The sequence below is a fragment of the Bradyrhizobium sp. 142 genome, from assembly GCF_023074015.1.
GTDB lineage: Bacteria > Pseudomonadota > Alphaproteobacteria > Rhizobiales > Xanthobacteraceae > Bradyrhizobium.
The window spans coordinates 1-56,156 of record NZ_JADPKQ010000387.1 but is presented as its reverse complement, the minus strand read 5'-3'; the positions used below and the strand labels follow the sequence as shown (position 1 = coordinate 56,156).

General features: G+C 62.1%; 54 protein-coding genes and 2 pseudogenes (1 of these 56 running past the window's edge). 27 read left to right on the top strand and 29 right to left on the bottom strand.

Features of this window, described 5'->3' with window-relative positions; all coding sequences use genetic code 11:
* Together IVA82_RS35390 and IVA82_RS35385 are read right to left on the bottom strand one after the other, a co-directional pair.
* Positions 1–389 carry the 5' end (the start) of a fumarylacetoacetate hydrolase family protein gene (locus tag IVA82_RS35390; RefSeq protein WP_247389968.1) on the bottom strand. The gene continues 520 nt to the left of window position 1, outside the view, so 389 of the gene's 909 nt are visible here — the first part of the coding sequence; it begins with the start codon at positions 387–389; the stop codon falls past the left edge of the window.
* 42 nt (positions 390–431) lie between these two features.
* Positions 432–1,538, bottom strand: coding sequence for a cupin domain-containing protein (locus IVA82_RS35385; RefSeq protein ID WP_247389967.1), 1,107 nt, complete (start codon positions 1,536–1,538; stop codon positions 432–434).
* A gap of 400 nt (positions 1,539–1,938) precedes the next feature.
* Between IVA82_RS35385 and IVA82_RS35380 the strand changes: the two genes are divergently transcribed.
* The 4 genes from IVA82_RS35380 (at position 1,939) to IVA82_RS35365 (ending at position 6,793) form a co-directional block, all read left to right on the top strand.
* Entirely contained in the window at positions 1,939–4,098 is a 2,160-nt protein-coding gene (locus IVA82_RS35380) for an indolepyruvate ferredoxin oxidoreductase subunit alpha (RefSeq protein ID WP_247389966.1), read from the top strand.
* Positions 4,095–5,660: an indolepyruvate oxidoreductase subunit beta family protein gene (locus tag IVA82_RS35375; protein ID WP_247389965.1), complete on the top strand. Its 1,566-nt coding sequence runs from the start codon at positions 4,095–4,097 to the stop codon at positions 5,658–5,660. The genes IVA82_RS35380 and IVA82_RS35375 overlap by 4 nt, the downstream gene beginning before the upstream one ends.
* Before the next feature lie 138 nt (positions 5,661–5,798).
* Positions 5,799–6,311: a MarR family transcriptional regulator gene (locus IVA82_RS35370; protein ID WP_247389964.1), complete on the top strand. Its 513-nt coding sequence runs from the start codon at positions 5,799–5,801 to the stop codon at positions 6,309–6,311.
* Positions 6,311–6,793, top strand: a complete 483-nt coding sequence (locus IVA82_RS35365; protein ID WP_247389963.1) for a MarR family winged helix-turn-helix transcriptional regulator — start codon at positions 6,311–6,313, stop codon at positions 6,791–6,793. The genes IVA82_RS35370 and IVA82_RS35365 overlap by 1 nt, the downstream gene beginning before the upstream one ends.
* Positions 6,794–6,804: 11 nt before the next feature.
* On the opposite strand, the gene IVA82_RS35360 is transcribed toward IVA82_RS35365, so the two are convergent.
* From IVA82_RS35360 to IVA82_RS35330, 7 genes are all read right to left on the bottom strand, one after another.
* Positions 6,805–7,533 carry an SDR family oxidoreductase gene (locus tag IVA82_RS35360; protein WP_247389962.1) on the bottom strand — a complete coding sequence of 243 codons (729 nt, stop codon included), beginning with the start codon at positions 7,531–7,533 and terminating at the stop codon, positions 6,805–6,807.
* Positions 7,534–7,559: 26 nt separating this feature from the next.
* Positions 7,560–9,176: an ATP-dependent acyl-CoA ligase gene (locus IVA82_RS35355; protein ID WP_247389961.1), complete on the bottom strand. Its 1,617-nt coding sequence runs from the start codon at positions 9,174–9,176 to the stop codon at positions 7,560–7,562.
* 7 nt (positions 9,177–9,183) lie between these two features.
* A complete protein-coding gene (locus tag IVA82_RS35350) occupies positions 9,184–9,660 on the bottom strand; it encodes an aromatic-ring-hydroxylating dioxygenase subunit beta (protein ID WP_247389960.1) in 477 nt (158 codons plus the stop codon).
* Complete coding sequence (locus tag IVA82_RS35345) at positions 9,657–10,997, bottom strand: Rieske 2Fe-2S domain-containing protein (protein WP_247389959.1); 1,341 nt, start codon at positions 10,995–10,997, stop codon at positions 9,657–9,659. The genes IVA82_RS35350 and IVA82_RS35345 overlap by 4 nt, the downstream gene beginning before the upstream one ends.
* 18 nt (positions 10,998–11,015) lie before the next feature.
* Entirely contained in the window at positions 11,016–11,966 is a 951-nt protein-coding gene (locus tag IVA82_RS35340) for a PDR/VanB family oxidoreductase (RefSeq protein ID WP_247389958.1), read from the bottom strand.
* Positions 11,967–12,076: 110 nt separating this feature from the next.
* A complete protein-coding gene (locus IVA82_RS35335) occupies positions 12,077–12,694 on the bottom strand; it encodes a flavin reductase family protein (RefSeq protein ID WP_247389957.1) in 618 nt (205 codons plus the stop codon).
* Between the two features lie 105 nt (positions 12,695–12,799).
* Complete coding sequence (locus tag IVA82_RS35330; RefSeq protein WP_247389956.1) at positions 12,800–14,434, bottom strand: MFS transporter; 1,635 nt, start codon at positions 14,432–14,434, stop codon at positions 12,800–12,802.
* Between the two features lie 211 nt (positions 14,435–14,645).
* Between IVA82_RS35330 and IVA82_RS49180 the strand changes: the two genes are divergently transcribed.
* Positions 14,646–15,488: an IclR family transcriptional regulator gene (locus IVA82_RS49180; protein ID WP_247389955.1), complete on the top strand. Its 843-nt coding sequence runs from the start codon at positions 14,646–14,648 to the stop codon at positions 15,486–15,488.
* Between the two features lie 85 nt (positions 15,489–15,573).
* Here IVA82_RS49180 and allE read toward each other — a convergent pair whose 3' ends face one another.
* Entirely contained in the window at positions 15,574–16,371 is a 798-nt protein-coding gene (gene allE, locus IVA82_RS35320) for a (S)-ureidoglycine aminohydrolase (protein ID WP_247389954.1), read from the bottom strand.
* 251 nt (positions 16,372–16,622) lie between these two features.
* A complete protein-coding gene (locus IVA82_RS35315) occupies positions 16,623–17,591 on the bottom strand; it encodes a LysR substrate-binding domain-containing protein (protein WP_247389953.1) in 969 nt (322 codons plus the stop codon).
* Positions 17,592–17,861: 270 nt separating this feature from the next.
* Between IVA82_RS35315 and IVA82_RS35310 the strand changes: the two genes are divergently transcribed.
* From IVA82_RS35310 to IVA82_RS35290, 5 genes are all read left to right on the top strand, one after another.
* Complete coding sequence (locus IVA82_RS35310) at positions 17,862–19,445, top strand: ABC transporter substrate-binding protein (protein ID WP_247389952.1); 1,584 nt, start codon at positions 17,862–17,864, stop codon at positions 19,443–19,445.
* 149 nt (positions 19,446–19,594) lie between these two features.
* On the top strand, positions 19,595–20,236 hold the full coding sequence (locus tag IVA82_RS35305) for an aspartate/glutamate racemase family protein (protein ID WP_247389951.1): 642 nt from the start codon (positions 19,595–19,597) through the stop codon (positions 20,234–20,236).
* A gap of 45 nt (positions 20,237–20,281) precedes the next feature.
* Positions 20,282–21,157 (top strand): polysaccharide deacetylase family protein, encoded by an 876-nt coding sequence (locus IVA82_RS35300; RefSeq protein ID WP_247389950.1) that lies wholly within the window; start codon positions 20,282–20,284, stop codon positions 21,155–21,157.
* A 32-nt stretch (positions 21,158–21,189) separates the two neighbouring features.
* Complete coding sequence (locus tag IVA82_RS35295; RefSeq protein WP_247389949.1) at positions 21,190–22,128, top strand: polysaccharide deacetylase family protein; 939 nt, start codon at positions 21,190–21,192, stop codon at positions 22,126–22,128.
* A 61-nt stretch (positions 22,129–22,189) separates the two neighbouring features.
* Positions 22,190–23,308, top strand: coding sequence for a M20 family metallopeptidase (locus IVA82_RS35290; RefSeq protein ID WP_247389948.1), 1,119 nt, complete (start codon positions 22,190–22,192; stop codon positions 23,306–23,308).
* A 151-nt stretch (positions 23,309–23,459) separates the two neighbouring features.
* On the opposite strand, the gene IVA82_RS35285 is transcribed toward IVA82_RS35290, so the two are convergent.
* Positions 23,460–24,416 carry a MurR/RpiR family transcriptional regulator gene (locus IVA82_RS35285; RefSeq protein ID WP_247389947.1) on the bottom strand — a complete coding sequence of 319 codons (957 nt, stop codon included), beginning with the start codon at positions 24,414–24,416 and terminating at the stop codon, positions 23,460–23,462.
* Positions 24,417–24,654: 238 nt separating this feature from the next.
* On the opposite strand from IVA82_RS35285, the gene IVA82_RS35280 reads away from it, so the two are divergent.
* From IVA82_RS35280 to IVA82_RS35255, 6 genes are all read left to right on the top strand, one after another.
* Positions 24,655–26,196 carry an ABC transporter substrate-binding protein gene (locus IVA82_RS35280; RefSeq protein ID WP_247389946.1) on the top strand — a complete coding sequence of 514 codons (1,542 nt, stop codon included), beginning with the start codon at positions 24,655–24,657 and terminating at the stop codon, positions 26,194–26,196.
* 85 nt (positions 26,197–26,281) lie between these two features.
* Entirely contained in the window at positions 26,282–27,226 is a 945-nt protein-coding gene (locus IVA82_RS35275) for an ABC transporter permease (RefSeq protein WP_247389945.1), read from the top strand.
* Entirely contained in the window at positions 27,223–28,083 is an 861-nt protein-coding gene (locus IVA82_RS35270; RefSeq protein WP_247389944.1) for an ABC transporter permease, read from the top strand. Before IVA82_RS35275 ends, IVA82_RS35270 begins: the two co-directional genes overlap by 4 nt.
* 3 nt (positions 28,084–28,086) lie before the next feature.
* On the top strand, positions 28,087–29,061 hold the full coding sequence (locus IVA82_RS35265) for an ABC transporter ATP-binding protein (RefSeq protein ID WP_247389943.1): 975 nt from the start codon (positions 28,087–28,089) through the stop codon (positions 29,059–29,061).
* Positions 29,058–30,023: an ABC transporter ATP-binding protein gene (locus tag IVA82_RS35260; protein ID WP_247389942.1), complete on the top strand. Its 966-nt coding sequence runs from the start codon at positions 29,058–29,060 to the stop codon at positions 30,021–30,023. Before IVA82_RS35265 ends, IVA82_RS35260 begins: the two co-directional genes overlap by 4 nt.
* Positions 30,024–30,303: 280 nt before the next feature.
* Positions 30,304–30,507, top strand: coding sequence for a hypothetical protein (locus IVA82_RS35255; RefSeq protein WP_247389941.1), 204 nt, complete (start codon positions 30,304–30,306; stop codon positions 30,505–30,507).
* 41 nt (positions 30,508–30,548) lie between these two features.
* Here IVA82_RS35255 and IVA82_RS35250 read toward each other — a convergent pair whose 3' ends face one another.
* The 10 genes from IVA82_RS35250 to IVA82_RS35205 form a co-directional block, all read right to left on the bottom strand.
* Complete coding sequence (locus IVA82_RS35250) at positions 30,549–31,550, bottom strand: formate dehydrogenase subunit gamma (RefSeq protein ID WP_247389940.1); 1,002 nt, start codon at positions 31,548–31,550, stop codon at positions 30,549–30,551.
* Between the two features lie 39 nt (positions 31,551–31,589).
* Positions 31,590–32,186, bottom strand: a complete 597-nt coding sequence (gene fdh3B / locus IVA82_RS35245; RefSeq protein WP_247389939.1) for a formate dehydrogenase FDH3 subunit beta — start codon at positions 32,184–32,186, stop codon at positions 31,590–31,592.
* Between the two features lie 12 nt (positions 32,187–32,198).
* Positions 32,199–35,147, bottom strand: a complete 2,949-nt coding sequence (locus IVA82_RS35240) for a formate dehydrogenase subunit alpha (RefSeq protein ID WP_247389938.1) — start codon at positions 35,145–35,147, stop codon at positions 32,199–32,201.
* Between the two features lie 11 nt (positions 35,148–35,158).
* Positions 35,159–35,368 carry a twin-arginine translocation signal domain-containing protein gene (locus tag IVA82_RS35235; RefSeq protein ID WP_247389937.1) on the bottom strand — a complete coding sequence of 70 codons (210 nt, stop codon included), beginning with the start codon at positions 35,366–35,368 and terminating at the stop codon, positions 35,159–35,161.
* Positions 35,369–35,398: 30 nt separating this feature from the next.
* Complete coding sequence (locus IVA82_RS35230; protein ID WP_247389936.1) at positions 35,399–36,190, bottom strand: molecular chaperone TorD family protein; 792 nt, start codon at positions 36,188–36,190, stop codon at positions 35,399–35,401.
* Positions 36,191–36,327: 137 nt separating this feature from the next.
* Entirely contained in the window at positions 36,328–36,939 is a 612-nt protein-coding gene (locus IVA82_RS35225; RefSeq protein ID WP_247389935.1) for a DUF3306 domain-containing protein, read from the bottom strand.
* Positions 36,936–37,448 carry a DUF3305 domain-containing protein gene (locus IVA82_RS35220; protein ID WP_247389934.1) on the bottom strand — a complete coding sequence of 171 codons (513 nt, stop codon included), beginning with the start codon at positions 37,446–37,448 and terminating at the stop codon, positions 36,936–36,938. Before IVA82_RS35220 ends, IVA82_RS35225 begins: the two co-directional genes overlap by 4 nt.
* Complete coding sequence (locus IVA82_RS35215; protein WP_247389933.1) at positions 37,445–38,452, bottom strand: DUF6352 family protein; 1,008 nt, start codon at positions 38,450–38,452, stop codon at positions 37,445–37,447. Before IVA82_RS35215 ends, IVA82_RS35220 begins: the two co-directional genes overlap by 4 nt.
* Positions 38,449–39,000 carry a DUF6505 family protein gene (locus tag IVA82_RS35210; protein WP_247389932.1) on the bottom strand — a complete coding sequence of 184 codons (552 nt, stop codon included), beginning with the start codon at positions 38,998–39,000 and terminating at the stop codon, positions 38,449–38,451. The genes IVA82_RS35215 and IVA82_RS35210 overlap by 4 nt, the downstream gene beginning before the upstream one ends.
* Positions 38,997–39,722 carry a biotin/lipoate--protein ligase family protein gene (locus IVA82_RS35205; RefSeq protein WP_247389931.1) on the bottom strand — a complete coding sequence of 242 codons (726 nt, stop codon included), beginning with the start codon at positions 39,720–39,722 and terminating at the stop codon, positions 38,997–38,999. Before IVA82_RS35205 ends, IVA82_RS35210 begins: the two co-directional genes overlap by 4 nt.
* A 177-nt stretch (positions 39,723–39,899) precedes the next feature.
* On the opposite strand from IVA82_RS35205, the gene IVA82_RS35200 reads away from it, so the two are divergent.
* On the top strand, positions 39,900–41,870 hold the full coding sequence (locus IVA82_RS35200) for a 4Fe-4S binding protein (RefSeq protein WP_247389930.1): 1,971 nt from the start codon (positions 39,900–39,902) through the stop codon (positions 41,868–41,870).
* A gap of 36 nt (positions 41,871–41,906) precedes the next feature.
* Here the strand turns inward: IVA82_RS35200 and IVA82_RS35195 are convergent, their stop codons facing one another.
* Positions 41,907–43,196, bottom strand: a complete 1,290-nt coding sequence (locus IVA82_RS35195; protein WP_247389929.1) for a c-type cytochrome — start codon at positions 43,194–43,196, stop codon at positions 41,907–41,909.
* 481 nt (positions 43,197–43,677) lie between these two features.
* Here IVA82_RS35195 and IVA82_RS35190 point away from each other — a divergent pair, with 481 nt between their 5' ends.
* The 3 genes from IVA82_RS35190 to IVA82_RS35185 all read left to right on the top strand — a co-directional run bounded on the left by IVA82_RS35190 (position 43,678) and on the right by IVA82_RS35185 (position 45,531).
* A complete protein-coding gene (locus IVA82_RS35190; RefSeq protein WP_247389973.1) occupies positions 43,678–43,953 on the top strand; it encodes a hypothetical protein in 276 nt (91 codons plus the stop codon).
* A gap of 101 nt (positions 43,954–44,054) precedes the next feature.
* The gene (locus IVA82_RS48645; protein WP_256469763.1) at positions 44,055–44,177 is read left to right on the top strand and encodes a hypothetical protein; all 123 of its coding nucleotides are present in this window, start codon (positions 44,055–44,057) and stop codon (positions 44,175–44,177) included.
* Positions 44,178–44,718: 541 nt separating this feature from the next.
* Positions 44,719–45,531, top strand: a complete 813-nt coding sequence (locus IVA82_RS35185) for a Crp/Fnr family transcriptional regulator (RefSeq protein WP_247389928.1) — start codon at positions 44,719–44,721, stop codon at positions 45,529–45,531.
* Positions 45,532–45,843: 312 nt separating this feature from the next.
* Here the strand turns inward: IVA82_RS35185 and IVA82_RS35180 are convergent, their stop codons facing one another.
* Positions 45,844–46,053 carry a response regulator gene (locus IVA82_RS35180; protein ID WP_247389927.1) on the bottom strand — a complete coding sequence of 70 codons (210 nt, stop codon included), beginning with the start codon at positions 46,051–46,053 and terminating at the stop codon, positions 45,844–45,846.
* A gap of 383 nt (positions 46,054–46,436) precedes the next feature.
* Positions 46,437–46,760 carry an antibiotic biosynthesis monooxygenase family protein gene (locus IVA82_RS35175; protein WP_247389926.1) on the bottom strand — a complete coding sequence of 108 codons (324 nt, stop codon included), beginning with the start codon at positions 46,758–46,760 and terminating at the stop codon, positions 46,437–46,439.
* Between the two features lie 170 nt (positions 46,761–46,930).
* Here IVA82_RS35175 and IVA82_RS35170 point away from each other — a divergent pair, with 170 nt between their 5' ends.
* The 3 genes from IVA82_RS35170 to IVA82_RS35160 all read left to right on the top strand — a co-directional run bounded on the left by IVA82_RS35170 (position 46,931) and on the right by IVA82_RS35160 (position 48,165).
* On the top strand, positions 46,931–47,110 hold the full coding sequence (locus IVA82_RS35170; RefSeq protein WP_247389925.1) for a hypothetical protein: 180 nt from the start codon (positions 46,931–46,933) through the stop codon (positions 47,108–47,110).
* 39 nt (positions 47,111–47,149) lie between these two features.
* The gene (locus IVA82_RS35165; RefSeq protein ID WP_247389924.1) at positions 47,150–47,476 is read left to right on the top strand and encodes a GcrA family cell cycle regulator; all 327 of its coding nucleotides are present in this window, start codon (positions 47,150–47,152) and stop codon (positions 47,474–47,476) included.
* Between the two features lie 233 nt (positions 47,477–47,709).
* Positions 47,710–48,165: an RbsD/FucU family protein gene (locus IVA82_RS35160; RefSeq protein WP_247389923.1), complete on the top strand. Its 456-nt coding sequence runs from the start codon at positions 47,710–47,712 to the stop codon at positions 48,163–48,165.
* 178 nt (positions 48,166–48,343) lie between these two features.
* Here IVA82_RS35160 and IVA82_RS35155 read toward each other — a convergent pair whose 3' ends face one another.
* A complete protein-coding gene (locus tag IVA82_RS35155) occupies positions 48,344–48,514 on the bottom strand; it encodes a hypothetical protein (protein WP_247493745.1) in 171 nt (56 codons plus the stop codon).
* A 14-nt stretch (positions 48,515–48,528) separates the two neighbouring features.
* On the opposite strand from IVA82_RS35155, the gene IVA82_RS35150 reads away from it, so the two are divergent.
* From IVA82_RS35150 to IVA82_RS35135, 4 genes and pseudogenes are all read left to right on the top strand, one after another.
* Positions 48,529–50,181 carry an extracellular solute-binding protein gene (locus IVA82_RS35150; protein WP_247389922.1) on the top strand — a complete coding sequence of 551 codons (1,653 nt, stop codon included), beginning with the start codon at positions 48,529–48,531 and terminating at the stop codon, positions 50,179–50,181.
* A 101-nt stretch (positions 50,182–50,282) separates the two neighbouring features.
* A complete protein-coding gene (locus IVA82_RS35145) occupies positions 50,283–51,401 on the top strand; it encodes a sugar ABC transporter permease (protein ID WP_247389921.1) in 1,119 nt (372 codons plus the stop codon).
* Between the two features lie 85 nt (positions 51,402–51,486).
* Positions 51,487–52,347: a carbohydrate ABC transporter permease gene (locus IVA82_RS35140; protein ID WP_148740334.1), complete on the top strand. Its 861-nt coding sequence runs from the start codon at positions 51,487–51,489 to the stop codon at positions 52,345–52,347.
* 27 nt (positions 52,348–52,374) lie between these two features.
* Positions 52,375–52,484, top strand: a pseudogene (locus IVA82_RS35135) (SDR family NAD-dependent epimerase/dehydratase); the annotation flags it as partial.
* Between the two features lie 175 nt (positions 52,485–52,659).
* Here the strand turns inward: IVA82_RS35135 and IVA82_RS35130 are convergent.
* The 3 genes and pseudogenes from IVA82_RS35130 to IVA82_RS35120 all read right to left on the bottom strand — a co-directional run bounded on the left by IVA82_RS35130 (position 52,660) and on the right by IVA82_RS35120 (position 56,113).
* Complete coding sequence (locus IVA82_RS35130; RefSeq protein ID WP_247389920.1) at positions 52,660–53,097, bottom strand: CBS domain-containing protein; 438 nt, start codon at positions 53,095–53,097, stop codon at positions 52,660–52,662.
* Between the two features lie 618 nt (positions 53,098–53,715).
* Positions 53,716–54,614, bottom strand: a pseudogene (gene iolE, locus IVA82_RS35125) (myo-inosose-2 dehydratase).
* A gap of 14 nt (positions 54,615–54,628) precedes the next feature.
* Entirely contained in the window at positions 54,629–56,113 is a 1,485-nt protein-coding gene (locus tag IVA82_RS35120; protein ID WP_247493744.1) for a thiamine pyrophosphate-dependent enzyme, read from the bottom strand.
* Positions 56,114–56,156 lie beyond the last annotated feature (43 nt).

Below are 56,156 nucleotides of genomic sequence, written 5' to 3'. Positions count from 1 at the left end.
CCGATGACGGAGGTCGGCGGCTTGGAGAAGACGACCGGCTGCTTCGGCAGATCCTTGTCCGTATCCAGGCTCTTGGCGGATTCCGCCACATGCGCGCGGTAGTTCAGCCCGATGCCGAAGATGTTCTTTCGTGGCCGCGGGATCGGCGCCTGCAGCTTCACTTCCTCGACCGGAACGGCGGAGCCGACCGGCAAGCGACGATTGGCATCGTCCAGACAGTTCCTGAGTGCGGGCAGCAGCGTCACGCTGTTGTCGATGAACGACAGCATGTCGCTCGGCGATGCAAGGCCATGCGACGCACCGAGGCGCTGGACATCCACAACCAATCCATCAACGAGGACCCCGAGGCGGGCGCCGCTGGAGCCCAAAGTGTAGGTAACAAGGCGCATGAAGCTTTATCCGGCTTGTTCTGTTGAATTCTGCAAGTGACGTCAGGCGGCAACTGGTTGGTGGCCCGCATTGTCGCCATAGGCCTCTTCCCGGTAGAAGCCGAGACTTTCGATGACGGGCAGGTCGTTGAAGCAGAACAGACAGGCGTCCTCGCTGTCCGAGGCGTTGCCGTGCTCGTGCCAGGCCCAGGATGGAACGCAGAAGATGTCGCGCTCCTGCCATTCGAAGCGCTTGCCACCGATCACGGAATAGCCGCGGCCCTTGGCCACCTGGTAGATGAAGCTGCCGGTGTGCCGATGCGACTTCGTTCGTTCGCCCGGCCGCAGCAACTGCATGCTGGCGCCGATCGTCTGCATCACGTGTCCGCCAGTGACCGGATTGACGTAGTTCATGAGGATGCCGTCGTAAGGCGAGCCATCGGTCGCGGCGGCATATTTCCGCAAGGAGTCGTATGTCGGCTCCCACTCGTACTTGAACATGGGGGAATAGCCCTTCGACCATTTCGAGCCGGCCGGGCGAAGACCGGGATTGCCCCAGGTCTTGGTCGTGCCGTCCACGGGATAGCCGGATTCTTCCTGCTGAACCTTGGGATAGACCGCGAAGAAGTTCGCTTCCAGCGCATTGACCAGCGGAATGTCGAGGCCATCCTGCCAGATGCAGACCGAGCCGTTGCCATCGACCCCATGCTCGTGCCAGGTGCCGTTCGGCGTGAGCACAAAATCCCGCGCCCCTAGCGTCATCTTGTGACCGTCGACGACGGTGTAGGCGCCCGAACCTTCCATGATGAAGCGCAAGGCCGAGGCCGAGTGCGCGTGGGCCGAGGCGACCTCGCCGGGATGCATGACCTGCAAGCCCGAGTAGAGCCAGCCGACGGCTGCCGATACGTCGCGACGACCGGGATTGTTGAGATAGATCACCCGGCGCCCCGCCTTTTCCGGAGACACCAGCTCTACCGATCGCAGCACGTGTTCGCGCAGGTCGTTGTAGCGCCAGAGCACGGGAATGGACGCCGATTGCGGCTGCCATGGCTCGATCTTGTTGGCGACCGTCCACAATGCACCGGCTTCGTATCTCTCGAGATCCTTGTAGTAGGCCTTGAGTTCCGGAGTGTCCTCGACATTGGCCCGGCCGATCACGTTTTCGCGCATCTCATCCTCCAAGTCATGTTTCCAAGTCCTGTTTCCAAGTCCTGTCTTATGACGTCGCTGGATCGAAGCGTTCCCGTCCGTCGATGGCCTTTGCCAGGCCAGGATCGATGATCCAGTTCCAAAGAGACGATGGCCGGGACCATCATCTCGGATAGCCAACGGGACTTGCGCCATTGGCCTCGCCTCGTAGGCTGCGGAAGCCAGCTTGTCGGCGGTCGCGCTCGCGTTAAGATGCTCAGATGAAGCCTGGATGGCGGCAGCCTTGAAGCGAGGCAGCTTGAGCATCGGCCCTACCCTGTCGCTGGCTCACGACCGCTCCCGAACTGGGGTTGGCAGCACGGCCCGGCGTTGACTTACTTCACATGTAAAAGTATGTTAATGCATATTTCTGGAGGATGCAATGGCTGAACGGTCTTTCGCTCGCGAAGTCGAAGATCTCAGGCTCGGCACGGGCGACACCTTCCGCGGCGAAGGCATCCTCGCCATCACCAAGGCCCTGCTGCAGTCTGGCGTCGCCTATGTCGGCGGCTACCAGGGCTCGCCGATCTCGCATCTGATGGACGTGCTCGCCGACGCCAAGGACGTGCTCGACGATCTCGGCGTCGTGTTCCAGAGCTCGGCCAACGAAGCGGCCGCAGCCGCGATGCTCTCGGCATCCGTGATGTATCCGCTGCGCGGCGCGGTTGCCTGGAAGTCGACGGTCGGCACCAATGTCGCTTCCGACGCGCTCGCCAATCTTGCCTCCGGCGGCGTCACCGGCGGCACCATGATCATCGTCGGCGAGGATTACGGCGAAGGCTCCTCGATCATGCAGGAGCGCACCCACGCCTTCGCCATGAAATCGCAGATGTGGCTGCTCGATCCGCGGCCCGACCATGAATGCATCGTCAATCTGATCGAGAAGGGCTTTGAGCTCTCGGAGGCCTCGAACACCCCGGTGATGCTCGAGGTTCGCGTGCGCGCATGTCATATGCATGGCAGCTTCGCCTGCAAGGACAACGTCAAGCCAGGCTATTCCATCAGGGACGCGCTGAACAACCCCAAGCGGGATCTCGGGCGCATCGTGCTGCCGCCGGCGGCCTATGAGCATGAGCAGGAGAAGATCAAGACGCGGATGCCCGCGGCGATCGGCTTCATCCGCGACAACAAGCTGAACGAACGGATGGGGCCGGAGCAGGGCAAGGTCGGCATCATCATGCAGGGCGGCATGTACAACAACGTGATCCGCGCACTGCAATATCTCGGCTTGTCGGACGCCTACGGCAACACCCAGGTTGCGCTCTACATCATGAACGTCACCTACCCCGTGATCGACACTGAAGTCGCAGAGTTCTGCCTCGACAAGGAGGCCGTCCTCATCGTCGAGGAAGGCCAGCCGGAATATCTGGAGCAGGCGATCAACACGGTGCTGCGGCGCAAGGACATCAATGCGCGCGTCCACGGCAAGGACGTGCTGCCGATGGGCGGCGACTACACCGCGCAGGTCCTGCTCGGCGGCATCAGAGAATTCCTGGAAAAGGCTGAGCCGCGGCTGCTCGGCAACCGACCGCCGGCACCGGATGCTGCTCCCGTGCTCAACCACCCCGCCGTCGAGAAGCTCAAGCAGGCCGTCCCGCAGCGCCCGCCCGGGCTCTGCACCGGCTGCCCGGAGCGACCGATTTTCGCAGCGATGAAGCTGGTCGAAGAAGAACTCGGCCAGCACCACGTCTCGGCCGACATCGGCTGTCACCTGTTCTCGATCCTGCCGCCCTTCAACATCGGCGCGACGACCATGGGCTTCGGCCTCGGCCCGGCCTCGACCTCGGCTTTCAACGTCAAGGCCGACAAGCGCTCGATCGCAGTGATGGGCGACGGCGGCTTCTGGCACAACGGGCTGACCAGCGGCATCGGCAATGCCGTGTTCAACAAGCATGACGGCGTCTTCCTGATCGTCGACAACTACTACACCTCAGCGACCGGCGGTCAGGACATCCTGTCGTCGCGCGCGACCAACAAGCGGCGCAAGACTAACAATTCGATCGTGCAGGCCGTGAAGGGCATCGGCGGCCAATGGGTCCGCCAGATCGACCGCACCTACGACGTCGGCAAGATGCGCGACACGCTGAAGGAGGCCCTGACGACCAGGGACGAAGGCCCCAAGGTCATCGTCGCCTCCTCCGAATGCATGCTGAACAAGCAGCGCCGCGTGAAGCCGCAGATCAACAAGGCGATCAAAGACGGGTTGCGCATCGTCAAGGAGCGCTTCGGCGTCGACGAGGATGTTTGCACGGGCGATCACGCCTGCATCCGGCTCTCCGGCTGTCCCTCGCTTTCCGTGAAGCAGCTGGACGATCCCTTGCGGGACGATCCCGTTGCGGCAATCGACAATTCCTGTGTCGGATGCGGCAATTGCGGCGAGGTCGCCGAAGCCGCGGTGCTGTGCCCCTCCTTCTATCGCGCCGATGTCATTCATAACCCGACCCGCTGGGACACGTTCAAATCGAAAATCGCCATGGCCGTGATCGGCTGGCTGCAACGGCGGCGTGATCGCGGGCGTCCGGCGCTCGAGGCGCTGGCATGAGAGACGAAACGGTCCGGCTCGCCCTCCCCGCCGCCGGCGACGCGACCGAGCGGCCGATCTCGATCGCGATCGTCGCGATGGGCGGCCAGGGCGGCGGCGTCTTGACCGGCTGGATCGTTCAACTCGCCGAGAACCACGGCTGGGTCGCGCAATCGACCTCGGTGCCCGGCGTCGCCCAGCGGACCGGTGCCACGATCTATTACATCGAGGCGATGCCGCCACTGGATGGCCGCAAGCCGATCCTGTCGCTGATGCCCACCCCTGGCGATGTCGACGTCGTGATGGCCGCCGAGTTCATGGAAGCGGGGCGCTCGATCCTGCGTGGCCTGGTGACGCCGGACCGCACGACGCTGATCGCCTCCAACCACCGGTCGTTTGCCATCGGCGAGAAGATCGCGCCGGGTAACGGCATTGCCGACGGAGACGCCGTCACCGGCGCCATCGGCGTTGCCGCCAAGACCGAGATCATCTTCGACTTGAATGCGCTGGCGATCGAGCACGGCAGCGTCATCTCGGCTGCAATGTTTGGCGCGCTCGCTGCGGCCAACGTGCTGCCCTTCGGCCGCGAAAGCTATCTCGATGTCATCCGCGCCGGCGAGAAGGGGGCCAAGGCCAGCATACGAACTTTTGAAGCGGCCTTTGACCGGGTCGAGACCGGGCCTCCCGAAGTCGCGGCGCCCGTGCAATCGAAGGTCGCCGACAGCATCCCCTCTCCTGCGACGCCAGATCCGCAACTCGCCGGGCTTGTCGCAAGAGTGAAGCAGGAGCTGCCCGAGCCCACGCTGGCCATGAGCCGCGCTGGCTTGAAGAAGGTGGTCGACTTCCAGGACGTCACCTACGGCGCCGAATACCTCGACATCCTCAAATCGCTGCACGCGGCCGACCGGAATTCGGGCGGCGCCGACAGGGGCTATGCCTTCACCCAGGCCGCAGCAAAATATCTCGCCAACGCCATGACCTATGACGACGTCATCCGCGTGGCCGACCTCAAGACGCGCGCTGGTCGCCGCGCGCGCATCGAGAGCGAGCTCGAGATGTCTGAGGGACAGGTGCTCCAGACCACCGAATTCATGCATCCCCGCATGGAGGAGGTCATGGGCATGCTGCCGGCGGGTTTCGGCCGCTGGCTGGGCGCAAGGCCGCGCCTCCTCGGCTGGCTCGATCGCCGCGTCAACAAAGGACGCCGGGTGCGGACCTATTCGCTGCCCTGGTTTCTGGCGCTTTATGTCGTGGGGGGACTTCGCGGCCTGCGCCGCCGCTCGCTGCGCCACGCAATCGAGACCGCGCACCGGGACGAATGGCTCAAGGCCGCGACCGACGCGGTCGGCACCAACTACCAGCTCGGTGTCGAAATTCTGCAATGCCGCCGCCTTGTCAAAGGCTATTCCGATACCCACAGCCGGGGGCTGTCGAAATTCGATAAGACCCTGGCCGCGATCAAGCTGGTCGAGCGGCGCGAGGACGCCGCCGACTGGGCGCGGCGCTTGCGGGAAGCGGCGCTGAAGGACAGCGCCGGCAAGGAGCTCGACGGCGTGATCCAGACCATCAAGACCTTCGCATGATGCAGGTCGCGCCCGGCACAGGAATAGATTGCCGTTCGGACCGAAGGACGTCAGGATCAGACAGCTTGACTACGATTCTCAGGTTGTTAATCGGAGCGACAGACCCGCGATAAATTCCTCCACTCGACGAGACACTCTGTGCTCGATGGTCATGCGATGCCGGCAGCACTCAAAGCGCACATTGTTCCCGTACCCGGGCAGGTCGAAACCCGGCTGTGGCTTCAATTGCTGTCTTTGCATGGCGAGCTCTTCGGGTCGCTGAATTCCGTGCTGAGTTCTGAGTTTGGACTGTCGCTCGCAAAGTTCGACGTACTGGCTCAGCTCGATCGTTGCAGGGACGGACTTGCGCTCGGGCAATTGTCGCAGAACCTAAAGGTGTCCGGCGGCAACGTGTCCGGACTCGTGCAGCGCCTGTTGGCCGACGACCTCATCAGCAGGGAAATGTCGAGCGAGGACCGGCGATCGTTCATCGTGCGGCTCACGCCCAAGGGCGAGGCGCTGTTCCGGAAGGCCGCCGATGTCCACAAGAAGCATCTCGGCGAGCGGTTCGAGAACGTCCCGCGCCGCGAGCTCGACGCCGCGCTTTCGGTGTTGCGGTCCATCTCCTCAAAGATCCGCACCGAGAGCAAGAAGCAGAGACACAAGAAATAATGGGCAAAGAATCCAGAAGCAGATGGAAATCCGGTCCGCCAAGGACGAGAGACCAGCTGCAAGCCTACATTCCCTATCTGCTCAATCGGCTGGCCAACCGCTGGAATCTCGACCAGAACCGGGATCTGAGCGAGCACGGCATCAGCAACGTCATCTTTCGCACGCTGTCAGTGCTGTTCATCTACAAGACTCTCACCGTCAACGAGATCGCCGTTCTCGCCGTGACCGAGCAGTCGACCGCCAGCCGCATGGTCGAATCCATGGTTTCATCGGGCCTCGTCGAGCGAGAGATCGCCGAGGAGGACCAGCGCCGCCGCGTCGTGGCCTTGACGGCGGACGGCGAGGCGCTGCTGCGCAAGATCTGGCCGATCATGGAAAAGAATTACGAGCGTCTGACCGCCGGCATCGACCCCGACGAGGTTGAAATCTGCGCCCGCGTGCTGGCCAGGATGGTGGAGAATATTCGCCAGAATCAGATCTGATCGATCGACGATCAGGGCCCGAGGCCAACCAAGCTGGTGCCGCCGCAGACATAAATCACTTGTCCGGTCACGAAGTCCGAGCGTTCGTCGAGGAAGAATTCGACCGCGTGCGCGACGTCTTCGCGCGAGCCGAGCCGGCCGACTGGAACGTTGCGGGCCATTCGCTCCTGCCGCTCGGAATCCTTCGGGACGATGCCCCAGAAATTGTCCGTCAGAATCGGGCCCGGCGCGACGACGTTTACGGTGATGCCGCTGGAGGCCATTTCCAGCGCCCATGTCCGCGCCATGCCGTGCATGCCCGCCTTGGTGGCGGAATAGGCCGAGCGGGTCACCGCGCCCATCGCCGCACGCGAGCTGACGAACACGATGCGGCCGAAACGGCGCGACATCATGCCCTCCAGGGCGGCCTGGGTCAGCAGCATCGGCGCCCCCAGGTGCAGCTGCGCAAGCATCAGGATGTCTTCGGGTCTCGCATCGGGCAGAAGGTTCGGCAGGATGATGCCAGCATTGTGCACGAGGCAATCGATCGCATGGTCGGAGCTGATCTCTTGCGCGATCGCCCGGGTCTCCTCGAGGCTCGTCAGGTCCGCGGAATAGGCCGTGAGCAGATCATGCGTCCAGCCGGGCTTCTCCAGCCCCACCGAGACCACGCGCTGTCCTTTGTCGACGAGCCGGCGGGCCAGCGCTTCGCCGACCCCGGAATTTCCCCCTGTAATGAGTGTGGTGCGGGCCTGGCTCATGATCGGTTTCCTGCAAATGGGATGCCTCAGACCTGCCGCCGCTTCAGCTCACGAAGGTCGAAGAACGCGCCGTCATGCATCAGCTTGGCGACAAAGTCCTTCAAGCCGCCGCGCTGGATCTTCTCGGTTGCGGTCAGCGGCAGCCGGTCGACGAAGCAGATCCATCCGGGTGCCTTGTAATAGGCCATCTGCTCCAGGCTCCAGCGGACGATGGCCTCGGCGAGTGCCCGGTCGGCGCCGTCCTGCTCGGCGATGATGACGGCGGCGACCTCGTCGCCCCGCACCTGATCGGGCGTCGCCGCAACTGCGGCCTGCCGGATTGCGGGATGACGATTGAGGACGGATTCGACCTCGACTGCGGCGATGTTCTCGCCGGAACGACGGATGACGTTCTTCTTGCGGTCGACGAAATGCAGATCGCCATCCGCATCACGCGAGACGATGTCGCCGGTGTGCAGCCAACCGCCATCCCATGCTTCCGCGGTGGCTTCGGGGTTCTTGAGGTATTCCCGGAAGAAGCCGTAGCGCGGGTCCGCGCCTGCCCGCCGCACCAACAGCTCGCCCGGCAGTCCCGTCGGCGCATCGGCGCCCTGGTCGTCGACGATGCGAATGTCGACCTCGGGCGCCGGGCGGCCGAAGCAACTGCTGCCGATCTTGCGCGGCTCGACATTGGCGGCGATCACGCCGCCGCTGCCGGTCTCGGTCATCGCCCAGGCCTCGATCAGCGGGAAGCCAAAGCGCGCCTCGAACGGTGCATGAAGCAGCTTGTCGACGCCGGCGCCGAACCCGAAACGCACGGCGTGGGCCTTGTCCTCGTCCGATGCCGGAGCGCTCATCAGCATCGACGGCATCACGCCGAGATAATGCAGGCAGGTGGCGCGGCTGTCCCGCACCGACTGCCACCAGCTGCGCGGATGGAAGCGATCGAGCATGGTCAGGCTGCCGCCGACCGAGACCATCGCCATCAGCGACACCGCCATCGCGTTCATGTGGAACAGCGGCAGCGGCGTGATCATGCGCTCGCTATCGGGCTTGAAATCGATCAGCCCGCCGGCGTCGCGATACCAGTTTCCGCTGTGCAGGAAATACGTATTGGTGAGCACGCAGCCCTTGGGCTGCCCTGTCGTTCCCGACGTGTAGAGCAGCGCGCATTCGGTCGAGCCGTCGCCGGCGATCGCACCGCGCGCGCCGCCGAAGGGTACGGGAACGTCGTCGCTGTCGGTCACGACCGGAATCGCGCACCCCGCCTGGCGGGCCGCAGTTTCAACCTCGTCCCGCCGCTCGCTGAGGACCAACGCCGCGTTCATCTCGGAATGCGCGATGATGTATTCGAGCTCGCTCATCCTCAAATCGGGATTAATCGGCACGACGGACACGCCGAGCGCGTTCAGCGCAAACCACAATTCGACGAACACCGGCCTGTTCTGGAGCAGAAGCCCGACCCTGTGTCCTTCGCCGTAGCCGCGGCTCGCAAATGCGGCCCGCCAGCGCTCGATCCGCTCGAGCATCGCGCGGTACGAAATCTCGCCGGCCGCGATGCCGAAGATGCTGGCCGTCTCCGGCAGCACGTTGAGAAAGCCAGCCGCACCCCGGCGCAGGGCGGTCTCGCGAAAGCGGGCATAGACGGAAGTGGCTGCGGTCAAGATGCACTCACATGAAGAGCTGGATGTTGCCGAATGGCGCGTCGAAATTGATAAGATCGACGCGCTTGAGCTTGATCTTCAGGCTGTCGCCGACCAGGACGAAGTCGTGCGAGGCCCATCCCGAATAGCGCTCCAGCATATCGCCGCGCGTCTCCGTGTAGATATACGACGTCCGCGCCTTGAACACGCCGGCAGCAGTGTCGCAGGCGACGATCTGCGGCGCCTGGAGCAGATGATGGCAGCGGCTCTTCGGCTTCTGGCTGAAGGTGCGTTCGCCGGCAAGCCGCTCGACCCGCACTTTGAGCAGCAACAGGTCCTCGTACATCAAGGACGGCTGGAGCACCGGATCCTGCTGCTGCCATTCGAGCGGCATCCAATAGCGCCCCTCGGGATGAAACAGATCCAGCCAACTCTGCCACTGCATGGTGTCGAGAAGCTCGGCCTCCCGGTAGATGAAGTCCGTGACGGCTTTCTCGTCGATCATTCCGCGGCCTCAACCTGCTTGTGCATCTCCATGGTCATGAATTTCGCCCAGGCGTGAAACTGGTTGCGCATCTGCCGCTCAGACGTCCCATTGATGACAGCGATGACGTCAGGCTGTTCGTCCCGCTCGTAGAGGCGGCGCAGATTGACCCACTGGTTGCCGTTGGACTTGAGGCCTTCCTGCGCCCGCTCGTACACCTCGAGATCGTCGTGTCCGACGATCGAGGTCGGCGCGTTGATGAAGCGGTTGTACATCAGGGCGCGCTCGTAAAGCTTGTCGGGCGCGCCGACCAGGCGATAGACCCAGCTCTCGACCAGCGTCTTGTCGACCGCGATCGGGACGAAATTGCGCAGGATCTGGACGGCACCCTTGACCATGATGTTCGGAAAATAGACCGTGTTGTGCCTGACCTCGCCGAGGATCTCGTTGGCCCGCGTCTCGCCATAGGCTGCGATCATCTGGTCGAGATAGCCGTCGATGTCCGCGTAGTTGGAATGGATGGAGTTGGCGACGCCGGTATGGCCATGGCCGTTGGGCCAGATCCTGATGCCGCTCTGCTCGTAGAACTCGTACGGACTCATGAACGGGCCATAGAGCTGCACCGCCATCGGCGTCTCCGTGGAATCGCCCTGCTCGCGCTTCCAGACCTTGACCGCGGTGCCTGCCGAGCTTTCGTGAGCGACCATGGGATGGCAGGTGTCGGTCTGGTTCTCGACCAGCATCTTCCAGTTGCAGGTGTGCATGTAGCGGATCGGCGCGGCCACGATCTCGAGCCTGCCCTCCGGCGAGCGGTCGACCATGTTGTCGATGGTTGAAAGGCTCTGGCCGAAATAGTCCTCAAAGGAGACGCCGGTCTCGTTCAGCCGCGCGAAGATGAAGTCACGATAGACCACGACATTCTTGACCCGCGACAAGCCTTCATTGGCCTGGGTGTCGCCAAAACCGGTGCTCTCATAGCCCTTCTTCAACGGGATCGCGAGCAGCGAGCCGTCGGTCTTGAACGACCATGCGTGATAGGGGCAGCGAAAGAACTTTCCGGTATTGCCGCATGGCTCCGAGGCGATCTTGACGCCCTTGTGCGGACAGCGGTTGTAGAAGACGTGGATCGAACCATCGCTATGGCGGCTCGCCAGCACCGGCTGCCGGCCGAGGGTGGCGGTGACGAAGTCGCCGGGCTTTGCAAGCTGGCTGGCATGACCGACATAGACCCAGCTATTGGGGAACAGACGTTCCATCTCGATATCGAAGATCTCGGGATCGACGTAGACGTCGCGATGCACCTCGGCCTCGCGCACCAGTGCCGCGATCGACCGCGCATTTCCTGCGTATCTGCTCATGCCGTCCCTTTCCTCGTCCTAGAGATCCAGCACCAGTCGCTCCGACTTCGCGCGCGATACGCAGATCTGCATGACCTTGTTGGACGCCTTCTCGTCGTCGCTCAGGACGACATCGCGATGGTCGGGGACGCCCTCGATCACGCCGCACTGGCAGATGCCGCAATCGCCGCGCCGGCAGTCGTAGAGAACCTCGTGCCCGGCCGCCTCCAGCGCCTCGATGATGCTCTGATCGGCCGCGATCGCGATGACTTGCCCCGTCGATCTGAGTTCGACCTCGAACAGCTGGTTCGACGTGCTCGGCGGCTCGGCCTTGAAGAGCTCGTAGTGGATGCGGTCAGCAGCGACGCCCTGCATCAGGGCGGCGCTCTTCACTGCGTCGATCATGCCGGCAGGACCGCAGACATAGACGTGGGAGCTCGCCGGCGTGCGGTGCAGCGCCGCTGCGATGTCGAGGCAGGAGGCGTCGCTGTCATAATGGACCGACAGCCTGTTCGCGCACACCGCCCGCAGCTGCGGCAGGAAAGCCAACTGGCCCGGCGTCCGTCCGGCATAGTGGAGATGGTAGGCAGCGCCGCGGGCCTGAAGCTCGGCGGCCATGGACAGGATCGGCGTGACGCCGATGCCACCCGCGAACAGAAGCGCCGGCGAAGCATCCTCGCGCAGACGGAAGTTGTTGACGGGAGCCGACGCCGTGACGACATCGCCGATGTTGAGCGCATGCATGAACGCCGAGCCGCCGGTCGATATCTGCTCGCGCAGAACGCCAAGGGCGAGGACGCCCTCAGGCAGGCCCGGCAAGGCCATCAGAGAGTAAGGCCGGTCTCCTCCGCTCGGGAGCGACACGCGGACATGTGCGCCCGCCTGCCACCGCGGGACCGCACCGCGCTCCACGCCGAGCACAAGGCTTCGAATCGTCGGCGTCTCCGCCGTGACCGACTGCACCTTGAGCTTGAGCGGATGCGCGTCCATTTTTGCATCTTTGCAATATATGAATCTGCATATATTTAGGCATATAATAATTGGTTGTCAATCGGCGTCCGGATTGACATGCGCGGGGCACCTTGCAGTCCGTGCGTCCGCTATTCAATTGGCGGCGGCCGCACCAGCTGGAAGAGGTCGCGAGGCCTCGCATACCAGCCCGCCCCGTGCATGCGGGCAATGAGCTCCAGGCCAATCGTATCGATATGGCCTCTCCGAGCATCGATCACGAACTGCTCCGCTACATGCGCACAAACGATCTCACCGATCACGGCGAGTTGCCGCGGCCCGGTCTCCTGAACCGAGAGGGAGCGACATTCGAGCGCAACCGGGCACGCCTTGATGCGTGGAGGCGCAACCATCTGCGAGGGAAGCGTCTCCAGCCCGGCAAGCTCGATCTCGTCGACCTCGGGCGGTGCATCCACGCCCGTTGCATTCATGGCTTCAGCCATCTGGTGCGGCACCAGATGAGCGACGAACTCGCCGGTTGCGACGATGTTCTGCGCCGTGTCTTTCAAGCCCTTGTTCGGATGACGCAGCAAGCCGAGCACAACCGTCGGCGGCTCATGCCCCAGCACGTTGAAGAAGCTGAACGGCGCCGCATTGGCGATTCCGTCTCGGGACCGGGTGGTCACCCACGCGATCGGACGCGGCGTGACGGTCGCGGTGAGGATCTTGTAGCGGATATCCGCCGGAAGCTGACCCATATCGAAGAGCATGCGATCCTCACTCCCGCCCGCGAGCGGCGCTGATGATGGATACGGCGCCTGCGGTCGATCGTCGACCACGGGCTTGCGAAATGTCCGGCCGCGAATAGGTCACGCTCATCGGTCGGCCTTGATCCTCGGCCTGTTCGGGAGCACGATCGATCCGATCACCGCGACGACGGTGCAAATGACGACCGGATACCAGAGCCCTGCAAATACGTCGCCGACCGCAAGCGAAAGATAGGTTGCAAAGAAGGGCAGGAAGCCGCCGAAGATGCCGGCACCTATGTGGTAGGGAAACGAAAGTGCCGTGTATCGGATGTTCGCCGGGAACACCTCGACCAGGAACGATGCCACCGGCCCATAGACCATCGCGACGATGACGGTCATGACGACCAGCAGAAAGACGATGTAGGCCGACGACATCTTTGCAGGATCGGCCTTGACGGGGTAACCCGCGTCCGACAGGGCCTTGCGATAGGCTGCCGCATCGTATCCGGCAATCGTTCTGCCATTGACCGTCATGGATACGGCATGGCCACCAATCGGAGAGGCATAGCTGAAGTTGACGCCGCTTCCGATCAGCAGCTTCTTGGCCTGCACGCAAGGCTTGCTGTGGTCGCCGTGCGAGCTCAGCAGCGCAGCTGCAAGGCCGAACTGGCACGCTTTGCTGGTGGTGTCGGCATGCACGGTCACCGGGGCGCTGCGGGTCGCTGCGACCAGCTGCGGGTTCGCAGCTTCCAGGAGGGACGAGAACATCGGCCGGTAGCACAGAGCCGAAAGCACGAGGCCCGTCATCATCAGCCACTTGCGTCCGATCCGGTCGGACAGCCAGCCGAAGAAAATGAAAGCCGGAGCTCCGATGACGAGGCCGATCGCCATCAGACCATACGAGGTCTGCAGGTCGATCTTTGCCACCTGCTGCATGAAAATCATCACGTAGAACTGGCCGGTGAAATAGGTCGAGCCCATGCCCGCTGTCACACCGAACAACGCGATCAACACAAGACGAAGGCTGGACCAACGCGCAAACGTGTCCTTGACGGGACTACTGGACAGGCGCTGCTCCGCCTTGAGGCGCGCAAATACCGGCGATTCGTGCAGCCTGGCTCGAACGTAGATCGATAACGCCAGCATCGCGATCGACATAATGAAGGGGACGCGCCATCCCCAAGCCCTGAAATCGGCTTCGCTCATGATGCTCTGCGTGCCGATGATGACCATGATCGAAAGGGCCAATCCGACCGACGATGTGATCTGGATCCAGCCGGTCAGGAGTCCGCGCCGGTTGGGGCGCGAATGTTCCGCAACGTAAACGACGGCACCGCCGTATTCTCCGCCGACAGCGAGGCCCTGGATCAATCGCAGCACGACCAGCGAAACCCATGCCGCATGGCCGACGCTCGCGTAGGTGGGCAGGAAGCCGATCAACGCGGTGCCGCCGCCCATCATGATGATGGTCATGAGGAAGGTGTATTTTCGGCCGACCCGATCGCCGATGCGACCGAAAACCACGGCGCCGATCGGACGGATCACGAAGCCGGCAGCAAGAGCACCGAGGGAAGTGAGCACCGCTGCCGTCGGGTTGTCCGGCGGAAACAACACCGAACTCATGAACACGGCCAGCGAGCCGTAGATGAAGAAATCGTACCACTCGAACATCGTTCCGAGGGTCGACGCGAAAACGACCTGCCGCTCCTCGCTGCGCGTTAGAGTCTGTTCGGCGGGTGCCGCCGTCGCTCGTGCATCCATAGCCATTCCGCCTGCTTGCGTCCCGCAGCCAAACCGCAACCCGGCAGCAGCTAATTTTATTTAGTCATACTCATATGATGTGGTCAAATACGACAAGCTTGAATGTTTGCCGACTCGCGCCCAATAATGCGGCAAGCACAGCTCACCATAACTATCTGATTTACAAGGATTTTCAGTGAAGAGGCCGCGCCGACCCCGCCCGCCGGATCCGGTGTCTGCATCCGCACGTGGATCCAAACCCGTCAAAATCACCAGGACAGAGCGCACCGGTCGGCGCGGCATTCAGTCGATCGAGATCGGTTTCAAGATCCTCGATTACCTGCGGACTGAGCTGCGACCCGTGCCGCTGAAGATGATCGCCGCCAACACCGGAATGTCGGCAGCCAACGTCCACTATTATCTCGTGAGCTTTCAGGCGGTAGGCATCGTTCGACAGGAGACGGACACCGGCTGCTATGCGCTCGGCCCCTACGCATTGAAACTCGGCATGGCGGCCATCGAGCAATTCGACGTCTTTAGCGTCGCGCGGCCCGCCATGACCGAACTCGCAACGACGATCGGCCACACGGTATTTCTCGGCGTGTGGGGCAATCGTGGACCGACCATCATCTATCGCGTCGAGGGCGGAGCCAGCCGCCCCATCATTGAGCTGCGTGTCGGAAGCGTCCTGAGCTTGCTGCGGTCCGCGCTCGGGCGAAACTTTCTTGCACATCTGCCGCGCTCCCTGACGAGCCAGATGCTGGATCAAGAGCTCAAGGAGGAACTCTCGCGCGAGACGCGGGTGGATGATGCGCCCACCACCAAGACCGAGGTGGAGGAGATGATGGACAAAATACGGCGCGACGGCATCAGTCGCTGTCGCGATGCCCTTCTGCCGAACTTCACCTCTCTTTCCGCGCCGATTTTCGACCAAGGCGGGTTCATGATTGCGGCTATCACGATGATGGGACCTGTCGGCATTCTCGACGATGACCTGAAGGGTCCGACGGCGACAGCGCTGATCGCCCACGCGCGCGCCCTCTCCGTGACCGCCGGCTGGCAACCCGAAGGCTGAAATCGCCAGCAAGCGGCCCGATCAGGCGGAAACGGGCGAGGCAGCGCGACGAATTCGGATGCAGCAGGCAGGAACGTGACGGTCGTTAGAGAACGACGTCGCGATTGACGTTTTTGTACAAGAGATAAACCGAGTGAGCCAGGCCGGTGGGATGGAATTGCTGCGGACAGAACGATCCCATCCAGATGAAGTCATCAACCCAGATTTCGTGCCAGGTATTGCCAAGATAATACAGGCCTTGACCTTCAAGCATGAATAATCCGTGCTCCATGATGTGCGTCTCGACGGCTGGAAAGCAAACGCCGGGCTGGAAGAACATCAGATTCATCTCGAAATCGAAGCGCAGATCGCCCATGGGAAGCAGATGTTTGAAGCCGCGACCGACCAAGCCCGTGTGGTTCGTCATCGGCATGGCTTGCTGTTGACCGATGATCGCCGTTGGCGCGGCAATACCCTCGGCCGTCTCATAGCGCTTCTTGACGGCGATGACGCGGGCAGACGCCGTGGGATGACAGGACAGCGCGAAAGACACGCCGGGTGGAACATAGACAAACGCGCCGGCTGTGAGCGACACCGGCGGGTCGGCGTCGATGCTAACGTCCACGCCTCCGGTCAGGACATAGAAGAAGTGCTGCAGGTCCACACAGATCGGCTTGACTGTGCCGCCTGCGGGTTCGATTTCCAGCAAGTATTGGGCGAAACCGGCACCTAGCGTCGGCGCCGCCAGAAAACGCACGGTCGTGGACGTCCACGCCGGAAGCCGGCTTTTCAACACGCCTTCCGGCGGTATGAACGCGAAGTTGCGACCGATCACTCCGCGATTGTGACCGATCGATCCAGGAGGAACGGTGCCGGGCTGAGAAGGAAAATCAGTGGGATGCATCTGAGACCCTCGGTCTGTTAGCTCGGGTTGTGGTTGCGCAGGTGGTGACCGGTTCGCCCGGCGTCAGCGGAGCGAAAAATGCGAGCTCCTTTTTCATGTGCGCGAAACTGATCCTGGTCATGCCAACGCCATTGGCTCGATCGGTGGGAGCGACGTACGTCGCGACGGGCGTCAATCCAAAACGCGTCAAAACAACCGTGCTTCCATCCTGATTCCATGTCCTGAATTCAGCCAGAACACGAAAATTAGCTTTAGCGATGGGCCGCGCCGCCCGGCTTGGGAAAAATATGGCGAACACTTGAACCCGCTTCGCGCTGGAGCCAGTTCCGGACAGCCATCATAACAGGATCCTTGCGCCGAACAGGCGAATGCAGAAGATACCAACCGGTACCGCGCATCAATGGTGGAAAGGACAGGGGAGCGATGAGCCGGCCGAGGTCGAGCTCGGACGTCACCAGGCTGGGATCGATGAGAGCAAAGCCGAGGCCGTTCATTGCGGCGTGGGCGGGAAGCACGTTGTTGGCGAAATGAAGCATTCGTTGCGGCTGCTCGCCATGCAAACCGATCATCGCGAACCACGCGGCCCAATCCCCTGCTGTGTCATCGGTGGAGATCAAGGCTTCAGTCAGCAAATGGGCCGGTTCGAGGAGCCTGCGCTGAACCGCGAGATAGGCAGGACTGCACATCGGTATCAGCCGATCGGCGAACAAAAAATGAGCATTCAGCCGCGGCCATTCGCCTCTGCCGTGGGCAATGGCTGCGTCGGGCGCACCCTTGCGCAAGAGGTCCGGCAAATCCGCGTGCGTGAGCAGCCTGATCGTCAGTTCCGGCTGTTCACGGTGGAAGCGGGCGAAACGCGGCAGCAGCCAACCAGTGGCAAATGACGTTTGCACGCTCAATGCGAACGTCGAGCGGGGACGCTCCGACAGCAGGCGGGCGGTACCGCTTTCGAGCAGGTCAAAGGCCTCAGACACTACCGGAAGCCAGGTCCGGCCAAACTCCGTCAGCTGGAGCGACTGGGGGTGGCGGTCGAACAGCTTGCGACCGATCTGTGCCTCCAGCGCCTTCACATGTCGGCTGATCGCACCGGGCGTCACCGCCAGTTCATCCGCGGCCAGCGCAAAGTTGACGTGACGAGCGGCCGCTTCGAAGGCCCGCACCGCGTTGAGCGGGGGCAAACGGCGACGGGCCGTCGATCCGCGTTTCGAAAGCCGTGACACTGGCCAATCCTGCTTTGCTCGGTTCAGTCGCTGCAGCCGTCCGACCGAAGCCCGGAGGGAGGCTTAGTTTTTATCATGCTTAGCCGTAAAACAAGTGGTTTGATGTAAAATGAATTGCGACGGTAGGTTTCACGGGTCCGCGCCGCGACAGAATGGCTTGGCGTGAACCAACGACACAAGATCGGGCAGGGAGCGACCGGACACTGATCGTGATTGATGTGCTTCGCCGCAAAGCCGCGGTGAAGCATTTGGGAAACAAAAGGAGCTCCCGTGGGATTGCGTCAATTTTTGCGGTCCGCCGCTCTTTCATTTGTTGGGGCCGCGGGTCTTTCCGTGACCGCGTATGCCGAAGACCGGGTGCTGAAGGTTTCGCTTCAGACCGAACTTCAGATTCTCGATCCGATCATCACTACCATCAATGCGACGCGCGTTTTCGCCTACCTCGTGTTTGACGAACTCGTCGCAATCGACAGCGAAGGCCATTACAAGCCGCAAATGTTGTCCGGCTGGGACGTCAGTGCCGACCGGCTTACGTATACTTTCCATCTCCGCGACGGGTTGAAGTTCAGCGATGGTGCGCCCGTCACATCGGAGGATTGTATCGCCTCGATCGAGCGCTGGGCAAAGCGGGACGGCTTCGGTGCTCAACTCATGGAGGCAGCGGATCGCTTCAAGATCATCGACGCCAAGACCTTCGCGTTGAATCTCAAGCGGCCCTTCGCATTCGTCATCGATGCGCTTGGAAAGCCTGGCCATCAAATTCCGGTTGTGATGCCGGCGCGCCTGGCTCGCCTGGACGCCAATACAGCGGTGCCTGAAGTCATCGGTTCCGGGCCGTTCATTTTCCTGAAGGATCAATGGCGTGCCGGCGCCAAGGCGGTTTTTGCCCGCAACCCGAACTATGTTCCTCGTTCTGAGCCGGCGGATGGCCTCGCTGGCGGAAAGGTCGTGAGCTTCGACCGAATCGAGCTGTTGAGCATTCCCGACCAGTCGACGCGAGTTGCCGCTCTACAAAAGGGAGAAGTCGATCTTCTGGAGGTCGTCCCATACGACTACATCGATATGTTGCGCAAAGATCCGAACATTACGATTGGCAAGCAGCCGACGATCGCTCAGAACATGATTGCGATCAACGTCAATCACGCGCAGGCGCCCTTCGACAATCCGTTGATTCGGCGGGCCTTACAGGTTGCGGTCGAGCAGAGCGACGTCATGGCAGGTCTCGGCGTTCCGGCTGACATGTACCGCGTCTGCTATTCGATCTACATGTGCGGCAACAGCGGAAGCTCGGATGCCGGCACGGAATATTCCCGCGAGGCCGGGCCGAAAGCCGCGCAGAAGCTATTGAAGGAAGCTGGCTACAAAGGAGAGCCAGTGGTCTTCCTGCATGCAGGAACATCCGCCCTTCTCAATCCGGTCGGTTCGGTGATCGCGGACCAGATGAAGCAAGCTGGGTTCAACATCGATGTGCGGACGTCGGACTACGCAACGGTTGCTGCTCGACGCTTGAAAAAATCACCCGGCGCAGATGGTGGTTGGGGCGTGACGCCCATGGTGATGACCGGGATCGATCTGCTCAATCCGCTCGCGCAGCAGATGGTGTCGTTAAACTGCATGGAGAACAACCCGGGCTGGTACTGCGACCCCGCGATGAATGATCTGTTGAAGGTGTATTCGCAGGCCTCAATTCCGGCAGACAGCAACAAGTACCGCGACGAAATACAGGCCGTCTTCCATAAGAACGTCAACTATGTTCTGGCGGGGCAATTTGCTGCGCCTCCGGCCTACCGTTCCGATCTCAAGGGCATGATCCCCTTCAGCTTTCCGGTCTTCTGGAACGTTCGTCGCGAGTGAGGGTTGCGACTCAACAAACTTTCTATTCCCGCCCTCCAGCGTTCGGCTCTCGGACAACCGCGAAAATGCAACCCAGGATCCTCTACCAATTGACGAGCCCGATGCACCGGACCCTCGGTGCCGAGGAGATCGCGCGTCGGCGGACATACTTGTCCAGGGCCGCCTCATCTGATGTCACCATCGATGTGAGGCCGATCGAAAACGGCCCCTCGGCTGTCGAGTCCAACGCCGACGCGGCACTGGTGGTGCCCGAACTTCTGCGCAGCGTTCCAGGGTGGGTTGAGGCGAACTACGATGCCGTCATCATCGGCTGCTTCAGCGACCCTGGCATTGCGGCGCTACGAGACGTCACCGATATTCCGGTTATTGGGCCGGGCAACAGCGCAATGCATCTCGCAGCTCAATTCGGCGAACGCTTTTCGGTGCTGTCATCCGATCCAACGCCCAAGGGGCTGATTGCTCGCCTTCGCTCCCTTGGGCTTGCCCAGCTCTTTGTCTCCGAACGCACGGCCGGCTGCTCTGTCCTCGATCTGGTCCGAAAGCCGGACGAGGCTTTCAATGGAATTTTGGATGCGGCCCGCAGCTGTGTTGATGACGGCGCTGACATTCTAGTCGTGGGCTGTTTAGGCATGGGTTTCATGCCCCAGTTGACAGAGCGGCTGCAGGATCGCGTCGGCGTTCCAGTGGTCAATTCCGTTCTCGCCGGTCTCAAGGTCGCCGAAGCTGCCGTTAGCTTGCGTCTTCGGCGCGGGGCCAAGTCCGGCAACGGCAGCGATCGAGGCGCCGCCTGAGCCCCTTCTGTCGCTGGGCGGAGCCAGCCTTATCCGGGAAAATTGATGACGAATGTCGCGCTCGCCCATGAAGTCGAACAGCTGAAGGCCGCTGCCCTTGGATATGAGGCGCGGCATGTCCCCGTCGCGAATTTCAGCTATCCGCCCGGAGTACGGATGGCGGTGAATTTCACCCTTGATTTCGACGCCATGCTGGCCCGGAGGCTTGCCAATGAGCCGCCGATGCAACGCGCGAAAGGGGAGTTCGGCGGTAGGATCGGCATCTGGCGCCTGCTGGAGATGTACGAAGCCCATGGGATCAAGGTCACGGTCTTCACCCCAGGGCGGATCTGCGAGCTTTATCCGGAGGCGCTCAAGCGAGCGGCCGGGGCCGGGCATGAAATCGCCGATCACATGTGGGAGCATCAGGTCCCCAAGGACAAGGCACTCGAGGAAAATCACCTGCTCAAGACGATCGCGGCGCTCGAACGCGTCACAGGCCGCCGTCCTGTCGGAACCCGTAGCGAGCACAGCCCCGCATTGCTGTGCCGGGAAGGCTTCATCTACAACTCATCGACCTCGTGTGCCTACACACCACTCTATCAGGACGATGAGAACGGCGCGAACAGGCTGCTGCAGTTGCCCGTGCATTTTGCGATCGATGACGCCATGTATTTCAGCGCCAACTGGGCCGGCAGCACGACAAGTTCGCAAAGACTTCTCGATCCCGACGAGGTTTTTGAGATGTGGTGGAGCGCGTTCTGGCATCAGTACAAGATCAATGGTTACCTGAACTTCATGCTGCACCCCTTCGTCTCCGGACGTGCTTCCAGGGTCGACATGTTGGAACGCCTGATCGTCGCAATGAAAAAGCTTCCGGGCGTATGGTTTCCAACCTGCGAGGAACTGGCGCGGCACTCTCTGTCCCAGCACCCACTGTAAATGATCGCCATCGAGACATCAGGACCAGCCGAATGCCCTGGAAGCAGGACTACACCATCTCCGACGAAATCGGGATAAAGGATGCAGACGTGCGCTGGCCGGACGGCAAGCGCTGCGCCTTCGGTATTGTCGTCGATCTCAGTCCAGCCTCGACGCCGGCCGGGATCACGGAGAGTGATCTCAAGCATCCGACCACGCTGTTCGGCATGACCGTGGGGCTGCAGAACGTCATGCGGTTGCTGAGGCGCTTCGGATTGCGCGCAACGTTCGTCGTCCCGGCGGTGATGGCGGAGATCTATCCGGACCGGCTCGAGGTGATTCGAAAAGACGGGCATGAGATCGCCGCCGGCGGATGGAAACACGAGGACGTCAGCACATTGCTCGTGGAGAACGAAAGGGAGCGGATTGAGCTCACCACGTCCACGTTGAAACGAATCGTTGGAACCCGGCCGAACGGCTGGTTTTCCCTGCCGCGCCAGCAAGACGCATTCGCAGTGGGCAGTATCAGCAAGGCGACCATGGGGTTGCTGATCGATGCCGGCTACACCTATATGGGCAACGGTCTCGCGGACGATGCGCCTCATTACTGGGTCGCTGACTTCCAGCAGCGCAAGACAATCCTGACGCTCCCATATCATTACAGCTGCGATGACCAGTTTTTTCTGATGTTTCCATCGGAGGGGACCGGCCTTGACCGGGTCAATGCACTGAAGCGAAACTGGCTTCGCGAGTTCGAGGCCCAATACCGACGTGGCAGGTATTTCAGTCTGACCGTTCATCCGAAGGGGATTGGCTGGGGACATCACGCCGAGGCGTTTGAAGAGATCCTCACCCACCTGACAAGCTTCCCGGATTTATGGAATGCGACTGGGTCCGAATGCGCGGGTCATTGGTCGACAACCTACCCTGCCGGCACATTTCTTCGGCTTTCCCCGTCCATCTGGAAAGACCACGAGGGCAGCCTGAGCTGACGGATCGCCGGTCCCAGTGAGACAGCATCCAAGGATGTTGTCAGCAATTTGAGGAAGCACTATGCCAGAAAGATTTCAAGAACTCGAAGCGGAAGCGATCCTCGCTGGCCTGCGTCGTTGGGTGGAAATTGAAACGCCGACCGGCGACGTTGAGAATATGACGCGACTGCTCGATGTCGTCGCTGCCGATTTTGCACCGCTCGGTGCCAGCCTTGAGCGGATTCCCGGAAACAACGGAATGGGCGACCATCTATTGGTTCGGCTACCGTGGGGAGGCGGACCCGGCATTCTCTCGGTTTGTCATCTGGACACCGTGTGCGCTCCCGGATCGGTCGCGATGCGCCGCAACGGTGACCGTTTTCACGGCCCGGGGATCGCCGATATGAAGGCAGGCGGCTATCTGGCATTTAAGGCCGCTGAACATATTGCTGGTCTGGCTCACCAGCCGAACATGCCGCTCACAATTCTCTACACCTCGGATGAGGAGATCGGCTCGCCGACCTCGCGCGACATCATCGAGCGGTTGGCGAGGGAGTCTCGCTACGCCCTCATCGCCGAGCCGGCACGCACGGACGAGGTGATCACGTTCCGCAAAGGACGCGCAAAATATCGCCTGGATGTCGAGGGACGGCAAGCGCATGCCGGCTCGGCCCACGCAAGTGGCCGCAGCGCCATCTCGGAGATCGCGCGCCAGATCGTAGAACTCGACAAATTGACCGATTACTCAACCGGAACGACGATCAACGTCGGTGAGATCGGTGGCGGGACCACACCGAACGTCGTTGCTGGCCACGCGTTCTGTACCATCGATGTTCGCTTTTCCAGCGCCGAAGCCGGTCGAGCAGTCGACGAGACGATCTTGTCCGCAGGGCCGATCAGTTGCGACGTGACAATCGCGGCAAGCGGAGAAATTGAAAAGCCCTGCCTTGAGCGGACCGCGGGTGGACTCATGCTGTTCGGGTTAGCGAAGTCAATTTCCCATGAACTCGGCGTCAGTCTGATCGAAACATCGAGCGGCGGCGGCAGCGACGGCAATTTTACGTCTGCAGTCGGCATCCCCACCTTGGATGGTCTGGGCGCGATAGGCAACGAGTGGCATTCCCCGAATGAATACGTTGTGGTTTCCGCACTTCCGCGGCGCGTCGAGTTGTTGCGGCGAATGATCACCGATCTGGATTAGGGCGGCGAAAACAGCGTATCAAGTACGCGTCAATCCATTGATGATGCGGCTGGATCGATACGGTGTTGGCCTTCAGAGCGCGATTGATCGCCGTCACGGCATGGCGGTTGGCAGATCCGGCTTATCGGGCCTCACGGTTGGTGGACCTGAATCAGTCCCCCAGCGGCCCTTTGGCATCCCCGTCGTTCCCCTTCAGCAACTCGTATTTGATCCGCCGCATGCGTGCCTGGGCTTCGAGTGGCTTGCAATAGGCGGTGGAGGCGGCGAGCAGATCGATGGTGGCGAGAAGCAAATAGCGCGACGCCGTCGGCTTGAGCGCGTCGGGCGCTTCGGGCACGTGCACGCCAAGCGCAATATCGGCGATCGAAGCCAGCCTGCTCTGTGGCCTGGTAATTGCGACCACCAAGGCGCCATATTGCTTGGCGATACCGGCGGCCTCGATCACTTCGTTCGCTGCACCGGTGGTCGAGATGGCAACGACGACATCGTCCCGGCCAAGGGTCGCGGCGATCATGCGCATCAACCTCGGATCGGAGGCGTGGGAGACGGCGATCCCAAGACGAAAGAACCGGTTCTGAACCTCCGCCGCCGCAAGGCTCGAACCGCCACCCACGCCGAACGCGGCAAGCTTCGAACAACGGGAGATAGCTTCGGCAGCCCTCTCGATGTCCTCCTTCCGAAGTCCCTCCTCGGCCGCGGCAATCGCACGGCGAATCTCTTGAAACACCGACCGCCAGAGCGCGGGGCGCGCCAGATCCGTCCCGACATGCGGGGGCAATTCGACGTAGATCCGCCCAACCGCCATTGCTTGAGCCAGCCTCACCTTGAGGTCACGGACGCCGCGGCAGCCGACGGAGCGGCTGAACCGGGTTACCGTCGGCTCGCTGACGCGCGCCCGGCGCGCCAGCTCGGAATTGCTGGCGTGAACGGCAAACTCGATATCGGCCAGCAGCACCGTGGCAACGCGTTGCTCCGACGGGCTGAGACTCGGAGCGCTCTGTCTGATCAGGGAGATGATGTCGCCCGCCACGACATTGTCGTCGCCGGGCAGCTTCGAGACCGCTGCACCAACGGCTCTTGCCGGGTAATTTCGCTTTGCACGCGGCATTGCCCGCCCTTCCCTAGGTCAGATCAACCTGCGCCCTTGGCACGAAGCTACCGTAAGAAACCTTCAGCATCGATCAAACCTATATCGGTATGCCTCATCAGGAATAGCATTTTTCGCTTGATAATTGCCGAATTCTGTATGTAACTTTCAAACAATCAAGTGCCGTCAGACCCAACAGCTGAAAGGCACATCCCCTGCACCGGGAAGCAGGCGGCTCAAAAGGGCGGGAGGAGCGATCATGAGATACGGTCCAAGTGTCTTGATGCGTGGCGTCGTAGGGCTCGCCACCGCGTCGTTCTTGATTGCGCAGGCCAATGCCGCCACCCTGCTGCGCGAAGCCACCATCGGCGAACCGCCGCCCCTCGATGTCATGCTGACGACAGCCGACGTCGCATCGGTCATCGGCCGCCACATCTTCGAGACCCTGTATGCACTAGACTCGACCTATACGCCGCGTCCGATGCTGGCCGAGAACGATCGCGCGGAAGACGGCGGTCGGACCATCGTCATCAAGCTCCGCGAAGGCGTCCTCTTCCACAACGGCAAGGAGATGACCGCCAAGGACGTGGTCGCCTCGATGACGCGATGGGGCAATTTCGGTGCGCGCGGCAAGCTCCTGATGGCCGCGGCCACATCGGTCGAGGCGACCGGAAAGTATGAAGTCACGCTGAAATTGTCCGCGCCGAATGGCGCCTGGAAGGCTCTCATTGCGGACGTCAATGGCGGTCTTGCGATCTATCCGGAAGACATAGCCGCCAATGCGGGGAACCGGCCAATCGAGCAGAAGGACTATATCGGCACCGGACCTTACAAGTTCGTGGAGTGGCGGCCGAACCGCTATGTCGAGGTGGAGAGGTTCGATGGCTACAAGCCGGTGAAGGAAAAGGGCGACGGCTTCGCCGGCGCCCGCCTCGCCAGCTTCGACAAGATTCGGTTCATTCCGGTGCCTGACGTCGGCACGCGTGTGAGTGGCGTGCAGGCGGGCGACTACGACTATGCGGAAATGATCTCTGGCGATCTGTACGAGTCCCTGAGCAAAGACCCATCGGTTCAAGTGCAGCGTACGAACGCGCCGATCTTCGGCCTTTTCTTCATGAACTCGAAGCAGGGGATCCTGAAGGACAATTACAAGCTCCGCCGCGCCATCCAGACCGCGCTGGAAAAGTCGCAGGCGCTGCGCGTCGCCTTCGGCCCCAAGGACCTGTGGAACGCCGAGGGATCGATCTTTCCCAAGGGCACGCCCTGGTATTCGACGGAAGGCGCCTCCAATTACAGTGCGCACGATCCGAAGAAGGCCAAGGAGCTCGCAAAGGAGGCAGACTACACGGGGACGCCGATCCGCCTGCTGGTATCGACGAACTACCAGGCACACTATGACGAAGCCTCTGTCTTCACCCGCCAGCTGGCCGACGCCGGAATCAATGTTCAGATGATGGTCGTCGATTGGGCGACTCTTCTGAAGATGCGCGGCCAGCCGGAACAGTGGGACATCTTTGTCACCCACCATTCCTTAGCGCCCGACCCGCTGCTGCTCACGTTCCTGAATGCAAGCTATCCCGGCTGGTGGGATAGCCCGGAGATCGGCTCGCTTCGGGCTGAATTGATCAACACGACCGATCCAGCCGCTCGGAAGTCGACATGGGACAAGATCCAGTCGCTGATCTATGAACAGGTACCGGTCATGAAAGTGGGCGATGCCTACACCTATGACATTGCCTCTCCCAAGCTCAGGGGACTCAACCCGAACGGTCCCGTCTTCTGGAATGTGTCCACGAAATAAGGACGGGAAATGAGGCCGCGAGGACTGTCGGGCGCCGGTGCCGGCGCCGGCGCGCATCGTTGCCGCTGATCAGGCGCACAATCACATGTGGTCTTACGCACTCAAGCGCGCAGGAACGACAGCGGTGACGCTTCTGGCAGCGTCCGTCATCATCTTCGCGTTCATCCATATCGTGCCGGGTGATCCCATCTATGTCCTGCTCGGTGACACCGCGACTCCCGACCAGATCGACGCCTTGCGACACCAACTCGGTCTCGACCAACCGATCATCCTGCAATATCTCAATTGGACCGGCCATGTGCTCGAGGGCGACCTTGGGCGGTCGATCTTCTTTCAGGCGCCCGTGCTGTCAGTGATTGCCGATGGTGCCGAGACCAGCACCTTGCTCGCCATCATGACGATGATCTGGGTTGCGGTCATCGGTGTGCCGATCGGCATGATTGCGGCGGTCCGGCACGGCACATGGCTCGACCAGGGACTGTCCGGCGCGGCGATGCTGATGGCCTCGATACCCACGTTCTGGGTCGGGCTCTATCTGATCCTGATCTTTGCCGCCTGGCTCGGCTGGTTTCCGAGTTCCGGATATCCGTCGATATTCGAAGGCGGTGTCGTCAATCTCCGCTATCTCGTCCTCCCCAGCCTGGCGCTTGCGGCGCCGAATGCCGCTTTGATCCTGCGGCTGACGCGCGCCAGCATGCTGGACGTCTCCCGCGAGGACTACGTGCGCACCGCGCGTGCAAAGGGAATCCGGCCCTGGCAGGTCGTGCGCCGCCACATCTGGCGCAATGCGCTGCTGGCGGTCGTTTCGGCATTCGGCTTCACTTTCGCTGCGCTGCTCTCCGAAGCGGTGGTGACCGAAACCGTGTTTGCCCTGCCCGGCATCGGCCGCCTCGTCGTCCAGTCGATCCTCCGCCGGGACTACCCGGTGATCCAGGGCGTCATCCTGGTCATCGTCGTGATTTATCTCCTGGTCAATCTGATCGTCGATCTGAGCTACCGTCTGCTCGATCCGCGGGTCGAACTTCAATGAGCAGCAACAGCGCGACCTTGTGGCTCAAGCCGTTCATCGCCCGCCCGATCGCGCTGGCCGGGCTCGGGGTCCTTCTGGCGACTGTGCTCGCCGCGACCTTCGCTCCCTGGCTGTCGCCTTACGATCCGTACGCCATCGATCCGCTGATCCGCCTGACGCCACCAAACGTGACCCATTGGTTCGGCACCGACCAATTCGGCCGGGATACCCTGTCGCGCACCATTCATTCAGCACGCATGGCCCTTCTGATCGGCTCGGGCGTGGTCGTCTTCGCCCTCGCGACAGGTGTTCCGGCCGGCGTACTTTCCGCTCTATTCCCGCGGCTGGGTCACCTGCTGATGCGCATGGTCGACGTGCTGATGGCCTTCCCGACTCTGCTTCTCGCACTTGGCCTGATCGTCGTCTTGAGCCCGAGTGTGGCCACTGTCATTCTGGCCATCGGGCTCGGCTACATGACGACGACGACGCGCATTGTTTACGGTCTGACGCTGCGCTTGCGCGCGGAAACCTATGTCGAAGCATCCCGTAGCATGGGCGCTGGAACCGTATGGCTCATCAGTAGGCACATCTTGCCGAACCTGGTCTCACCGCTTCTCGTACAGGCCAGCTTCGTCTTCGCGTTCGCGCAGCTTGGCGCGGCTTCACTCGATTTCCTGGGCCTCGGCGCCCCGCCGGAGATTCCGAGCTGGGGCAACATGCTGGCGGAATCGCGCACCTTCATCACGCGCGCACCGTGGCTGCTCTTCTTCCCGGGCATGATGATCGTGGCGACGGCATTTTCTCTGAACCTGGTCGGCGACGCATTGCGCGATCGGCTCGATCCGCGGTTCCGTCAAGTCTTTGGTGAGAAGGGTTAGGCTGTGCTGAGCGTTCGCGACCTTACGGTGTCAGTGGGGCCGGAAACCGCGCCGGTCGACATCGTCGCGGGCGTGTCCTTCGGCTTGGCCAAGGGCGAGATCCTCGGTCTCGTCGGCGAGTCCGGCTGCGGAAAGAGCATGACCTCGCTTGCGGTCATGGGATTGCTGCCGCAGCCTGGTCCCCGGGTCCGGGCCGGGCGGGTCCTGTTGGAGGGCAGCGACGTAACGCAGTTGCAGCCCTGGCAACGTGTCGAAGCGGGCCACGGCCGCATGGCCATGATCTTTCAGGAGCCGATGACCTCACTCAACCCGGTTCGTCGGATCGGCGATCAGATCGCCGAAGCCGTGCGCGTGCATGAGGGAATTTCGGGCGCGGCGGCGCTCTCCCGTGCGCGCGAACTGCTCGAGCTGGTGCGTATGCCCGACCCCGGAATGCAGCTGTCGGCGTATCCGCATCAGTTGTCTGGAGGTCAACGCCAACGGGTCATGATCGCGATTGCGCTGGCCTGCAGGCCACAGGTGCTGGTCGCGGATGAACCGACCACAGCGCTGGATGTCACCATACAGGTTCAGATTCTCGGGCTTTTGCGCGAGCTCTGCAATCGCCTCGATATGGCAATATTGTTCATCACCCACGACATGGGAGTCATTGCGCAGCTCGCCGACCGCGTGTCTGTCATGTACGCCGGCCGAATCGTGGAAACCGCGGCAGTCGATGCGCTGTTCGGCGAACCGCGTCACCATTACACCCGCGGCCTGATGGATTGCATGCCGTCGCGAAATTCCGGCGTGCGCCGGTTGCCAACCATTTCAGGTCAGCCGCCGGTGCCAGGTACGGTCGCTGCTGGCTGCGTCTTTGCCTTACGCTGCGCGGCGGTGCGCGATGAGTGCCGCGTGGCGGCCCCGCCTCGCCTGGAGGCCTCCCAAGGGCACGAGGTGCTCTGCGCATTTCCGCTGGCCGGCGGGGAGCTGCCATGAGCGGCAATGTCATCCTCGACGTCCGGGACATGATGGTCTCGTTCAGTGCCAGGCGAGCTGGTCGGAAATTCCGGGTGCAGGCGGTGGATGGTGTGTCGCTGTCGCTGGCCGAGGGGGAGGTCCTCGGGATCGTCGGCGAATCGGGCTGCGGCAAGACCACGGTGGGCCGAACCATCGTCGGGCTGGTCCAGCCCGACAGCGGCACCATCAAATTCAAAGGAACCGAAATGATCGGGGCCGGCAGCTCCAGCCTCCGCGCGATGCGTCTGAACGTCCGGATGGTTTTCCAGGATCCCAATGCATCGCTCAACCCGCGGCGCACAATTGGAGACTCGGTGGCAGAGGCGGGCGACATCAGCGGTTTCTTCAAGAGCCGCGCCGAGCGCAGCGCGGCCATCGCGGCCACGCTGACGGGCGTCGGCTTGAATCCGTCTTTCGCCGCTCGCTATCCGTACGAACTGAGCGGCGGGCAACGACAACGGGTCGGAATCGCACGCGCCATTCTTCCCACACCGTCCATCATCATCGCCGACGAGCCGGTCTCGGCCCTCGACGTTTCCGTGCAGGCGCAGGTGCTCAATCTGATGATGGACCTGCGTGACCAGCTGAGACTGTCGATGCTCTTCATCTCGCACGACCTTGGCGTGATCGGACAGATCAGCAGCCGTGTTGCCGTCATGTATATGGGCCGGGTCGTGGAGCAGGCCGGAACGCGGACGGTCTTGGAACACCCGCTCCATCCGTATACGCGCGCGCTGGTGGCAGCAATTCCAAAGCCGGATCCATCGAAGCGGATCCTGGGCGCGATCGAAACGGGTGAACCGCCAAGCCTATTCACACGGCCACACGGCTGCGCTTACGCGCCCCGCTGTCCAATCGCCAGCGATCGCTGCCTCGTCGACGTTCCAACACTTCGGTCTGCCGGCACGGACGGCAGGACAATCGCCTGCCACAACGTATAACCAGCGAGTGCCGCCCACAGAGAAATGACGCCGCGCATTTTGCTGCCTGCTGCTTGGCCAGTGGGGTCAGCCAGTCCTCGACATGTTTGACAGCGACCTGAAGCTGCGCGCGGGCGAGCGCGCTCAAGTGGCAACAGGCGCAAACCATCAAGGACTGCTCCGCCCTTTGTCCAGCCGTCGGAACCCGAAAAAGCTCGGAAGGTGTGAGGCGGCTCACATCACCGGGGCGAATTAAAGCTTACTGCGTCCTGGCGGATGCCACTCCAGATGGAGATGTCAAATGAAACGCCTTCTGCTTTCGCTCGTCTCGGCCCTGCTCGTCATCAGCGTGGCGAGCAGCATGCTCAGATCGCATGCGCTTTTGCGCTCTGCACAGAGTGGGATGCCAAGCATTCAAGAGTTGCAAACAGGCCGAGCGGACACCCTGCCGGAGCAACAGATCGAGGACCGGTCCGTCCTGTTCGCCAGAGAGCTGACGCGATAGAGCATAACGGACCAGAACCAGCCTCTTTCATCCGCTCCTTTTCATTCAGCCGCAGCGGTCGCGGGTTGCGGCGTTTGATCGTTCGGTCCAGTTCGCGCCATCTGCTCGTCGAGCCAGAGGCTGTGATGTTCGCGTGCCCAGTTGAGGTCGACCTCACCCGAGCCCATGGCCTCGAAAGCTCCCTCCATCCCGATCGTGCCGATGTAAACATGCGCAATCATTGCGGCCACGAAGAGTACGGCCACCACGGAGTGGATGATCTGGGCCATCTGCATGCCTTCGATGCCACTCATGTAGAATGGGAACATCAGCGCGTATCCCGTTGCGGCAACGAGGCCGCCGCCGATCACGACGATCCAATAGATCATCTTCTGGCCGGCATTGAAGCGATAGGCCGGCGGATGATCATGGCCGACAATGCCCCCTCCCCGCCTGATCCAGGCAACATCCACCTTGTTCGGGATATTTCCCGCGATCCACATCAGGAAGATCAGGATGACGCCGATGGTGAACGGGAAACTCAGATAATTGTGGGCATACTTCGCCCATTGCGACCACTCGGAGAAGGCTTCAAAACCGATCAGTGGCAATAATATCGGCCGCCCGAAGGTAATGTTCAGACCCGAGATGGCGAGGATGATGAAGCAGCTAGCTGTCATCCAATGCACGAAGCGCTCAAACTGGGTGAAGCGCACGATGGTGCGTCCCGATCGCCCGCTTTCGAGACGCACCATGCCGCGGGTGAGATAGAAGATCACGAGCAGCGCCAGCATGCCGATAATCGCGACGCCGCCGATCCAGCGCAGCGTGACATTGCGAAACTCCCGCCATTCGCGCCCCTGCGGCTGCTCGAGCACGCCAGATCTCTGATCCGGAATGCTGACGCGGCCCTGGATCCGGTTCAGTTCCTGCAGGAGTTGCTGCTCCTTGACGGAGCTTGCGGTCGGGTTGACCTGTTGGGCACTGGCTGGAGCCGCCATGATCACCAGAAGCAGCGCGCATGCGCCCAACGCCAGGCGGATGAACTTTCCAAATGACGCCATCTGCGCCTCCTCGGTGCCGCGCCCTGACTGCTACCTACGTCAGGACTCGACGGTTTCGCGATACGCAGTCTTCCAGCCCCACGCGCCGGAGCCGTAGCCGCGCTTCATCACGCGTTCCTTGTAGATCTGGGCAATGATCTCGCCGTCACCTGCAAGCAACGACTTGGTGGAGCACATTTCAGCACAGAGCGGCAGCTTGCCTTCCGCCAGGCGGTTCGCGCCGTACTTCTCGTATTCCTCCTTGCTGCCGTCGGCCTCGGGGCCGCCGGCGCAGTAGGTACACTTGTCCATCTTGCCGCGAGAGCCGAAGTTTCCGACCTTGGGATATTGCGGCGCTCCGAACGGGCACGCGTAGAAGCAGTACCCACAGCCGATGCAGAGGTCCTTGGAGTGAAGCACCACGCCATCGGCGGTGGTGTAGAAGCAGTTCACCGGACACACGGCCGCACAAGGTGCATCCGTGCAATGCATGCAGGCCATCGTGACCGAGCGCTCGCCGGGCTTGCCGTCATTGATGGTGACGACCCGGCGCCGGTTGATGCCCCAGGGGACCTCATGCTCGTTCTTGCAGGCGGTGACGCAGGCATTGCATTCGATGCAACGGTCGGCGTCGCAGAGGAATTTCATACGTGCCATCGTCGTTGCTCCCTATGCCGCCGCGATCTGGCAAAGAGTGACCTTGGGCTCCTGCATGCCCGTCGCGGGATCGTATCCGTAGGTGGTGATGGTGTTCGCGCTTTCGCCAAGGACGATCGGATCGGTACCTTTCGGGTAGGCGCCGCGAAGATCCTTGCCTGCCAGCCAGCCGCCGAAGTGGAAGGGCATCCAGGCGACGCCCTTGCCGACCCGCTCGGTGACGAGCGCCTTCATCCTCGCCCTGGAATTGTTCTCGGCGCCCGTGACCCAGACCCAGCCGCCGTCCTTGACGCCGCGATCAGCAGCATCGGCCGGATTGATCTCGATAAACATGTCCTGCTGCAGTTCGGCAAGCCACGGATTAGTCCGCGTCTCCTCACCACCGCCCTCATACTCGACCAGACGGCCCGACGAGAGGATAAGCGGGAACTGCTTGGCAATCCCCTTCTCGACGGCGGCCTTCTGCACCGAGAAGCCGATGTTGGGCATTCGGAACTGCTTGGCATCGGGCAAGGTCGGATATTTCTCGACGAGGTCGACACGTGGCGTATAGATCGGCTCGCGATGGACCGGAATCGGATCAGGCAGGCCGAAGGCGTTCATGCGCGCCTTGCCGTTGCCGTAGGGCACGCAGCCGTGTTTGAGCGCGACCCGCTGGATGCCCCCCGAGAGATCGAGCGACCACGACACCGAATCCGGATTGGTCGGATTGACCTTCATGATCGTAGCCATCTCCGCTTCGGTGAGATCTGTGTCCCAGCCAAGCTTCTTCAGGCTCGCCAGCGTGAATTCGGGATAGCCGTCCTGGATCTCGGAATCCTTTGAGTAGGATTTGTCGGCCAGCAGGCTGACCTTGCGCGTGGACCCGTCTGGCAGCTTCTCCTCGCGCTCGATGCCGAAGCGCGGCCGAAACGTGCCGCCGCCGTCCATCACCGCGAGATTGGTGTTATAGAGCAGCGGCGTGCCGGGATGCTTGACTTCCGGCGAGCCCCAGCACGGCCACGGCAGACCGTAATAATCGCCGCCGACCTCGGGATCATCCTTGGGCGCCCGCATCGTCAGCATGTCGAACTTCGCCTGGTTCTTCATGTGCGCCTTGAGCCGCTCAGGTGATTGTCCGCAATATCCGGTCGACCAGCTGCCGCGGTTCATCTCGCGCAACACGTCTTCTGCTTCAGGCAGATTGTTGTCGACCTTGATTTTGCTGAACATCTGATCGGCAAAGCCGAGCTTTTTGGCCATCAGATAAATGACCTCGAGATCGTCCTTGGATTCGAAGATCGGTTTGACGATCTGCTCGCCCCATTGCAGCGAGCGGTTCGAAGCGACGCGCGATCCCTTGCACTCGAATTGGGTGGCCACCGGAAGAATGTAGACGCCATCCTTGCGGCCGGCCTCGACCGCCAGCGATGCCCAGGTCGTGGGATGCGGGTCGGCAATGACAAGTAGGTCCAGCGCCTTCAGGCCTTTGAGAGACTCTGGAATGCGCGTGATGCTGTTGCTGGCGTGTCCCTGAACGAACACGGCCCGCACGTTGTCCTTCTGAGCGACCTGATCTTTCGGCAGCGTCACCGCCTCGAACCAGCGGGTCAGAGGAATGCCGGGAGTCTCCATGATCTGCTTGGAATCGAAGCGCGACTTCAAGAACTCGTAGTCAACGTCCCAGACTCGCGACCAGTGCTTCCACGCGCCCTCGGCGAGACCGTAGTAGAACGGCAACGTCACAATATCGAGCCCAACGTCGGTCGCCCCCTGCACGTTGTCGTGGCCGCGGAAGATGTTGGCGCCCATGCCCGGTCCGCCCACATTGCCGGTCAAGAGCAGCAGGATGCAGCTTGCCCTCACATTGGCGGTGCCGACGGTTTTCTGGGTCTGGCCCATGGCCCAGATCAACGTCGACGGCTTCTCGGTGGCGAACATCTTGGCGACCCGTTTGAGCTGTTCGCCTGGAATGCCGGCGACGCGCTCGACCTCTTCCGGATTCCATTTCTCCACTTCCTTGCGGAGATCATCGAAGCCGTAGACGCGCTGCCTGATGAATTCCTTGTCTTCCCAACCGTTCTGGAGGATGTGCCACATAATGCCATAGAGCACCGGAATGTCGGTGCCCGGACGCATCCGCACATATTCCGTCGCGTGCGCCGCGGTGCGCGTCAGGCGCGGATCGATGACGATGAAGTTGGCCTTCTGCAGCTCCTTGCCCTCGAGCAGATGCTGCAACGAAACCGGATGCGCCTCGGCCGGATTGCCGCCCATGATCATCTGGGTCTTGGCATTGCGAATATCGTTGTAGCTATTGGTCATCGCGCCATAGCCCCAGGTATTGGCGACGCCCGTCACGGTGGTCGAATGGCAGATGCGAGCCTGATGGTCGGTGTTGTTGGTGCCCCAGAACGCCCCGAGCTTGCGGAACAGATAAGCGCCTTCGTTGGTCATCTTGGCCGAGCCGAGCCAATAAACCGAATCTGGCCCCGATTTTTCGCGAACCTCGAGCATCTTATCGCCGATCTCGTTGATCGCAGTTTCCCAGGCGACTCGCGCCCATTGCCCATTCACGAGCTTCATCGGATAGCGCAAACGCCGTTCGCTGTGCACCAGCTCGCGTACGGAAGCACCCTTCGCGCAATGAGATCCGCGATTGATGGGGGAATCCCAGCTCGGCTCCTGGCCGATCCAGACCCCGTTCAACACCTCTGCAGTCACGGTGCATCCGACAGCACAATGCGTACAGATGCTTTTCTTGACGGTGGCCCCGGCGGTCAGCGGACCCGCCATGGCCGCGTCCGCCTTGCGCACGCCGGAAATCGGCATGGTCCCGAGTGCCGCGAGCGCGCCGCCCGCCAGACCGGAGCGGCGCAGGAAAGCGCGGCGATCAAAGCCGCTGGTTTGGCTTGCGAGAGAGTCCGCGATTGAGCCGCGGCGGTCGGATCCGGACTGTCGTTCTGTTCGCCTGATAAGCACAGCAGCCTCCCTCAGGTCGGATACCGATTGACGCGATAATAGGCCTTCACGTGATCGGATTCCTTGTAGCGCGCCTTGCGCTTCTCATCACTGTTCTCGCTGTCGGCCTGCGCGGAGCCGACGAGTGGCGTCGCCAGCGTGGCGCCAGCGCCTACTGTGCCGATGCCAACCTTGCAAAGGAAGTCGCGCCGTCCGACGATCGCCTTCTTTTCATCACTCATCGCATCTCTCCGGGACCAGCCTGCGCTTGGTCACTTGGCAAACGAAAATGCTTGTCTCTCGATCTCGATAAACAGGTGGCCGAACGTGCCGACCGCGCGATAGAACCCCGCGCTCGCCGCCTGCTCCATGTCGGCAAACAGACGTCCCATCCAGGACGAAACGTGTTTTTCGAACAACGCACGCTGCGCAACGAATGGCACTTCCAAGCGGCCATCAGCCATTCCGGCCATGATCTCGCAGAGGATGGCGGCATGATCCTCAGGTTCGGAATTACCCTCAGCGCGCGCGATGCCGAGTGCCGCAAGATCGGCCCGCAACCGTGACAGCGGCCGTTCGTTGAGGAAGCCGGTTAAATAGTAGGAGGCGTAGGGCAACAACTCACCGCGGCCGAGACCAACGAACAGGTCAAAATATTCGCGTTCAACCTGAGCTGCGGTCGTGCGCGAAGCGGCTTCCGCCAGCCGGGCGTGAGCCTGACCGAGTGGCGTGCCGTCTCCACTCAAACCTGCAAGCCGATCGAGCAAGCTCTTGGACGGCGCAGCCGCGAGCAAGGCGGCGAGAAGGGCATATTCCTGCGCGCGCGCGGCGTCGATCGGATCGATGATGTGTTGCGATGCCGTGCCCTCGTGATGGTGATTAGGATAGAGATCGGGACGCAGTTCGGTGCGGGGAACACCAGTTGCCGCTTCCACCGCAATCGCCCGCTGAGCGGGTATCTCGCTCCAATTCGAAAACGCAGGCTGGCTGACGTGGATTTTGCGCGCAAGCTGGACCCCGCCGCCTGCGGCGTCAATTGCGCGATCAAGCCCGCCGTCACGCACATGGACCTCCGTTGCCTGAGACCCTCGAGTGACCAATTTTTACTTGCGCAACAAAGCGCTAGCAAAGCCTAGACCTGGTTCCGCAGGCGGTCAATCGCCGCTCGATAGGTTGAGGCTATAGCATTTGGTAGCAACACTTATTGAGGCAGGGCACCGCCATGAATGCGGCGCCGCACTGTATCGACTTCCGGGATCGGTTGCGATGCAACGGGAGCCGCGATCTCCCTGGGCACGGCTTCATCAGGCGTCTCTGTAAGCACAGCGGAGTGCGCAATATGCCCATTCGGAACGTCCGAGGACTCCTGCAATTGCGTCGGCGCGTCAGGCTGTGCCTCTGCGACGTCACGCAGACCCCCGATGATCCGGTCGACCCAGGCTGCCAGCTCCGCCTGCGAGCAATCGAGCGGTCCGAAGCCCGCCATGGCATTCGGATCGTTGAAGTCCCAGGCGTTTTCGGCGAGCCCCACGAAATCGCGGATCGCCGGGTCGGTCGTCCAGGCGCGCCGAAGAGCCGCTTGCACCAATTCCGGCGGAATACCTTTGCGCAGGAACGCGGTGATGTCGGTCGCGGCGGTGATCGCATCGATCGACGGCAAGCTCCCGAGATCCACATAAGGTTCGGCCTCGGCCGCCGGGGACGGCACCGGGGCTTCACCGGCCGGCCGCGCTGTTTCCGGCGCCAGCGGAGCATTCGATTCTGACTCGCGCTTGCGGCGCGACCAACGTGCGAGAAACTCTTCCTCGGTCATTCTTGCCCGCCTTCATGCTGCCGACGCGCCAGGGCCTCGGGATCGGCGCGCCGTCGCTCGCGTTTGACGAACTCTCTCTCGACGTGGTGTTCGGCGATAAAGCTTTCAATCACCTCGCGCACCACCTCGGGCATCGGTACGGCTTCAACCAGATTGTCAGCGGCCTCGGTAAACCCCTCCCCTTCCGCGGGATCAGCAGTCGCGGCGGCGATCGCATAAGGCCAGGCCCCCTCGGATGGGCTCAAGACCACCCAGATGCTCGGCGTGCCGGAGGCAACATTGTCGCGGTAACGCGCGGTTTCCGACACGTACAGATCAACCGTTGCACTGCCGGCATAGAACCAGGTCGTGCCGCCCTGTTCGCGCAAGATTGTCCAGGGCTCCACGTCCGGATTGTCAGGCAATACGGCGGCGCTCCGCCAAATGAAATCCACCCAGGGCGAATCCGCCTTGCGCCGTTCGACGACGATGCCGACGGGGATACGCTGGAGTGGCAGGGCAACGCTCATGACATCGTTTCCAGGCGCCCGATCGGGAGCCCCGTCAACAGGTTCTGCGGCTTCATCCGGAGCTTCTGATCGGCTGTCATCGCCAGGATCAGATAGGCCGGCTCGCCCCGCAAGGTCTCCATAACGAGCCGAGGATCCGCAAAGGTCAGGCGAAACAGCGAAAGAATTCGCTCTGCGCTGGGCCCGTCAAGTTCCTCGCCGTGCCAAAGCCGATCGCCCGTCTTGGTGGCGTCAGCGTCCAATCCGACATACCAGGCCAGCTTTACCTCGCGCAGTTCCGTCAGCGGTTCAATGGCAACATCGATCCCGAGCAGATGGGAGACCCAGCGTGTCATCGCCTGTGCCAGCGCGCGAGATCCTCGCCCGCCTGCGGTGAGATCGAAGGCCATATCGAACTGGTCGCTGCGTTTCCAATAGCTCTCGGCGTTTTCCTCGCTCAAGACATCGAGCTGGGCGTCAGTCTGGGTGCCCAGCATCGAGATCAGCGACAAGACAGGCGTCGGGCTGCGACCGCCGACAAGCTCTTCATCGCCAAGCAGCAAGGCCTGTTCATGCGGAAGGATCCGCTGCGGCCGGAAGAACAGCTCGGCGGCGCGCAGCACGAACACATCGTCGTTGCCGTCAAGCGCATTGCGCAAGATCACGTGCACGAGCTGATTGATGAACAGCGGCGGCAGGTCGTTCGACGACGAACGCAGGACCGCAAGATACGCAGCTTCGAGCGTCGGGTGCCGCAACATGAGATCGCGAAACGCCACCACGAGGCGCCAGTTCTCCCGCGCGTCCTCATCGGCGATCGCAGCGACCTCGTCGGCTCCGACCGGCCGGCGCGGATCAGCAAGCATCTCACGATGCAGTCTTCGTTCGACCGGGCACGCGTCCTTCGGCGGCATCAGCTCGGGACGGACAAAATAAGCCTTCAAGAATTCGTCGGTGACACGAAGTCCGCCGCTCTCGTCGCGATCGAGCAGATGATGGCCGCATGCGATCCAGAAATCACTCATCGGAGGGGCGGCTCCTGGCCCCCCTCAGAATAGTTAAGATCGCTGCCGGCTTTGACATCATCCTCGATTTCCATGAACGAGAACGCCTTGCCATGCCGCTGCCCTTCCCGCAGTTGCAGCTTGCGGAAGCCCTCGTGGACTTCGCCATCGCCCGCCGAACGATGGACCGCAATGAGCGAGCTGATCGGGTGCGTGCAGAGCGACTGCACAAAGGTGACTTCCTCTTCCGCAGCGGCCCTCGCAATTGCCATGTCCGGTGCGCCGAACCGATCAACGAGTTGCCTGGCAAGGAGTTCGACCAGCACCTGGCAATCATCCTCGCTCGCCGGAACAATCTGCGCCAGGGTCGACCATCCCCAGGATTGCACGCCGAGAAAGCCGCTGCGGAAGGCGGCGCGCGCCTTTCCGCTTAGCTTCGCCGGGTCCTGATCGCAGAAGCGGAAGGCGCCGGAGACGGCCCACTCGCCTGGCATTGCCGGCACGTCGAACGTGAAGGTATCGGAGACATCGAGCGCGATGGTGCGCAGAAGTTTCGCAGTCTTTTTCACGACCCTGGCCCTCCGAGCTTCGGATCGAGCCACGATGGCGTGGCGAGCGCCTTAACAAGGTCTGCCCGCTCGGTCGCGTCACTGCCGATGCGGCGCGTGAGCAAATCGCCGCGATCATCGATGCGTCGAACCAGCTGCCGCTCGCGAGGGATGCGGCTGAGATAGTCGCGCGCGACGCTGTCAAATCCATCGACCTGCCAGCTGTCGATCGCCCGCATCAGGTGCCGCGCAAAGCTCTCTGTCATCTGCACTGCACCGGCCTCGCCGAACCCTTCCTCATCCAGGGCGGAGGCAAGCGGGCGAACACCGGGATCACGATCGTTCATCATGACTGTCCGGATCATGGCCCCGAACACAAGCCAGCCCGGCGGCTCATCCTCGTCCGCGGATGCGGGCCAGCCAAGCCGTGCCCCTCCGACCAGCCCTCCGTCAATCCTCACCGTATCGGGCCAACCGACCGCAACCTCCTTGGCCGGCGGCGCATAGGCGCGCAAGGCGTCCGTCAGAGCAACCATGCCGGCGTAAAAGGCGCGGCGTGCGGTGGTCAGCGGCTCGGCCGGCTCCAGCACCACCGCGAACTCGGCGAGGTCGAACCGCCCTACATAGACCAGCGTGCCGGCACCGCTTTCGGGTGCAATGCGGCATGCATGGGCGAAGGCATCTCCGCTCTCGCGCAACCGGACCAAGGTAAAGGGCGGCGGCAATTGGATCTGTTCCGCCATGGAAGCGTGGCTGGTTGGGATCGACCGCAGGCCTTCCTCCACTTTCTCCTTTTTCCCGATTGACAATATCTATACGAGGCAAAGGATCAGCGCGAGTCCGTCATTCGTCGCCTTCTTGGAGGGATGATCCTGGAGCAGCCAGCGAAGACCATCCTGATTTGCTCGTGTGAAGACACGATGCGGCTTGACGTGGCCGCGATCAAGCGTGGATGCAGCAATGGCGACGTCAAGAGTTTTCGTCACCTGTGCGGCCCCGAGCTCGGCCACTTTTGCGCAGGCGCAAAGGCAGAAAGCCCTCTGACCGTTGCCTGCACGTATCAGCAATCCTTGTTTGCGGAGGAAGCCGGCGAGCGTTCCGCGCCGATTGCCTTCGTGAACATTCGCGAGACGGCCGGCTGGTCGACCGAAGGCGCGCAAGCGGGCCCCAAAATGGCGGCGCTGCTCGCAGCGAGCGCCGTGCAGGCGCCCGATTATCCGCTGATCACGCTTGCGAGCGACGGGGTCGTCCTGATCTATGGCAGGGACGAGGCGGCGATCGAAGCCGGGAGGCTGCTTTCGGATCACCTCGATGTGACGGTGATGCTGAGGAACCCGGGCGAGATCGTCTCGCCTCTGGCAACGCCCTTCCCGGTCGTTAAGGGAACGATCCGCAACGCCAGAGGACATTTTGGCGCTTTCGAGCTCACCATCGACGACTACGCTCGCCCGCATCCCTCCTCGCGCGATCACTACGTCTTTGAAACTCCACGCAACGACGCCGCCTCGCGTTGCGACATCATCCTTGACCTATCGGGAGAGAGACCGCTGTTTCAGGCGCATGATCTGCGCGACGGTTACCTGCGGGCCGATCCCAAGGACCGGGGCGCGATGCTCTGCGCCGTCCTGAGCGCGCGTGACCTCGTCGGGCGTTTCGATAAGCCTAAATACGTCGAGTTCACGCCCGATCTTTGCGCCCATTCGCGCTCGAATCTGACCGGCTGCCATCGCTGTCTTGATCTATGCCCCACGAATGCGATCACGCCAGCCGGCGATCATGTTGCCATCGATGCCGAGATTTGCGCCGGCTGCGGCCAATGTGCCGCCGCCTGTCCGACGGGTGCCGCCTCCTACGCGTTGCCGCCCGCGGACACCCAGCTTCAGACCATCCGCGCCATGCTGCTCGCCTATCATCAGGCGGGTGGATCGAGCCCCGTGCTGTTGTTGCACGACCGCCAACACGGCACGCCGTTGATCGACGCGCTGGCGCGGCACGGGGATGGCCTGCCTGCCCACGTCATCCCTCTGGCCGTCAACGAGGTGACGCAGATCGGGCTTGAGGCCGTCATCGGCGCATTTGCCTACGGAGCGACCGCGTTCCGGTTTTTGCTCCGCGGCAAGCCGCGGCATGACGTGACTGGACTGACCCAAACGATCAGCATGGGAGAGACTATCCTTGCGGGCCTCGGATTTGACGGGCGCCGGGTCACTGCGATCGAAACTGACGATCCGGATTCAATGCTGGATCAACTGAGGGGCATCGAGCGGCTTGCTGCGGTGAAGACGCCTGCGACGTTCAAGACGGTCGGCAAGCGGCGCGACCTGCTTCGCTTCGCGTTGAGCGAACTGCATCGTCTCGCGCCGAAGCCGGTCGACGTCATTGCCTTGCCTCAGGGCGCCCCGATTGGCGCAGTGAGCGTTGATACCGGTGGATGCACGCTGTGCCTGTCCTGCGTCTCCGTCTGCCCGACCGGCGCGCTCCGCGACGATCCTGACCGCCCGATGCTTAAGTTCGTCGAAGATGCCTGCGTGCAATGCGGCCTCTGCCAGAGCACCTGTCCCGAGAAGGTCATCACGCTGAAGCCCCAGGTCGATTTCCGCGCAGGCCGCGCGCCCGCGATTGTGATCAAGGAGGAAGAGCCTGCCCTTTGCATCCGCTGCGGCGCGGCGTTCGGCGTGAAGAGCACGATTGATCGCATCGCGGGCAAGCTCGAGGGCCGGCATTGGATGTATCCGGCGGGCGACAAGCGCGTCGACGCCATCAGGATGTGCGCGGATTGCCGCGTGATCGTGATGAGCGAACAGCGGTTCGATCCGTTTGTGGGCGTGCCAGAACGCGCGCCGCCCCGAACCACCGAGGATTATTTGCGCCGGCCGGACAGCAAGACCTGAGCGCGAACGTCCCTCAATTAACGTTGGGACCCTCCCCTATCGCGAGGTCGCCCGGGCCAGGAAGTCGGTCAACGCGCGGCGGTCTTCGGCCGATCCGATGCGCTGTTCCGGCATCTTCGTTCCCGGCGTATAGGCGTTGGGCCCGACTTCAAACAGCTTTGCGACGGTCTCGGGGGTCCAGACGATATCCATCGTCTTGAGCGCCTCGGAAAACCGATAGCCCGAGAGCGAGGCGATTTTCCGTCCGAACAGTCCGGCGAGCGTTGGCCCTGCGCGTTGCGGCTCCTTGGCCGACAAGGTGTGACAGGCAACACAAGCGCGAAAGACATCGGCGCCATGATCGCCCGCATAGGCGGCCAGTGGATCCGCTGATGTCCCGAACGGGCTCGAACCGACCGGCTCGCCGGTATGCACGTTCCAGCGTCGGATCTTTCCGTCCGCGCCTCCGGTCACGAGCGTTTCCGCATCATGCAGGAACACGACGGACCAGACCGGGAAACCGGGTCCCACGAGTGTCCGCAACACACTCCGCGACTTGCGCTCCACAATTGCAACGGTGCCGCCGATGCCTGCGGCGGCGATCAGGGTCCCATCATCGGAAAGCGCCATAGCGACGATCGGTGCCGAGCCTGCGGCCACCTCGCCCGCCGGCTCTCCGTCCGCAGTCAGCATGCGCAGCTTGCCGTCAGCCCCTGCCGCGACGATCTCGCCGCCGGGCGCGATGGCGACGGCGTTCAATGGCGCCGGCAGTTGCACCATTTCAGGCCGGCCCTCCGGCAAGCGCCAGATGCACAACGCACGATCATAGCCGACGCTCACGAGTGACATGCCGTCCGGAGCGAAGGCGACACCATTCACATTCTGCGCGTGACCTTCGAACTCGCGGGAGGCGCCATCAGCCAAAGACCAGAGGCGCACACTATGGTCCCAAGAGGCCGAGGCGAGCGTCGATCCGTCAGGCGCCACGGCGAGTGCCACGACGGGACCGGTATGCCCCTCCAGGACTTGATCAGGCTGGGGCCGGCCGGCCGTCCATACCGCAAGCCGCGCGTCGGCCCCCGCGGTGATCATGCGGCCGTCCTGCAGGAAAGCAACGGCATTGACGGCGCCCGCATGATACCGCAACACCTCGCCCGCTGCGTCGGTTTTCAGCGACCAGCGGATGGCGGACGTGTCGAAGCTGCCCGACAACAGACTGTCGCCGTCAGCCGAAACGGCGAGCGTACGGACGGGGCCCCCGTGACCCGCAAGCTGCGCGTGCGCCGCTGGCGCAGCAACAACCTCCAGGAGGGTCGCGGCGACCCGGGCGCACGAAGCCCATCCCATCAATCTCTGCCGACCATGGTCACGTCCGTGCCTTCAACAGTGTACGAATAGACGTCCGCGGCATCACCTCTACGTCTCCGGCGCCACCACCTTCTTGGACGAGCCCTCGGGCGCCGCCTGCATCCCGGGCGGGCTCTGGCCTTGCGGACTTTCGGCGGCCGCGCCGCCCGAACCCGTAGTGATCGGGCAGTGATCGGACCCGTCCAGCCCTGTGGCTGCGGTTGGCCCTTCTCTTCGGCAGGGGTCTGTGCTGCTGGCAACCCTGTCTTTCCAGACTGGGCGAGTGCACCATCGAAGGCCACGACCACTGCCAAGCGCTGCCTAGCATAGCATGGATGTCGGTGCCTTCACGGCGTGATCCTCCGTTGGAGCCAAAATTCAACGAGAAAGGGTCGAGATCAGTTCCTGGATACGCACTTGGTCAGTTCGCCCATCGTCCGCATTCTTCACTTGAATGGCGGCAGCGCGAGTCCTAGCTTTGGTGCCTTATGTCTTTGCTCGTCATGTCAAGGAAGACGGCATGCAGGGGCAATCGAGGCCATGGCTGCGAATGATCTCATGGCTACGCGCCGTGCGCGTGCTTTTGATTGCTAAAGATCCAGCCGCCCGAGAAGCTTCGCCTCTCCTCGTCCTCACGGTTGTCGTGCTCATGCTGCTCCTCGCCATATTGGAAATCGATTTGCACAGCGCCGACCTTCAATCGCTGGGGTTAATGGGCGATGCATTTTCAATCGATCCTGTTTTTAAGAGCCCTTAAAGTCGGCAGCAACGGCGGCGAACTCTAGATCGTTCGTCACAGCTACCCATAGGAAGCGGCATCGTAAGATGAGTATGGCTTGTAAATGGTGGAGTTTGCGCATGAAGGCTTTTCTGCTCGGTTGCGCTGCAGCCATTGTGATCGCAACTGCAGCAATGGCGCTCTTGGATCAGGTGCAGGAGCCCGTCGCCCAGGCGTTTGCTACAACCGGTGTGCGCCTGTAAGACCGCCCGCCGCCACAGGCGCCGCGGCGGCCGCTTGATGCTGGGCTACTATCTCCACCAGATGGAGTGCCAGCTTGGATGGCATCGCGACAAGGCGATCGCTTGTTGTTGGAGCATTGATCACGCGCCGAGGGCGGATTGCGATCAGGCACATTAAGGGTTGCCGTTCTCTCATGGCCGTGTGAGCCAACTGCGACTTCCAGCAACATGGGAACGAGGGCAAGTACCAGAGCCATGGTCGCCGGTCCGAGCGGCCGTCGCTCTGGCGCGCCAAGGGCGGACCCGCGCTGCCACAACGATCACTGGTCGATCATCCCGTAGGCCCCACTCGCCGAGTGGCAACGGGTGAATAGTATGATGTATGCAAGATCCTGCTTGCGCGGCGAGACGCCGGCAAGGTCTCCGCAAATGTCCGTGCTTGATCTCGACTAATAGCTCTGTTTGGATAATTCCCCTTCGGCAACTCGTATTTCGGATGATCATGGCGAATGAAATAAATGGATACCGTCGTTCATTGGATGCTCGCTCACAAGAAAGCATCGTGACCGTCCACCGCACCGGCATCGGCAATCGGCTACTGGCAGCGTTGCCGCCGGCGGATCTCGGCTTGCTCACGCCCTACTTCCAGAAGGTCTCGTTTGAGCCCGATGCCGTCCTTGTGCGGTCGGGCGATGAGCTCGATCCGGTTTATTTTCCCCACAGCGGCGCAATCGCCTTCATGCTCGATATGCCGGACGGGCAAACGGTCGCGACCACCTTGATGGGACGGGAAGGCGCTCTGGCCTCGTTCTCTGTGCTCGGCCCGTCGCTTTCATCCGTGACCGCGGTTGCTCGCGTGGCTGGCACGGCATCGCTGATTTCCGCCGCAAAATTTCGGGCTGCCTATGCGCAAAGCGCAGCCATCAGGAATGTCGTGCAGCTCCACGCCCGCGCGCTGCTATTGCAACTCCAGCACGTAGCCGCTTGCAACGCGCTGCACCGGGTCGATGGCCGCATGGCGCGGTGGCTTCTGCAGCTTCACGACCGCGTTCCCGATGACCTCCTGCCGGTGACCCAGGAGGCGCTTGCGCAATTGCTTGGGGTGCGGCGGACGACAGTGACGCTGACGATGAGCAAGCTACGCAAGGCCGGAGCCGTCCCGTCCGACCGGCGCGGATTTGTAGAGATCGATCGGGCGCGGCTCGAGAGTGTCGCATGCGATTGTTATGCGCTCATGCAGCGCAAGATCGATCGGATGTATTGCCAGGAATTGTCGGCGCCGCAGCCTACCCATGCGCCGTTCCGGGAAAGCGCCAGCGTCGCCTCCGGCGGAGCGGGGGGTGAATCCAGAGCCGTTTCGCGGGCGGGGAAATAAGGTAAAGAGAAAATCTTAGAACCGAGGTGAGAGTGCAGACCAGGGGCGGCGATGCTCCTGCTCTTCACCTTCATGGTTCCATCGCCGGGTTGCTCTTGCGCTCGGCGAACATCAGCCCGACATCACGGCGGCGGCGGCGATCCTGACGATGGTTTCAGTAGTCCTGCTCGCCACGATGGAAGACCTGCGGCGACGCAACGAACGGCTGAAGGTAACAAAAACAAGCCTCGATCGGCGTCGTTAAGCCCGCTCGGCCAAAATCCGAATGCGCCCATCACGCCCGCCCCATACTCACGAAGCTCCCACCGAGCATCATTGCGGCGGCTTCAGTTCGCCGGCGAGCCAGCCGACCGCATCCGTGTTCATCGGATCCACGACAAAAGAGACAGTTTCAGTGCGCTCGCAGGTCGAACATTCGAAAGTGCGCTCCTCGATTCCTCTTTGGCCGGGAGAGATGCGAGCCAACCCCATCCGGTGCTTGCATACCGGACACATCGGTCGCTCGTTGGTCGAGGCAGTCATCCATGGAACCCCTGGAGGAATGCATCATGATCCTTTCCGAACCGAGAGTCTTTAGTTTTTGTAGTTTTTGTGCTCCCACCCGCCCGCCAGGAGGAACGAGTCCGGTCGACCCAGGTTAACCGCACGGGTCCGCGCGCAAATGCGTGGGCCTGCGTGGCTCCGCCCCCAAGCCCCCAAAAGCCCCCCAAAGGCGGGGCTACGCTCAGGCGAGCGTATCGGCCTTGAATATTGTCCCTTTCGTGCAACATCGACCCGTGCGCAGGATTGAGTTGCCGCGCTTACGCGGGATGAGGCCAGTCGTGAGCGCCGATTGTGGCTCGAAGGGCACGCCGATCCACACGTCAAGCCTCTGTGCAGGGATCTCGATGCAAGCGTGACGCCGCTTACTCGGCGTCCAGAACCTCGACAACTTCATAGAGATGGGGATCGATTTGATCGGTCAAGTTATCAAACTTACCCCACTCCTTACGAAAGCCCGGCGATTGGTGGGCAGAATGCAGCTGTTCGCGATTTTGCCATTGGATGTAGTTGACGATGCGCCGACCATCGAGGCTTCGATGCAAGCTGATCGATACAAAGCCCGGCTGGCGCGCCATGAATCGGGCTCGATCAGCCATCAGCGAGAGCGCCTCCGCCTGCTTGGCCGGTTCGGCTTCGACGATAGTGATCTGTGTGATTATCTGACTATCTTTCTGAATACGGGCCATGGAGCCACTCCTTCTGGGCTCAGGTTCCTCTTGAGCTCCCTCCGCCGCCAAGGATGCTCATTCCGAAGGTTTGAACGCCCGAGCGGTAGTAAGAGTTCAAATCGGGTACCATCTCAACCCGTGGTCAGGTCTTCGCATCCGGTCATTGGCATTTCTTGAGGAGGAATAACATGAAACTACACATCATCGAGGTCTTTTCTCCTGGGTTGATCGACTGGAGTCCGCTCGTGAGCATCGGCAACGCGATGCCGCCCCGCGATCCTGATGAAGACGAAGATGACGATGAGGAAGAAGAAGAGGACGACCTCGCCGACGAACCGCCGGTCGTGCGCGAGCCAGACGAAGACTAGACTAGCCGTTCGTTGGCAGCCGGCGTTATAGTGTCTCCCATGAGCTGGGATGAGAGAGACGTAGCGCTGCTCAAAGAACTCTGGGCATTGGGACACAGCGCCGCACAGATCGCGCGCGCACTCGGTTGTAGCCGTAACGCAGTTTGCGGGATGCTGACTCGATTGTGCCTGAAGCGTGGTCACAAGCCGCCAGCAGCAAAGCCCAGAATAAGGCCAGTCCCGAAGCGAAGGCCGGCGTTGTCGGCCGCCTGTGCCAGCCCGATCGAAAAGAAGGTATCGAAACCGCTTAAGAGGCAGCAGCCTAATGAATTCAGCAAGAGCGAGCTTTATGCGATGCTAGCTGAGGCGGTCAAGAATACGGGCTAAGCGCACATCGCGACATACAGCAAGACCGGGACGCGGCGAGGCCGTCCTCTACGGCCGACTCGCGATCGCGGATTGAGCGCGATCGAAGAGGACGGTCTTGCCTGCCGAGGTGCGGAGATCGATGCCGAGAAACATGATGCTTGCAAATCGCGGACATCGATATGGACGACGGCACCACAACGTCGGATAGTCAATCAATCCAAAAAGCCTGATCTCGTCAAGGGAGACGCCGCATGCTGAAATCGATCGATCCGCTTTTGAATGCGGATGTTCTCTATGCGCTGCGATCCATGGGGCATGGCGACGATCTCGTGCTTTGCGACACGAACTTTCCGGCCGACGCGGTCGCGCGCCAGACTGTGCTGGGGCGGCTATTGCGCATCGACAACGTCACCGCAAGCCGCGCCGCGCGCGCGGTCCTGTCGGTGCTGCCGCTCGACAGCTTCGTGGACAAGCCGGCATCCCGCATGGAGATCGTCGGCCAGCCCAACGACATTCCGCCTGTGCAGAGCGAGGTCCAGGCTGAAATCGATGCGGCGGAGGGCCGATCTGTTCCGATGGCCTCAGTCGAGCGCTTTGCATTCTACGAGCTTGCGAAGAGATCCTATTGCGTGGTTCAGACCGGAGAGCGGCGCTTCTATGGTTGCTTCATCTTCAAGAAGGGCGTCATCCCGCCGGATGTGGCTTGAGGTGACCCCCTCAAACCGTCTGTACGACGACACGGCTGCACGAGGCGTCTGACATAAATACGACGTCGAGATGATGTCGCTCGCGGAACCTGCTCATTCACGATCACCGCGACGGTGATCGGCGCTGCACGGCATCAATCATCTTGCAGCGCGGCATTGCGAAGACTCTGCTCAACGTTCACGCATCGACGGCACGCGCGACCTCAACCTCAAGCGCATTCGTTGACTTTGATATGTGCCGCTGCATACTCGACACGGCCTCTGCCGCCATCGCCACGAGCGTCACGTCATCGACGTGCTCGGGCGAATTAGACTTCACAAAGAAAGTCACGCAAAGAAAGTCAAACACTGGAGGGTATCGCGATGAACCAGCACGATCAGCATTCCGCGTCCCAGCCGAACCGGCGAACGGTGCTGAGGGGCGCGGCGAGCGCCGCAGCACTCGGGACCAGCGGCGCACTCGGCACGTTCTCGGAGCTCGCATTGGCGCAAGCCAACCTACGCGCGCAGATCACGCAAATTCCAGGTGTCGGCAAGGGCGCACCGACCGACGCCGATTGGCAGAAGGTCGGCGAGCTCTGCCTCGGCCCGACCAAGGCGAGCATCAAGGAAAGCGAATTCAGGGGCGTCGAGCTCTCGTTCATGGGACTCAACAATCAGAACCTGCACAACCTCCTGTTCCGCGGCTTCCTCAAGCCGTGGGAAGCTTATACGGGCGCGAAAATCTCCTGGATCGATCTCGCCCAGGCCGACTACAACCCACGGCTCCAGCAGGCGATCGCGACGGGCACGGTCGATTTCGACATCCTCGAGATGGGCGCGCCATTCGAGGGCGATGTCTGCGGCAAGGGCCTGGCATCGGAGATGCCGGACTGGGTCAAAAGGCAGATCGACATCGATGACTACGTCGACTACCTGAAGCCGCCGGTCGGAACCTGGAACGGCAAGACCTATCGCGTCACCATCGACGGCGACTGCCACAACTTCAACTACCGCACCGACGTGTTCTCCGACGCAGCCCTTGCCAAGGCCTGGAAGGACGCGGGCAACACGGGCGAATGGGGCGTGCCGAAAACCTGGCAGCAGGTCCAGGCGGTGACGAAATTCCTCAAAGGCAAGAAGATCAAGAACCAGAATGCCTTCGGCTATCTCGATGCGCCAAAGCCCTGGGGCGGCTTCGGCTTCTATTTCCTCGGCAGCCGCGCCTCTGCCTACGCCAAACATCCCGACGACAAGGCTTGGCTGTTCGACATCGATACGATGAAGCCGCGCATCAACAATCCGGCCTGGGTGCGCGCTATCCAGGACGTCGTTGACGCGCTGCCGTTCGAGCCGGCCGACCAGCTCAACGCCGATCCGAACACCACCGGCTTCCAGCAATTTCTCGCCGGCATCGGCTCCATGATCCCCTGGTGGGGCGACATCGGCCAGGTCGCCAAGGCGAGCGATACCTCGGTCATCGGCGATATCGTCGGCTTCGACATCCTGCCGGGATCGGACGATGTCTATAATTCCAAGACCGGACAGTGGGACAAGCTCGCGAGCGGTCCGAACCACGCGCCGAACTGCGCCTATCTCGGCTGGGGCGTCTATGTGATGGCCAGGGTCAATGGCGACGAGAAGAAGCACAAGGCCGCCTGGAGCGCGGCTGCGCATCTCGGCGGCAAGGATCTGTCGCTGTGGATGGTGATGTATCCATCGGGATTCCAGGCCCACCGCGCCAGCCACTTCCAGTTCGACGAATGGGTGGCCGCGGGCTATGACCGCAAATACATCACCTCCTACCTCAACTCGCAGCTCGGCTCCTACAATCATCCGAACCGGGCGGTCGAGCCGCGCATCCCCGGCATCTTCCAGTACTACAGCATCGCGGAGGATGAGCTGACGAAGATTTTTGCCGGGAAGGTCGAGGCGCAGACCGGCGCGAACAACATCGCCGCCGCCTGGGAGAAGCTGACCGACCAGATCGGCCGCGAGCGGCAGATCGGACTCTACAAGGCCTCGCTCGGCGTGTAGCCGCATGAGCATCACGAAGACCCTCGGCTGGCGACGCTCTCGCGGTGCCAGCCGAAAACTTACCCGGCGGCCGGCCGGTCATTCAGGATCGGCAGAGTGCCATGCAGAATTCAGCTTCCGTGACCGACGACCTGTACCACCAGCCCGCGGTAGCACGCGCACCGGCTAGGCGGAAGGCCGCCGGCCGCGCGATTGTCGCGCTGGCGTCGCTCGGCTTCCTGCTCGTGCTCCTCGTCCAGATCCTGCACACGACCGGTGCGACCGCGGCCGGGCTCTCCGATTGGCGACCGATCCTCATCGCCTATCTCATCTGGGCCGTTGCGTTCGCCATCGCCCAGGTGCTGATCCACGGCGAGCGCGGCCAGCGCGCGCTGTTCCTGCTGCCGGCGGTGTTCTTCACCATTGCGGTGGTGATCTTCCCGACCGTCTTCGGAATCTATATCGCCTCGCTCGACTGGAATCTCAGCTCGGTCGAAGGCCCGCGTTTCAGCGGCTTCGGCAATCTCGTCGGGATGCTCAACGATACCTATTACTGGAACGCGCTGGGCAACATGATCTTCTACACGGTCGCGGTCCTCGGCGAGTACGCGATCGCGTTCGGCCTCGCGCTCCTGCTCAGCGCCGAGATCCGCGCGCGAAAATTTTTCCGCATCGTGTTCCTGCTGCCGATGATGCTGAGCCCGGTCGCGGTGAGCTGGATGATCGGCAAGTCGCTCCTCGAATTTCGCTTCGGGCCCGCCGCGACGTTGGCGCGCTATCTCGGATGGGAGAACCCGGCGTTCTTCGCCTCGTCGTGGATGGCGCGCTTGAGCATCCAAGCGATGGACGCCTGGGTGTCGATTCCCTTTATCATGATCATCCTGCTCGCCGGCCTCCAGGCCATGCCGCGGGAGGTGCAGGAGGCCGCTAAGGTCGATGGCGCCAACGGCTGGCAGTCGTTTTGGCACGTTACCTTTCCGATCATGCTGCCGGTCAGCATCACCGTCCTCATCATCCGCATCATCTTCAAGCTGAAGCTTGCCGACATCGTGATCAACGTGACGGCCGGCGGCCCCGGGGGCGCCACCGACACCGTATCAAGTTTCATCTATCGCGTGTACCGCGACCGCTCCAATGTCGGATACGGCACGGCACTCGCCATGGTTTATCTGGTTCTGATCATCGTCCTCCTGACGCTACTCCTTCGCTTGTCGAAGCGTTGGACGCAGAGAGTCGTCTAGAACCAAGGAGTTCACGCGCGTGTCGATATCGACATCGGCATTGAAGCCCGTCCGGCGGCATCCTGCGGCCCCGCGCGCCAAGCGGATGCTTGGCCGTGTGCTGATCTATGCCGCGCTCCTGTTCTGGACTTTCATTTGCCTGTTCCCGATTTACTGGACGGTGACAACGTCGTTCAAATCGGCAGTCGACGTCACGCAAGCCCACCTGATCCCATGGGTCGATTTCCAGCCGGACTGGAAGGGATGGCGCTCGCTCGGGCTGTCGCCAGACACGCTGTTCGGCACCTCGACCGCCCGCGCGGAATTCATGAGCCGGTTCGCCAACAGCATCATCACCTCGATCGGCGCATCCCTGCTCGCGTTGATCCTCGGTTCGCTTGCCGCCTATGGCCTCAGCCGCTTCCGCTACAAATTCGCCTGGATGCGCAACGACGACATCCTGTTCTTCTTCATGTCGCAACTGATCTTGCCGCCGGTCGTGCTCGCCCTGCCCTTCCTCGTGCTCTACAAGGCGCTCGCGCTGCTCGATACCCGGTTCGGCCTGATCCTGCTCTATACGCTCTCGGTTCTGCCGATCGTCATCTGGATCATGCGCGACCAGTTCAACGCGATCCCGATCGAGCTCGATGAAGCCGCCTTCGTCGATGGACTGTCGACCTGGGGCGCGTTCCTGCGCATCATCCTGCCGCTTGCGGTGCCCGGGATGGTGGCCGCTTTCATCCTGTCGCTGGTGCTATGCTGGAATGAGTATTTCTTCGCGGCCCTCCTTACCAGCACGGATGCGAAGACGCTGCCGGTGATGGTGGCGAGCCAGACCGGCTCGCAAGGCATCAACTGGTGGTCGATGGCGGCGCTGTCGACGGCGGCAATCGCCCCGCTCGTCCTGGTCGGCATCTTTCTCGAGCGCTACATTGTGAGTGGCCTGACGACGGGCGCGGGAAAGTAGCAGGCATGTTGAAACACTGAGAATGATATCGATCGGATCTACGGCCTCGCCTGCCCGCCTCGCCTCGTCACGACCAAAAGGATCCGATCGGGACGATGAAGACCTGCGTGGTCGGCACCATGAACGTTCTCGGACTGTACCTCGGACCTTCGCGCCTAATCACTCCGCGCCGGCGGCGGGCGAGCGATAAAGGAGCGCTCGCCCGTTGTCTATTCGTGAGCAACATCTTCGTCGGCCAACGAACTTGCGCCGATGGTTCCGATGCTTCACTTTGTCCGTCACGGCGCCGCCTGTCCGGTCATGCTCTGAGCCCTAGGCCGCAGCGACGCTCTGGTTGTGCTGCTGACTCGGCCGAACAATTCCGTGTAGGGCTTTCGCGGTCCCAGCCGACCGGCGCGCCAAATCGCCGAGCGATACGATCCCGACCAGGCGCTTGCTCCGGTCCAGGACCGGTAACCGCCGCACCTGGATATCACTCATGTTCGCGCAGACGTGGGATGTGTCCTCGTCCTCGAAGCAGTATCTTACCTCCTGGGTCATCGCGTCGCGGACCTTGCAGTCCGGCCCTTTGCCCTCTGCGATGCAGCGCACCGCGATATCGCGATCGGTGATCATGCCCACGAGCCGGTCCCTCTCACCCACCGGCAACACACCACAATCGCAAGCTTTCATCAGCTTTGCTGCCTGCTGGAGCGTGTCGGTCGGACTTACGATTTTTGCATCGCGTGTCATCACCTCGCTGATCTTCATTGTCACCTCCTATGTCGATCACCAGTGTCGAGTCCCGCCAATGCCGGCTTCTTCAACACCACCTCAACAGATGCAGTTGCTGCGCGTTCCAAGACGGATTGCCAGATTGAGCGGCCCGCGACTGGAGGAACCCGGAGGCAAAGACTTTTCTCCGTGTCGACACCAATGATGGCACGTGGTTTTCGTCGCCAAGCGGAAGATCATCTGCAGTCGATTGCAGACCCTGCGCGATGCGCTCCCAGCCCTCACTCATCGGGTTCGATGGGTGTTTTATCGAACGCCCCCGTTGGGTTGCCAGAGCCACAGAGCTTGTGTGGTTCCATAGATTTCAAGGGCGGGACGTTGAACGGAGCTCCGGCATCTTGCGTGCAGCAGGCTCCCCCCTGACGGAATGGAACATCAGCTGCTTCAACTCGTTCAACGCCTGGCAACGAGGCAAAAGCCAGGGCAGAGAATCATGACAGGTCGACTGGAAGGCAGGATGGCAATCGTGACTGGCGCGGCCACGGGCATCGGTGAGGCCATCGCGCATAAATTCGCAAGGGAAGGCGCGAAGGTCGTTGTTGCCGGGTTGTCCACCGCTCGGCTTGACGAGAAGCTCCCCATAGCGCCTCCGGGCTAGGCAAGCCCAGCCTCCTTCAGGCTCTGCTTCAGATGGGCAATTCCCTTCTTGGCATGGGTCAGCGGGTGTGCCTTCTGCGGGTCCTGCTCCGCCTCGACCACAATCCAACCGGAATAGCCCGGAAGCCCGCGGAAGACATCCGGATAATCGACCATGCCGTCGCCGGGCACCGTGTAGACACCGAGCTCGCTGCCCTGCCCCAACACCGCATCGAGGAAGCTCCAATCCTCGCGGCGCGCCTGCTCCATCACCGCCCGACGCACGTCCTTGGCGTGGAAATGGCTGATGCGGGCGCGATAACGTCGGGCCAGCGCAGCCGGATCGGCGCCGCCCCACGTGGCGTGGCCGGTGTCGAGCAGGAGATGAGCAGCCTCGCCGGTCGCCGCCATGAAGGCGTCGATATCCGCCGCGCTTTCCACGATTGTGCCGATGTGATGATGGTAGACCAGCCTGACGCCCTCAGCGAGCGTATGCTCCGCGACCTCTGTGATACGGCGGCCGAACTCCGCCCAGTCGCCCGCCTTCATGAACGGCCGCTGCGATAGCGGCTTGCTGCGATCGCCATGGATTGCATTCGAGGTCTCGGCGAAGACCAGCACGGTCGATCCCATCGCCTTCAGCAGATCGAGATGCGGGCGCAGATGCCGCATCTCCTCATCGGCATCGCGCTTCAGAAGCTCCGCAGAATACCAGCCGGAGATGCAGGCCATACCGAAGGGCGCGAGCGCAGCCTTCAGGGTCTGCGGCTCGCGCGGAAATTTGTGGCCCAGCTCCATGCCCTCGAAACCCACCTCGCGCGCCTCGGCAGGCAGGTCTCGAGTGGTGTCTCGCCGCCAATCTCCTGCAGATCATCGTTCGACCAGCCGATGGGGTTCGCTCCGATACGGATAGGCATTCGTCCTCGCTCGATCAGTAATTGCGGCGCACGAGCGCCTCGACATAACTGCGCCTTGCGGCCTCGACCTCCGCGCGCCCCGAGACCTCCGGCACCGCCACATCCCACCAATGGCCGCCGGCATCGGTCGAGCGCAGCGGGTCGGTGTCGATCACGACGACGCTCGTCCGATCGTGACGTCGCGCCTCGTCGAACGCCGCTTCCAGGTCAGTGATGCTCGCGACCTTGCGCGCGATCGCCCCCATCGCGGCAGCGTGCGCTACGAAGTCGATCTCGGGCAAGATCTCGTGACGGGCGTCGCGCAGGAGGTTGTTGAAGGAGGCGCCGCCGGTCGCGTTCTGGAGCCGGTTGATGCAGCCAAAGCCGCGATTGTCGAGCACGACGATGATGAGCTTGGCACCAAGCATCACCGACGTTGCGATCTCGGAATTCATCATCAAATAGGAACCGTCGCCGACCATCACGACGACTTCGCGCGCCGGATCGGCGAGCTTGACGCCCAGCCCGCCGGCGATCTCGTAGCCCATGCATGAATAGCCGTATTCCATGTGGTAGCCGCCGGGCCCGCCCGGCTGCCAGAGCTTGTGCAGCTCGCCGGGCAAGCCGCCGGCTGCGCAAAGCACGACATCGCTCGGCAGGCTGCGGCGTTGAACGGCGCCGATGACCTGAGCATCGCTCGGCAAGATTTCGTTGCCGGCCGCGGTGTAGCGCGCAGCCGTTTCCAGCCAGGCCGTGCGGCCGGTCCTTGCCTGCTCGGTCCAGATGGCAGGTGCCGCCCAGCCCTGAAGCGAGGCGCCGAGTTCCGCCAGAACGACCTTGGCATCGCCCACGAGCGGCTGCCCACGGTGCTTGCCTGCATCAAAGGTCTGCGTATTGAGGCCGACGATCCGGCAAGCGGGATCGGCGAAGAGCGAGCGTGAGCCTGTGGTGAAATCTTGCAGCCGGGTGCCTATCGCGAGCAGCAGATCAGCCTGCCGCGCCGCGTCGTTGGCCGCGCCAGTTCCGGTGACGCCGATCGCGCCGAGATTCAGCGGATGGTCGTGAGGCAGCGCGCTCTTGCCGGCTTGCGTTTCTGCCACCGGCATGCCGTGCGCCGTGCAAAAGACTGCGAGATCACCTTCCGCCTCGCTATAGAGGATGCCGCCGCCGGCGATGACAAGCGGGCGCTTGGCCGCCTTGAGCAGCGCGACGACCTGAGCCAACTGCGTTTCGTCAGCCCGCGCGCGGCGCGGCTGCCAGACGCGCTCGGCGAAGAACCAGTCGGGATATTCGAAGGCTTCCGTCTGCACATCCTGGCAGAGCGCGAGCGTCACGGGTCCGCATTCGGCTGCATCCGTCAGAACCTGCATGGCGCGCTCGAAGGCGGACATGATCTGCTCGGGCCGGGTGATGCGGTCGAAAAAGCGCGAGACAGGCCGGAAGCAGTCATTTGCGGAGACAGTACTGGACTGCACCCCTGGAATGAGACACGATAATTTCTGTGACAGTGCGGTTGCCATGATGCGTTATCGTGCCTTGTTTTGCGCGAACGCGGTTTCGAAC

What these genes read in the sequence shown, in the direction of transcription:
- IVA82_RS35335 (WP_247389957.1), bottom strand. Translation starts at nt 12,694, where the DNA reads ATGCTCTTCGATATGGGTCAGCTTCCGGCGGATATCCGCTACAAGATC.
- IVA82_RS35220 (WP_247389934.1), bottom strand. Translation starts at nt 37,448, where the DNA reads ATGAGCGTTGCCCTGCCACTCCAGCGTATCCCCGTCGGCATCGTCGTC.
- IVA82_RS35150 (WP_247389922.1), top strand. Translation starts at nt 48,529, where the DNA reads ATGAACCAGCACGATCAGCATTCCGCGTCCCAGCCGAACCGGCGAACG.
- IVA82_RS35345 (WP_247389959.1), bottom strand. Translation starts at nt 10,997, where the DNA reads ATGAGCAGATACGCAGGAAATGCGCGGTCGATCGCGGCACTGGTGCGC.
- IVA82_RS35365 (WP_247389963.1), top strand. Translation starts at nt 6,311, where the DNA reads ATGGGCAAAGAATCCAGAAGCAGATGGAAATCCGGTCCGCCAAGGACG.
- IVA82_RS35280 (WP_247389946.1), top strand. Translation starts at nt 24,655, where the DNA reads ATGAGATACGGTCCAAGTGTCTTGATGCGTGGCGTCGTAGGGCTCGCC.
- IVA82_RS48645 (WP_256469763.1), top strand. Translation starts at nt 44,055, where the DNA reads ATGAAGGCTTTTCTGCTCGGTTGCGCTGCAGCCATTGTGATCGCAACT.
- IVA82_RS35195 (WP_247389929.1), bottom strand. Translation starts at nt 43,196, where the DNA reads ATGGGATGGGCTTCGTGCGCCCGGGTCGCCGCGACCCTCCTGGAGGTT.
- IVA82_RS35360 (WP_247389962.1), bottom strand. Translation starts at nt 7,533, where the DNA reads ATGAGCCAGGCCCGCACCACACTCATTACAGGGGGAAATTCCGGGGTC.
- IVA82_RS35175 (WP_247389926.1), bottom strand. Translation starts at nt 46,760, where the DNA reads ATGGCCCGTATTCAGAAAGATAGTCAGATAATCACACAGATCACTATC.
- IVA82_RS35165 (WP_247389924.1), top strand. Translation starts at nt 47,150, where the DNA reads ATGAGCTGGGATGAGAGAGACGTAGCGCTGCTCAAAGAACTCTGGGCA.
- IVA82_RS35170 (WP_247389925.1), top strand. Translation starts at nt 46,931, where the DNA reads ATGAAACTACACATCATCGAGGTCTTTTCTCCTGGGTTGATCGACTGG.
- IVA82_RS35215 (WP_247389933.1), bottom strand. Translation starts at nt 38,452, where the DNA reads ATGAGTGATTTCTGGATCGCATGCGGCCATCATCTGCTCGATCGCGAC.
- IVA82_RS35225 (WP_247389935.1), bottom strand. Translation starts at nt 36,939, where the DNA reads ATGACCGAGGAAGAGTTTCTCGCACGTTGGTCGCGCCGCAAGCGCGAG.
- IVA82_RS35340 (WP_247389958.1), bottom strand. Translation starts at nt 11,966, where the DNA reads ATGGACGCGCATCCGCTCAAGCTCAAGGTGCAGTCGGTCACGGCGGAG.
- IVA82_RS35145 (WP_247389921.1), top strand. Translation starts at nt 50,283, where the DNA reads ATGCAGAATTCAGCTTCCGTGACCGACGACCTGTACCACCAGCCCGCG.
- IVA82_RS35120 (WP_247493744.1), bottom strand. Translation starts at nt 56,113, where the DNA reads ATGGCAACCGCACTGTCACAGAAATTATCGTGTCTCATTCCAGGGGTG.
- IVA82_RS35380 (WP_247389966.1), top strand. Translation starts at nt 1,939, where the DNA reads ATGGCTGAACGGTCTTTCGCTCGCGAAGTCGAAGATCTCAGGCTCGGC.
- IVA82_RS35250 (WP_247389940.1), bottom strand. Translation starts at nt 31,550, where the DNA reads ATGGCGTCATTTGGAAAGTTCATCCGCCTGGCGTTGGGCGCATGCGCG.
- IVA82_RS35260 (WP_247389942.1), top strand. Translation starts at nt 29,058, where the DNA reads ATGAGCGGCAATGTCATCCTCGACGTCCGGGACATGATGGTCTCGTTC.
- IVA82_RS35350 (WP_247389960.1), bottom strand. Translation starts at nt 9,660, where the DNA reads ATGATCGACGAGAAAGCCGTCACGGACTTCATCTACCGGGAGGCCGAG.
- IVA82_RS35385 (WP_247389967.1), bottom strand. Translation starts at nt 1,538, where the DNA reads ATGCGCGAAAACGTGATCGGCCGGGCCAATGTCGAGGACACTCCGGAA.
- IVA82_RS35330 (WP_247389956.1), bottom strand. Translation starts at nt 14,434, where the DNA reads ATGGATGCACGAGCGACGGCGGCACCCGCCGAACAGACTCTAACGCGC.
- fdh3B (WP_247389939.1), bottom strand. Translation starts at nt 32,186, where the DNA reads ATGGCACGTATGAAATTCCTCTGCGACGCCGACCGTTGCATCGAATGC.
- IVA82_RS35255 (WP_247389941.1), top strand. Translation starts at nt 30,304, where the DNA reads ATGAAACGCCTTCTGCTTTCGCTCGTCTCGGCCCTGCTCGTCATCAGC.
- IVA82_RS35295 (WP_247389949.1), top strand. Translation starts at nt 21,190, where the DNA reads ATGCCCTGGAAGCAGGACTACACCATCTCCGACGAAATCGGGATAAAG.
- IVA82_RS35205 (WP_247389931.1), bottom strand. Translation starts at nt 39,722, where the DNA reads ATGGCGGAACAGATCCAATTGCCGCCGCCCTTTACCTTGGTCCGGTTG.
- IVA82_RS35290 (WP_247389948.1), top strand. Translation starts at nt 22,190, where the DNA reads ATGCCAGAAAGATTTCAAGAACTCGAAGCGGAAGCGATCCTCGCTGGC.
- IVA82_RS35200 (WP_247389930.1), top strand. Translation starts at nt 39,900, where the DNA reads ATGCGGCTTGACGTGGCCGCGATCAAGCGTGGATGCAGCAATGGCGAC.
- IVA82_RS35275 (WP_247389945.1), top strand. Translation starts at nt 26,282, where the DNA reads ATGTGGTCTTACGCACTCAAGCGCGCAGGAACGACAGCGGTGACGCTT.
- IVA82_RS35375 (WP_247389965.1), top strand. Translation starts at nt 4,095, where the DNA reads ATGAGAGACGAAACGGTCCGGCTCGCCCTCCCCGCCGCCGGCGACGCG.
- IVA82_RS35140 (WP_148740334.1), top strand. Translation starts at nt 51,487, where the DNA reads ATGCTTGGCCGTGTGCTGATCTATGCCGCGCTCCTGTTCTGGACTTTC.
- IVA82_RS35160 (WP_247389923.1), top strand. Translation starts at nt 47,710, where the DNA reads ATGCTGAAATCGATCGATCCGCTTTTGAATGCGGATGTTCTCTATGCG.
- IVA82_RS35180 (WP_247389927.1), bottom strand. Translation starts at nt 46,053, where the DNA reads ATGACTGCCTCGACCAACGAGCGACCGATGTGTCCGGTATGCAAGCAC.
- IVA82_RS35300 (WP_247389950.1), top strand. Translation starts at nt 20,282, where the DNA reads ATGACGAATGTCGCGCTCGCCCATGAAGTCGAACAGCTGAAGGCCGCT.
- IVA82_RS35270 (WP_247389944.1), top strand. Translation starts at nt 27,223, where the DNA reads ATGAGCAGCAACAGCGCGACCTTGTGGCTCAAGCCGTTCATCGCCCGC.
- allE (WP_247389954.1), bottom strand. Translation starts at nt 16,371, where the DNA reads ATGCATCCCACTGATTTTCCTTCTCAGCCCGGCACCGTTCCTCCTGGA.
- IVA82_RS35285 (WP_247389947.1), bottom strand. Translation starts at nt 24,416, where the DNA reads ATGCCGCGTGCAAAGCGAAATTACCCGGCAAGAGCCGTTGGTGCAGCG.
- IVA82_RS35130 (WP_247389920.1), bottom strand. Translation starts at nt 53,097, where the DNA reads ATGAAGATCAGCGAGGTGATGACACGCGATGCAAAAATCGTAAGTCCG.
- IVA82_RS35235 (WP_247389937.1), bottom strand. Translation starts at nt 35,368, where the DNA reads ATGAGTGATGAAAAGAAGGCGATCGTCGGACGGCGCGACTTCCTTTGC.